Below are 56447 nucleotides of genomic sequence, written 5' to 3'. Positions count from 1 at the left end.
GCGCGAGGCCACCGACGGCGGCGCTCACGTGGTGTACGACGGCGTGGGGCGCGCCACGTTCGACGCCTCCCTTGCGAGCCTGCGTCGCCGCGGGCTGCTCGTGCTGTTCGGCGGGTCGAGCGGTCAGGTGCCGCCGCTGGACCTGCAGCGGCTCAACGCCGCCGGATCCTTGTTCGTCACCCGGCCCACGCTCGGCGACTACGTCGCCACCACCGAGGAGCTGCGCGAGCGCGGGTCGGCGCTGTTCGACGCGGTGCTCGACGGCTCGCTCGACGTCCGCATCGGGGCGCGCTTCCCGCTCGGCGAGGCAGCACAGGCGCACCGCGACCTCGAGGGCCGGCGCACCACCGGCAAGGTGCTGCTGGAGCCGTGAGTCAGGCGGAGCCGAGGCCCGCCGAGGGTGCGCTCGCGAGCGCGGGGTCCGCCGCGACCGCACCGGCCCAGGCGCGCACGCCGTCCCAGTCGGTGAACTCACCCTCCTTGGCGCGCACGACCGCGAGCAGCGAGCGCTCACGCATCGAGAGCGCCGAGCGGTCGATGATGCCGGCGAAGGTCACCCGAGCGCTGGCCGTCGCGGTCGTCCGCGGAGCCGTCACCGCCGGGTCCAGCACGTCCGGCGTGACGTCCAGCACCCCGACTGCGAACGCGTAGGTCCGCACGCCGCGCTCGATGAGCAGGGCCTGGGCGATCGTGGCGCGGGCGAGCCAGCTGCCGGTGTACACGGATCCCCCGATGACGGCGGCGTCGATGTCGGCGGTCTGGAGGACGGCCGCGACGTCGTCGTCCTCGAACACCTCCAGGCGCGTGACCACGTGACCTGCGTCCGCCAGCACACCTGCGATCACGTCGCCGATCCGCGTGGTCGCGCCGTGTCGGGACGCGGTCGCCACGAGGATCCTCATGGCGATCAAGGATTCCTCGACCCGTGTGCGACCGCGTGGGCCGAAGGTCCCGCACCCGTCGAGCACGCCGCGACCGCTCGCACTGACCTCAGCGCGCGGGCGGGACCAGACCCTCGCCGGCGTTCGGGTCGTCCTCGCCCCACGGGGTGATACCCAGCCGGCGCGCCCCCGGCGCAGGGGTGCCGTGCGCGCGGAGGCTCGTGACGTCGTCGTGCGTGACGCGCAGGTAGCGCCCGGACCAGTCGTCGAGCTCACCGCGGCCGATGGCGGCGACGAGGTCCACCGTGCGCTCGACGGGCGTGAACTCGGTCCTGTTGCGGTGCACGAGCATCGACGTCGACATTCGCGTCTCGACCGTGCCCGGCGCGACGCCGAACGCGCGCAACCCACGCGCGAACCCCGCCTCGTGCACGTGCCCGACCAGCCGCAGCTGGCCCGCCTTCGTCGCCGTGTAGGCGGAGGCCACGTCCCAGTCGCGCGCCCCGGCGCCCGAGACGATGTCGACCGTCCGGCCACCGCCGCGCGCCACCATCGCGGGCAGCACGGCGCGCGAGACGTGGAAGGACCCGAGGAGGTTCGTCGCGACGACGCCGTGCCACTGCTCGACGTCGGCCTCCCACAGCGGGACCTCGGCATCGATGCGGCCGGCGTTGTTGACGAGCAGGTCCACCGGGCCGAGGTCGGCGACGAGGGCCGCGACGGCGTCGCGCACGGCCTCGGCGTCGCTCACGTCGGCGACGGCGAACGCGGCCCGTCCCCCGGCCGCGGTGAGCTCGGCCGCCGCCTCGGCGAGCGCCTCGCCGTCGCGCGCGAGCAGCCCGACGCGCAGCCCGGCGCGCGCCAGGCCGAGGGCCACCGCGCGGCCGATGCCGCGCGAGGCACCGGTGACGAGCGCGACCTCGGCCGGAGCCGGGCTGACGGCGGGCGTGCCGCCGTCGGCCGTGTCGTCCGCCGTGGCGTCAGCCACGGAGCACGCCGCCCACGCGCTCGGCCGCGAGGCGCACGACGGCGTCACGCACCTGCGCCGTCTCGGCGGCCGTGAGAGTGTGGTCACCCGCCCGAAGCCGCAGCGCGAACGCGAGCGACTTGCGGCCCTCGCCGACCTGGTCCCCGACGTAGACGTCGAACAGCTCGACCGACTCCGCGAGGTCGCCCGCGGCCTCGAGCACCACCTGGCGCACGTCCTCCGCGGGCACGTCGGCGGCCACGACGAGCGCGACGTCCTCCTTCGCCAGCGGGTACGTCGAGAGCTTCCCGGCGAGGGCGACCGCGTCGCGGGCGTGCTCGCACAGCGCGTCCAGGTCGAGCTCGAGGGCCGCCGAGCGACGCGGCAGCGCGAACGCGGCCGCGACCTTCGGCGCGAGCTCCCCCACGTGACCGAGCACGAGGTCCTCGGGTGCGTCGGCACCCGTCAGCACGACCTCGGCGCACCGCCCGGGGTGGAACGGGGCCCACGGCTCGGGCACGGGGCGCGCCCGCAGCCGCACGTCGGCACCGAGCGCGGCCGCGAGACGGTGCACGACGCCGATGAGCGCCTCCGCATGCTCCGCCGAGGTGGCCGAGCCGACCGGGCCGCCCAGCACGGCGGCGACGTGGCGCTCCTGGGCCGGCACCGACTTCAGCACCGCCGCGAGCACGTCCGGCTCGGGCCGGACGCCGCCGGGCGGCAGGACCCCGGGGCCACCGGGACGCGCGTGCGTCACCGAGCCCGTCTCGAAGACGGCCACCTCGGTGGCGCCGCGGGCGATGTTCCGCGCCGCGACCGGCAGGAGCGTCGCGAGCAGGCTCGTGCGCAGCTCGGGCTGGTCCTCGGTGAGCGGGTTGGCGAGTCTCTCGGCCCCGCGGCGCGGGTCCTCGGCCGGCTCGCCCAGCTGGTCGTGCACGTGCGGGGACACGAACGGGTACGACAGCACCTGCACGAGCCCCGACTCGGCCAGCGTGCGCTCGGCCGAGCGGCGCAGCCGCTGCGAGCGGGTCAGCCCGGTGCCGACCTGGGCGTGCGGGAGAACGGAGGGCACCTGGTCGTACCCGCGCAGCCGGACGACCTCCTCGATCAGGTCGACGGCCGCCGTGAGGTCCGGACGCCAGGTCGGGGGCACGACGACGAGCTCACGGTGGTCCGCCGTCGTGCTGCCGTTCGCCACCTCCACCACGATGTCGGTGACGGATGCGCCGAGCTGAACGAGGACGTCGTGCACTTCGTCGTAGGTGTAGGCGACACCCACGCGCGCGGAGACCGAGGCGGGGTCGAGCGTGATCGGGGCGGGCGCCGTCGTGCGGTCGACGTCGCCGACCCGGGCGTCGTCGGCCACGCCGCCGCCGTAGCGGACGAGCAGGTCGACCACGCGCTGCGCGGCGACCGCCTGCAGCCGCGTGTCGACGCCGCGCTCGAAGCGCCGCGAGGCCTCGCTCGGCAGCTTGTGCCGGCGGGCGGACCGGGCGATCGTGATCGGGTCGAAGTGTGCGGCCTCGACGAGGACGTCCGTCGTGGTCGCCGTCACCTCGGTGCTCTCCCCGCCCATGACGCCCGCGATGCCGATCGCCCGCTCGCCGCGCGCACCGGCCGGGGAGTCGGTGATGAGGAGGTCCTCGGCGTCGAGCGCGCGGTCGACGCCGTCGAGGGTCGTCATCCGCTCGCCGGGGCGCGCCCGGCGCACCACGATCGGGGCGTGCACGGTCGCGAGGTCGTAGGCGTGCAGGGGCTGCCCGAGGTCGAGCATCACGTAGTTCGTGGCGTCGACGGCGAGCGAGATCGGCCGCATGCCGGCCTGCCGGAGGCGGCGCTGCAGCCACTCCGGGCTGGGCGCGGCCGCGTCCACGCCGCGCACCACGCGCGTGACGAACCGGTCGCAGCCGGGCACGCCGTGGATCGGGGCGGCGTCCTCGAACGCGACCTCGAAGGCCTCGGGCGTGGTGGGCGGCACCGCGGGGCCGCTGCCGGCCGGTGCGGACAGGCCCGGGTCGACGAACCGGGCGCCGGTGGCGTGGCCGTACTCGCGGGCGACGCCGCGCACGCTGAAGCAGTAGCCGCGGTCCGGGGTCACGTTGATCTCGAGCACCTCGTCGGCCAGACCGAGCAGCGCGAGGGCGTCGGAGCCGGGCGCGGGGGCCTCGGGCGCGGCGTCGGCGCCCTCGGAGGCGGTGTCGGCGTCCTCGAAGGCGGTGTCGGCGCCCGACCCGCGGGCGAGCACGATGATGCCGTGCTCGCCGTCGTCCTCGAGGCCGAGCTCGGCGGCGGAGCAGATCATCCCGTCGGACACGTGCCCGTACGTCTTGCGCGCGGCGATCGCGAAGTCGCCGGGCAGCACCGCGCCGGGCAGCGCGACGACGACCGTGTCACCGGCGTCGAAGTTGTGGGCGCCGCAGATCACGCCGCGCGGCACGACCGCCCCGGCGTCGTCCCGCTCACCGGTGTCCACCTGGCACCAGTTGACGACCTTGCCGTTCTTCTGCGGCTCGGGCGTGCGCTCGAGCACGCGGCCGACGACGACCGGACCCGTGACGCCGCTGGTGTGGACGGCCTCCTCCTCCAGCCCGACCCGGACCAGGTCCGCGGCCAGCTGGTGCGCGGTGAGGTCCGCGGGCAGCTCGACGTGCTCGGCGAGCCACGGCAGCACGACGTACGGCATCAGGCCACTCCTCCGGTCTCGCCCGCCAGCGCGAACGCGCGCGAGAACCGCGCATCGCCCTCGAGCAGGTCACGCATGTCCTCGATGCCGTAGCGCAGCATCACCGCTCGCTCGATGCCCATCCCGAAGGCGAAGCCCTGGTAGACGTCGGGATCCACACCGACCGAGCGCAGCACGTTCGGGTTGACCATCCCGCAGCCGCCCCACTCGATCCAGCCCGCCCCGCCCTTCTTCTGCGGGAACCACAGGTCCATCTCGGCGCTCGGCTCGGTGAACGGGAAGAAGCTCGGCCGGATCCGCGTCCGGGCCTCGGGCCCGAACATCGCGCGCGCGAAGTGGTCGAGCGTGCCCTTGAGGTGCGCCATCGTGAGGCCCTTGTCGATCGCGAGCCCCTCCACCTGGTGGAAGACCGGCGAGTGCGTCGCGTCGAGCTCGTCGGTGCGGAACACCTTGCCCGGGCACGCGATGTAGACGGGCAGGTCGCGCTCGAGCAGCGCACGCGCCTGCACCGGCGAGGTGTGCGTGCGCAGCACGAGGTGCGCGTCCTCGGCGGGGTCGGTGGCGCCGTCGGGTCCGGTCGGGTTCGCGAGGAAGAACGTGTCCTGCATCTGCCGCGCCGGGTGGTCCGGGCCGAAGTTGAGCGCGTCGAAGTTGAACCACTCGTGCTCGACCTCGGGACCCTCGGCGATCTCCCAGCCCATCGCGACGAAGAGGTCGGCGACCTCCTCCGCGATCCGCGCGATCGGGTGGCGGGCGCCGACCTGACCGGTGCTCGCGGCGCCGGCGCGGCCGCGGGCGGCGGCGAGCGTGACGTCGATCGTCTCCTCGCGCAGGATCTGCTGCGCCCGCTCGTCCTCGAGCACGGCCTCCCGCGCCTGGACGGCGGCGGTGACCTGGCCGCGCGCGCCGCCGAGCAGGCGGCCGGCGGCGGCCTTCTCGGAACCCGGCAGGTCCTTGATCCCGCGGTTGGCGAGCGCGAGCGGGCTGCGGTCGCCCGTGTGGGCGAGCCGCGCCTCCTTCAGCTCCTCGAGCGTGCCCGCACGCTCGACGGCGAGCAGGGCCTCCTCGACGGCGCGTGCGACGCCCGCGGCGTCGGTGGGGTCGAGGGCGCTGTCGTCAGCGCCGTTCTCGGTGGTCATGCGGGTCCTTCCGGAGTCGGTCGCGCGTGCGCGCCAGTCAGCGGCGGGGTTCGGGGCGCGCGTCCGGCACGGCCGGCGGCACCCCTCGGCACGGGCGAGTGCAGCGACAATCCTGCCACGGTGACCACCGAGGGCCGCCCCGGCCGCCGGGCGTCGGCGCGGCCGCCGGGAACCGGGCTCGGCCGCAGCACGGTCCCAGCACGGCCCCAGCTGGGTCCCAGCACGGTCCGAGGTCCGGTCCCGAGCCCCGTCGCGCGCTCGGTCCCGGGACGGGCTCACCTCGAGCGGGCGTGCGCGAGCGAGGAGGCGTACAGCGTGATCGTGGCCGCCATCGCGACGTTGAGACTCTCGGCCCGGCCGCGCAGCGGCACCCGGACCGTCGCGTCGGCGAGCGCCCGCGCGTCGTCGGAGAGCCCGTGCGCCTCGTTGCCGAAGATCCACGCCGTGGGGCGGTCGAGCAGGCTGGTGCTCTCGATGTCGTGCTCGCCCTGGCCGTCGGCCGCGAGAACGTCGAGGCCGGCGCCGCGCAGCGTCGAGACCACGTCGGCGAGGCCGACGCCGGAGATCACCGGCAGGTGGAACACGGAGCCGGCACTGGAGCGCACGACCTTGGGCGACGTCACCTCGACGCTGCCCGTGGTGAGGACCACCGCGTCGGCCCCGGCAGCGTCGGCAGCGCGGATGATCGTCCCCGCGTTGCCCGGGTCGCGCACCTCCTCGCACACAGCGACGAGGCGAAGGCGGCCCAGGTCAAGCGCCGACAGGTCGCTCGCCCGCAGGTCGAGCACGGCGAGCACGCCCTGGGCGTCAGCAGACATGCGCTCGAGCGCCTCGGTCGACGTCGGGTGCACGTACAGGCCGGCGTCGAGTGCGGCGTCGACGATCTCGGGCCAGCGGCTGGACGCCTGCTGCGTCACGTAGATGTCGCGCACGTCCGCTGCCGCGTACCGCACGGCCTCGCGCACCGACTGCGGGCCCTCGGCGACATACCGGGAGGTGCGCAGCCGCGCAGCGCGCTGCCCGAGCGCGCGCACGCCCGCAACGCGCTCCGAGCGAGCGTTCGTCAGCGGGTCGGTCAGCGGCACGTGCGCAGTCTCCCATGCACGCTCACGAGAGACGGTCGCATTCGGCGCTCTAGGTTGCTAGCATGCTGGCATGAACCCGGTGACCGAGGAGTCTCCGCCCCGCAAGGTGCAGTTCAACGTCTACCTGCCGCCGGACCTCGTCCGCGCGGTCAAGCACCGCAGCATCGACGAGGGGCTGTCCCTGTCCGAGCTCGTGCGCCAGGCGCTCGAGCGCTATCTCGAGGAGGAACGATGATCGTCCGACCCATCCACCGCACGAGCGAGCTCGCGCGCTGGCGGGAGCTCGCCGTCGCGCTCGGCGGCGTCGTCACGCACGAGTCCGACGGCTGGATCGAGCTCACGTACGGCTCCGGTGCGCTCGCGCTGCACCACGCCGAGGCCGGCGCACCCGACGACGGCGTCACCGACCTGCGGCTTCTCGTCGAGGAGGGCAGCGTGCCCGCGCTCGAGCGCCGGCTGGGTCCCGCCCTGGCGACGCACGGCGCGCGGCTCGAGCGTCGCGTCATGGGGCACGGCGAGGAGCTGCGCGTGATCGCGGCCGACGGCGCGGTCGTGACGTTCGATCCGGTGCTCGCGCCGGCAGCCGAGCCGCTCGCCACGCACTCCCCCGCAGACCCGGCACCCGCGGGCCCGACGCCCACGACGGCGGTGCAGGCGATCTGGTACACCCCGGTCGTCCAGGAGGCCGCGGACCTGCTCGAGACGCTCGGGCTGCGGCGTCGGATCGCCTCCGACTCCGGCGGCTGGGTCGACCTGCGAGCCGACGGCGGGGGGCTCGCCGCGGTGCACGCCGGACGGACGGTGGGAACCGAGCTGGCCTTCGAGATCGCCGGACCCGGCGCCGTCGGCGACGCCGGAGCAGGCGACGGCGACGGCGACGGCGACGGCGACGGCGGAATGCTGCACGAGCTGCACGCGCGACTCACCGCGAGCGGCCACGACGCCGCGCTCATCGACGAGAGCTACGGCGTCACGCTGCGCGTGGCCAACCCCGACGCGCCCGACGACGTCGACGCTCGGATCTGGGTCAGCGAGTGGCAGGGCGAGCTGTACGGCTACACCGTCGCCCACGACGACGACGGCGCCGTCGACGACGCCGAGCACGAGACCGCGGCCGGCTGACGCCCGCCACGACGCCGTCGACGACGCCGAGCACGAGACCGCGGCCGGCTGACGCCCGCGGCGGCGCGGGCGCACCGACGGGCGCGCCCGACCCGATCGGCGAACGTGCGCCCGCGCACGAGAAACGGCCCGCCCCCCGAGGGGGACGGGCCGTGTCGTCTCGCAGGAGGTCAGGCCGCCTTGGGGGCGTTGACGTCCTCGGGGAGCGCCTTCTTGGCCAGCTCCACGAGCGCCGTGAACGCCGCGGGGTCGTTGACCGCGAGCTCGGCGAGCATGCGACGGTCGACCTCGATCTCCGCGGCCTTGAGGCCCTGGATGAACCGGTTGTACGTGATGCCGTTGGCGCGGGCCGCGGCGTTCACGCGCTGGATCCACAGGCGACGGAAGTCACCCTTGCGGGCGCGACGGTCGCGGTAGGCGTAGCCGAGGGAGTGGGTGACCTGCTCCTTGGCCTTGCGGTACAGACGCGAGCGCTGCCCGCGGTAGCCGGACGCCTGCTCGAGAACGACCCGGCGCTTCTTGTGGGCGTTGACCGCCCGCTTCACGCGTGCCACGTGAGTCTCCTTCTAGTAGTACGCGCGGCTCAGCGGCCGAGCAGCTTCTTGATCTTGCGGACGTCGGCGCTGTCCACGACCTGGTCGGAGGACAGGCGGCGCTTGCGGGTGGAGGTCTTGTGCTCGTTGAGGTGACGGATGCCCGTCTGCTCGCGCATGATCTTGCCGCTCCCGGTCACCCGGAAACGCTTCTTGGCACCGGAGTGCGTCTTGTTCTTCGGCATCTCGCCATCCTCGGTAGGGCCGCACCGTGCGGTGCGGGGCTTGCGGGTCGTGCGGGCGGGGATCCGCCCGGCAGGTGCCGGCTGGAGCCGGTCAGGACTTGGGTCGCGGTGCGGGCCGCGCCGGACGCGGTGCACCGGGCTTGGGAGCCGCGGGCCGGGGGGCCTGCGGCCGGGGTGCGGCCGACGACGTCGTGCTCGCCGTGCCCGCCTGCTCGCTCGACCGGGAGGCCGGTCGCGGAGCCGGACGCGGCGTGGCGGGACGCGGGGCCGCGGGGGCCTTCGCGGCCGGGGCGCTCGCCTTGGCCGGCGCGCTGACCGGTGCGGGCTCGCTCACCTCGGCGACCTCCTCGACGTCGTCGCCCTGCGGCACGACGACCTCGGCGGCCGGGGTCTCGGCCGGCGCCGCGGGGGCCTCGACCGTCGCGGGCGTGGCGGTCTCGGCGACCTGCTCGGCCGCCGGGGCCTCGACGACGGACTCGGGCTCGGGTGCCGGCGCCGCCGCTGCGCTCCGGTCGCCGTCCGCGGGCGACGCCACCGGGGCGTCCTCGCGGGTGCGCTCGGCGCGAGCCTTGCGCTGCTCCTGGATGGCGTCGGCCTTCCGCTTGGTCGGCGCGATGACCATCGTCATGTTTCGCCCGTCCAGCCGCGGCGAGGACTCCACCGTGCCCAGCTCGGAGACGTCCTCGGCGAGCCGCTGCAGCAGGCGCATGCCCATCTCCGGACGGGACTGCTCCCGGCCGCGGAACATGATCATGACCTTCACCTTGTCGCCGGCCTTGAGGAACCGCTCGACGTGGCCCTTCTTGGTGCCGTAGTCGTGCGGGTCGATCTTGAGCCGGAAACGGATCTCCTTCAGCACGGTGTTGGCCTGGTTGCGGCGCGCGTCGCGCGCCTTCTGGGCCGTCTCGTACTTGAACTTCCCGAAGTCCATGAGCTTGCAGACCGGGGGGCGCGCGTCCGGCGCGACCTCGACCAGGTCGAGGTCCGCCTCCTCGGCGAGGCGAAGCGCGTCCTCGACCCGAACGATGCCGACCTGCTCACCGTTCGGGCCGACCAGACGTACCTCGGGCACGCGGATCCGCTCGTTGATGCGGGGCTCGCTGATGCTGTGCTCCTTGGGTCTCTCGTCGGATGACCTCACGCACAGGAAAGGCCCCCGCACGTGAGCGCGTGCGGAGGCCTCGAGCTCGGCGCACCGGGGTGCACCTGCTGGGGTGCGCGACGGCGTCGCGAACCCCGACCGAGGACCTGCTCCCCGTCGCCGCGAGGGCCGGGAGCGAGGTGGGAGGATCTCCACTTGCGCACCGATCTCGCCGTCGTGCGCCGCCGGACGGCGGGCATGAGTGAGCGTGACCGGTTGGTCGACATGCAAGACTACCAGACGTGACCGATCCCCACTCCACCGCCGCCGACGTGCCCGTGGCGGGCGGCTCCGACGAGGCCACCCGCGACATCGCCGACGTCCCCGCCGTCGAGATCATCAGCTCCGCGGCTGTCCACCTCATGAGCGCGGCCGCCGTGAAGTGCGGCCTCGCGCCCGACTCCGACGACGTGCGGGGCGCCGACCTGCGCGACCTCGACGAGGCGCGCAAGCTCATCACGGCGCTCGCCGGACTGGTCACCGCCGGAGCCACGGAGATCGGCGACCGGCACGCGCGCCCGCTGCGGGACGGCCTGCGCACGCTGCAGCTCGCGTTCCGCGAGGCCTCGCCCTACCCCGACGCACCCGGCGACGGCCCGGGCGAGAAGTGGACCGGCCCGGTCCGCTGACCCGCGGTCGCTGACCTCCTCGGGCGCGGTGTCGCTCAGCTCACCTCGCGCACCGCGAGCGCGAGCTCCGGGGCGAGCTCGCGGGCGAGGAAGCCGAGCCCGAGCCGTTCGGTGAGGCGCTCCCCGGCGCGCGCGTGCACCCAGGTCCCCCACACCGCGGCGCGCGCGAGGTCGAGCCCGCGGGCCGCGAACCCGGCGATCGCGCCGGACAGCACGTCCCCGCTGCCCGACGTGCCCAGGCCGGGGCCGCCGTCGGGCACCCGCCACACGTGGCCGGTCGGGTCGGCGACCGTGCCGTAGCACGTCACGACGGCGCCGTACCGGCGCGCCACCTCGACGACGTCGGCGAGCTCGTCGGCGTCGTCGCCGTCGGACTCGCCGTCGGAGCCGTCGGACTCGCCGTCGTCGCCGTTGGACTCGCCGTCGGATCCGGCCTCCCGCAGCAGCGTGAGCTCCTCGCGGTTCGGCGTGAGCACGAGGCGCTCGGGCAGCGCCGACCGCTCGGCTCGAGGCAGGACCCCGAGGCCCCACGCGTCGAGCACGAGGCACCTCGGGTGTGCCTCGGCGACGGCGACGAGCGTGGCCAGGGTCTCCTCGGCGTCGTCGAAGCCCGGCCCGAACAGGACCGCGTCCGCCGCCGCGAGCTGGTCGCGCGGCGGCCCCTCGACCGGATCGGTCGGCTCGTCCGGGAGGGCGAAGATCGCGGCCTCCGGCAGGACGGCGCCGAGCTGGGCGTCGATCGACCCGGGCGCGAGCACGGCGAGCCGGCCCGCGCCGACCCGGAGCGCCGCCTCGCCGGCCAGCATGACGCCGCCAGGCGTGCGGCGCGACCCGCCGACGACGATGACGTCGCCGCGGTCCTTCTTCGACTCCCCCGGGTCGGGCAGCCCCCAGGAGCGGAGCAGCTCGGCTGTGACGGAGACCGGCTCACGCATGGTCGACATCGGGGCTTCCCGGGTGCACGGTGACGTCGGCGCCCTCGCGCTGGAGGTGGTCGACGTCGGAGAACACCGCGAGCTGCCAGCCCTCCTCCGTCAGCTCCAGACAGGTAAGGGACGCGTTGAGCACCGTGTGCTCCGCCGCGAACGGCATGAGCTCCTCCTCGGTCATCCCCAGCAGCGCGGCCACCACGAGCATCACGACGGCGTCGTGCGCGACGACCATCGCCGTGCCCTCGGGCGTGGCGAGGGCGTCGTGCAGGAAGGACCGCAGCCGCAGCTGGACGTCCGCCCACGACTCCCCGCCGGGTGGGCGGTGGTAGTACTTCCCCAGCCGGCGCCGTCGCTCCGCCTCCTCGGGGTACCGCGCCTGGACGCCCCGCCAGGTCAGCAGGTCGAGCACGCCGAGCTCGCGGTCCCGCAGCCGTTCGTCCACGCGCGCCGGTGCGTCCAGGTCGGCCGCGGCGATCTCGAGCGTCTGCCGTGCCCGGCGGTACGGCGACACGAAGAACACGTCGATCCCGGTGCGGTGCTCCGTGAGCCACGCCCCGAGGGCCTCGGCCTGCTCGACCCCGACGTCCGTCAGCGGCACGTCGGCGTCGCGCAGGTCGAGCTCGATCCGCTCGAGCCCCGCGCGCTCGGCGCTCGTCGCGGCCTGGTTGCCGACGCTCTCGCCGTGCCGGACGAGCCAGATCGTGTGGAGCGTCATGCCGCCAAGGCTAGCCACCCGGGTGGCGAGGGCGTGTCGCGCTCAGGCTGAGGCGGTGCCGGACGCGGTCCCGGGGCCGCGGTCGGCCCCGGCCAGGGGAAGCCAGGCGAGCACGTCCTGGATGCGCGCGTCCCAGTACCCCCACTCGTGCTGCCCCGGGCCGAACGACGTGGTCACGTCGATCCCGCGCTCGGCCGCGACGGCGAGGAAGGACTCCTGCATCGGCCACAGGTCGTCCTCGGTGCCGCAGGCGACCATGAGGGCGGGCAGCGCCGCCGGGTCGGCCTCGCGCAGCAGGTGCAGCAGGTCGGCACCTGTGCCCTGAACGTCTGCCTCGCCGAACGCGTTCGTGTAGAAGTCCTCGCGCGCGTCGCGGACGAACGGGTGCGCGATGTCGAGCGCGCCGGACAGCGACGCGGCTGCCGCGAACCGGTCGGGCCGGGCGAGCCCGAGCCGCATGGCGCCGTAGCCACCCATCGACAGGCCCGCGACGAACGTGTCCTCGCGCCGGCTCGACACCCGGAACAGCTGCTGGACGATCGCCGGCAGCTCCTCGCTCACGTAGGTCCAGTACCGCTCACCGTGTGCCATGTCCTGGTAGAAGCTGCGCTCCACGCGTGGCATCACGACGGCGATCCCGTAGTCGGCCGCGTAGCGCTCGATCGAGGTGCGGCGCAGCCAGATGGTGTCGTCGTCGGAGAGGCCGTGCAGCAGGTAGAGGACGGGCGGGTCCGCCGCGGTGCGTGTGCCGCTCATCCCGATCTGGGCGTTCGTCGCCTGCGGCAGGATCACTGTGAGCGAGGTGCTCATGAGCAGGGACTCGGAGAAGACGTAGGTGTGCGCGAGAGCCATGGCCGCAGTCTCGCCCATCCGACCGCGGTGGCGGCACCGAACACGCACCGCGGACCGGTCGAGCACCCGGCCGCGCCGACTCGTCGCCGGACCGCCGGGCGCGTCAGCGCCGCGATCCGCCGCTACCCGCCCGGCCCGTCCGCCCTACGACACCGGCGCGCGCCTCGCCGGGTCGTCGAAGCCTGGTCGCTAGCGTCGAGACCAGGTCGTCCTGGCCGGGGCGGCCCCCCTGTTGAGGAGCAGTCATGTCAGCGCAGCCCACGTCCGCCCGCCCGACCTCCCCTCTCGCCGCGCTCACCGAGGCGGCCTCGCGCGCGCTCGGCGTCAGCCGGGTGTTCGGCGACCCGATCGAGACCCCCGCGGGCAGCGTGATCCCGGTCGCCACCGTCTTCGGCGGCCACGGCCTCGGGTTCGGCGAGGGCGACTTCACGGCCGCGGCCGCCGCCGGCGCCGGGGCCGACACCGACGCCGGTGACGGTGCGGCCAGGCCCGCCGGCTCCTCCCCCAGCGGGTCGGGAGGCGGCGGCGCCTTCGGCGTCGTGGGCTGGCCCGCAGGCGCGTACGTCACCACGAACGGCGAGACGCGGTGGCGCCCCGCGGTCGACGCCAACCTCGTGATCCTCGGTACGGCTGCCTTCGCCGGAGCCGTGGTCGCCTCGGTCGCGGCGGTCGCCGCGGCCACGGTCGTGACGCGGGGTGCGACGACCATCGCGACCGCTGGGTTCGCCGCGTTCGCCTCCGCGGCGGGCTCCGCCGCCGGAGCGTTCGGCGCGGCGACCGACCGCGTGAGCCAGGCCTTCACCTCGGTGGCGGGCTCGGCCGCGGGCGCCTTCGGCACCGCGACCGAGAAGGCCGGCGAGGCGTTCGTGGCGGGGGCCAACGCGGCGGCGCAGGCCGCGCTCGGGGTGAGCGAGCACGGCGCGCAGGCGCTGCGCGACACGGTGCCGACGACGGCGGAGAAGGTCGCCCACGCGATCGGCCGGCGTCGCTAGACCGCTGGGGTCAGGGCTGCGGCGCTGACCCGTCGACTTGCCGTGACGACCGCGACGAACCTTGCGGCGAGCTCGCCGATCGCTCACGTGGGCACGGGCTTGCACGGGCCTGGACGGGCGCGGGCGTCGCGCGGAACGTGCGGTCGACGACGGCGTCTGCGCGAAGGTCAGGCCGAGGTGAGCGCCAGCTCGAGGGAGTCGACGCGCTCGGCGACGACGGCGCTCTCCCCGAGCGCGGCGGCGACCGCCTGTGCCACCCCCTGGACCTGCTCGCGCGACAGCCCGGGCACGACGGCGAGGCTCACCTTGACCTCGGCGCGCGCCCCGGGTGCGACGGCGGCCGACCGCACGCCGTCGACGCCGCGCACGGTGTCGACGAGCTCGCGCACGACAGTGGGATCGGCCAGGGCCGGGACCCACGCCTCGCGCCGGGCGAGCGCCCAGACCGCGGGCCGCGGGATCAGCACGGGTGCGGGTGACCCGGCGTCGAGCACGAGCACCCCGCCGGCCTCGTCCACGGCGGCCATCGCGGCCCGGACCGCCTGGTGGGGCACGGGCCGGGCGTCACGGCGCCATGCGGTGAGCGCCGCGACCGAGGAGAACACGGGCAGCGCCTCGCGGCCGTCCGGCGTGCGCACGGTGACCATCGACGCCGAGGCGTGCCGGCCGCCGTCGTGCGCCACGCCGTGCTCGTGCCCCGCGCCCGGGTGAGCGTCGTGTCGATGGTGCGCGCCGCCGTCGTGCGCTGCGTCCTGATCCGCTCCGCTGCCGGTCGGCACGCCGGGGCGCGAGTACGTGCGCCGCTCGCGGTGACCGGTCAGGCGTTCGCGGACGTCGCCGTCGTGCGCGGTCTCCTCGTGCGCGACGACCGGCACGAGCACGCGGGCGCTCGCGAGGGCCGCGACGACCGCGCGCAGCCGCTTCGAGCCGGCCACGGCGCCGGCTTCGGGGCCCGCTCCGGGGCCCGCTCCGGCGTCTGCCTCCGGGTCGGCCTGGTCGACCGGGACCGCGAGCGCGGCCGCGAGCTCGGGCGGGCAGGTGCCGTCGTCGCCGGCGAAGGCGGAGACGGGCGGCAGCTCACGGGGCGCGCGCTGCTCCCCCGTGCGCGGGAGGAAGTCCGAGATCGGCATCGCGGGCTCAGGCGCGTCCGGCGACGTCGAGCGCCTCGTCGATCGTGAAGGCGCCCGAGTACAGCGCCGTGCCGACGATCGCCCCCTCCACGCCCTCGGCCACCAGCGTGCGCAGCACGCGCAGGTCCTCGAGCGTCGAGATCCCGCCCGAGGCGATCACGGGTGAGGAGGTGCGCGCGCACACGTGTCGCAGCAGGTCGAGGTTCGGGCCGCGCAGCGTGCCGTCCTTCGTCACGTCCGTGACGACGTAGCGCGCGCAGCCGGCGGCCTCGAGCTGGTCGAGCACGTCGTCGAGCTCACCGCCCTCCTGGGTCCAGCCGCGCGCCGCGAGGCGCGACCCGCGCACGTCGAGCCCGATCGCGATCCGGTCGCCGTGCTCGGCGATCACCCGGGCGGTCCAGTCGGGGTCCTCCAGGGCGGCCGTGCCGATGTTCACGCGACGCACGCCCGTGGCGAGCGCGCGGGTCAGCGACGCGTCGTCCCGGATGCCGCCGGACAGCTCCACCTGGATCCGGCCGCTCACCCGCTCGACGATCGAGGCCAGCAGCTCGTGGTTCGATCCCCGGCCGAACGCCGCGTCGAGGTCCACGAGGTGCAGCCACGGCGCGCCCGCGTCCACCCAGCGCAGCGCCGCGTCGTACGGGTCGCCGTACTGCCCGCCCGAGCCGGCCACGCCCTGGACGAGCTGGACGGCCTGGCCCTCCGTCACGTCGACGGCGGGCAGCAGCTGGAGCACGGGGAGCTCGGCGGGGGCGGTCATGCGGGTTCACTCTCCAGGGAAGGTCGCGGCGCACGTGCCGCGGACGGGGGTCGGACGAGTCGGGTCGGGGTCGGATCAGGTCGGACGACGGCGCGCGCGCCGTCCCGAGGGAACGTGCCGCCGGCGGTGCCCAGCGGTCACAGCGCCTGGACCCAGTTGCGCAGCAGCCGCGCGCCGGCGTCACCGGACTTCTCGGGGTGGAACTGGGTGGCGGACAGCGGGCCGTTCTCGACGGCGGCGACGAACGGGCTGCCGTGCTCGGCCCACGTGACCAGCGGCGGCGAGAGCGGCGTCTCACCCGCCGCGGCGAGCGCGGCGGCCGGGTCGGTCTGCACGCCGTAGGAGTGGACGAAGTAGAACCGCTCGTGCTCGACGCCCTCGAACAGCACCGACCCCTCGGGCACGCGCACCGGGGACCACCCCATGTGCGGCACGATCGGCGCGTCGAGCCGGTCCACGCTGCCGGGCCACTGGCCCAGGCCGTCGGTGCGCTCGCCGTGCTCGACCCCCTCGGTGAAGAGGATCTGCAGGCCCACGCAGATGCCGAGCACGGGTCGCCCGCCGGCGAGCCGACGCTCGATGAGCTGGTCGCCGCGCACCGCGAGCAGCTGCTCCATCACGGCGCGGAACGCACCGACGCCGGGGACGACGAGCCCGTCGGCGGCCGCGACCGCGCGGGGGCTCGAGGTGAGCGTGACGTCCGCGCCCGCTCGCTCGAGGGCGCGCACGGCCGAGTGGGTGTTGCCCGAGCCGTAGTCCAGGACGACGACGCTGGGACGCGGGCCCGGTGTCGCCACCGCTGGCAGCTCGGTCGCCTGTGCCGGCTGTGCCAACCGTGCCGGCTGGTTCGCACCGGTCGCCGCGGTCACGCGTCGTCACCGCCCTTGCGGCGTCGGCCGAAGAACGAGCGGCCCGCGGGCTTGGCGAGGTCGGCCGAGCTGACGTAACCGGGCACCTCGGGCGCCTGCACCAGGCCGATGAGGAGTCGCTCGGCCACCTGGTCAGCCTGCGCGAGCACGAGTCCCGGCGGAGGCTCGTCCGCCACCTGACCCCCGCGGTAGCGCCGGGCCTTGACCTGGCCGGCGATCTCGCCGTCGACCTCGTCGACGCGCGCCGCGAGCAGCACCACCTCCGAGCGCGTCGCGACCGACAGCGCCGCACCGAGCGCCTCGGCCTCGCGCGGGATGCCGCTGAGCGCCTCGGCGGGGTCGACGTCGGCCGCGGCCTGCTCGACGTAGCGCACCGCGAGCGCGCCGCGTGCCGAGGGCACCACGGCGGCCTCGATGCCCGTCAGGGCGAGCACACCGGCGAGCACCTTGGCCTGACGCACGGACGTGAGCACGACGGCGGTGGTGCGGACGATCGGGTCCGCGGCCTCTCCCTCGGCCGGGCCCGCGTCGGCTGCGGCAGCGGTCCCGCCGTCGCGCAGGTCGGCTCCGCCCGCGGCGTCCGCCCCCTCCGACGGCGCCGCGGCCGGAGCGCTCGCCGCTCGCGGCTCGACCCCCGCGGGGGGCGACCCGGCCGCGGACGCCTGGTTCGCCGTCGTGCCCTCGGTGTCGCCGAGGAGCGCGGACAGGTCGTCGGGGATGACGACGTCGTCGGGCCACTCGGGCAGGTCGTCCCGCGGGTCGCCGGGCTCGCGCGTCACAGCGCACCCTTGGTCGAGGGCACGCCGACCACGCGCTCGTCCGGCGCGACCGCCGCCCGCAGCGCCCGGGCCAGCGCCTTGAACTGGGCCTCGACGATGTGGTGCGGGTCGCGTCCGGCGAGCACGCGCACGTGCAGGCAGATGCCGGCGTGCAGCGCGAGGGACTCCAGCACGTGCCGCGTGAGCGAGCCCGTGAAGTGGCCGCCGATGAGGTGGTACTCCTGGCCCTCGGGCTCACCCGAGTGCACGCAGTAGGGGCGACCGGAGATGTCCACGACGGCGAGCGCGAGCGCCTCGTCCAGCGGCACCGTGGCGTCGCCGAAGCGCGCGATCCCGGTCTTGTCGCCGAGCGCCTCGCGCAGCGCCTCGCCCAGCACGATCGCGGTGTCCTCCACCGTGTGGTGCACGTCGATGTGGGTGTCGCCGCTGGCCCGCACCGTGAGGTCGAACCGCGCGTGCGTGCCGAGGGCCGTGAGCATGTGGTCCCAGAAGCCGACCGTGGTGTCGACGTCGACCACGCCGCTGCCGTCCAGGTCCAGCTCGACCAGGACGGTGGACTCCTTGGTCGTCCGCTCGATGCGGGCGTACCGCCGTCGTTCGCTCATGCCTCTCGTCCCTCTCCCGGCCCGCGCAGCACGTCCGCGAGCGCCTCGCGGAACGTCCGGGTCTCCTCCGGGGTGCCGACCGACACCCGCAGCCAGCCCGGCGGGCCGACCTCCCGGATGAGCACGCCGCGGTCCAGCAGCTGCTGCCAGACCTCGTGCCGCGCCTCAAACGTACCGAACAGGACGAAGTTGGCGTCGCTCGGGACCACCTGCAGCCCCTGTGCGGCGAGCCACGCGACGAGGCCGTCCCGCTCCTCGCGCAGCGACGCGACCTGGGCCATGAGCGCGTCGGTGTGCGCGAGCGCCGCGAGCGCGACCGCCTGCGTCACCGCCGAGAGGTGGTAGGGCAGGCGCACCACGCGCAGCGCGTCGACGAGGGCGGGCGCGGCGGCCAGGTAGCCGAGCCGCGCTCCGGCCATGCCGAACGCCTTGGACATCGTCCGCGTCACCGCGAGGTGGGGGTGCTCGGCGAGCAGCGTGAGGGCGCTCGGGGTGCCGGCGCGGCGGAACTCGGCGTACGCCTCGTCCACCACGATGACGCTCGCGGTGGGCGCGCCGTCGGGCCCGTCCGGGCCCGTGGTGCGGGCGGCGGCGAGCAGCGTGCGCACGGTCTCGAGCGGCAGCGCGGTCCCGGTGGGGTTGTTCGGACTGGGCAGGAGCACGACGGCGGGACGCACCTCGCGCAGGAGGCGCACCGCCGCGTCGGGGTCGAGCGTGAAGTCCTCCTCGCGGCGGCCCGCGACCCAGCCGGTGTTCGTGTCCCGCGCGTACTCGGGGTACATGGAGTAGGTCGGCGCGAAGCTCAGGGCCGTGCGGCCCGGGCCGCCGAACGCCTGCAGCAGGTGCAGCATGACCTCGTTCGACCCGTTCGCGGCCCACAGGTGGTCGGCGTCCAGGCCCGTCACGCCGGCCTCGCGCGCCAGGTACGCGGCGAGCGCGGTGCGCAGGGTGCGGAACTCGCGGTCCGGGTAGCGGTTGAGGCCGCGGGCGGCGTCGGCGACGGCGGCGGCGATGCTCGCGACGACCTCCTCGCTCGGCGGGTACGGGTTCTCGTTGACGTTGAGGAGCACCGGGACGTCCAGCTGCGGGGCGCCGTAGGGCACCTCGCCGGAGAGCTCGGGACGGACGGGCAGCACGCAGCCCGTGGTCGAGGGGGTCACGGGGCAAGTCTAGGAGCCTGTGGACGACGGCACTCGGCGAGCTCCTCCGGGGCCGTCCTTGTCGGCGCCGGGACGTAGCGTTCCTCGCATGCCGATCTCTCCCGACTCCACCGGCGGGCTCGACGCCTCCGACCGGCTCGAGGTCCCGCTTGACGAACCGCCGTACGACCCGGAGTACGACGCCGCCCCGCCGGACCTGGCGGACTGGGGCGGCGCCGGCGGCCCGGCGTCGCCGTCGACCACGCCGCGTGGCCCGGCGCGGTCCCCGCGCAGCGGCGGACGAACCACCGGCCCGACGGCGCAGCGCACCGGCGACCGGACGCCTCGCCCCGCCGCTCAGCACACCGGCGACCGGTCGGTGGCTCCGACCGGCGACGCGTCCGCGACGCCGCCGGCGCGCACCGAGGTCCGCGCCGTCGACGTCGCCGACGTCGACTCCCCTGCGCTGCGGGAGGAGGCGGAGGCGGCGCTGCGGGCGCTCGTCGGGCGGGTCGACGCGGCGCTGCGGGAGGACCAGTGGCGCGCCGTGCACGCGCTGGTCGCGGAGCGCCGGCGAGCGCTGGTCGTGCAGCGCACCGGGTGGGGCAAGTCGGCGGTGTACTTCGTCGCCACCGCGCTGCTGCGCGCCCGCGGCGCCGGCCCCACCGTCATCGTCTCGCCGCTGCTGGCGCTCATGCGGGACCAGGTCGCGGCCGCCGCCCGGGCCGGGATCCGCGCGGAGACGATCAACTCCGCGAACGTCACCGAGTGGGAGTCGGTGCACGCCGCGATCGCCGCCGGTGACGTCGACGTGCTGCTGTGCTCGCCCGAGCGCCTCAACAACCCCGGGTTCCGTGCCGAGGTGCTGCCGCGCCTGGCCGCCGAGGCGGGGCTCGTCGTCGTGGACGAGGCGCACTGCGTCTCGGACTGGGGGCACGACTTCCGGCCGGACTACCGACGCATCCGCACGCTGCTTGCCGACCTGCCCGCGGGTACGCCGGTGCTCGCGACCACGGCGACGGCGAACGCCCGGGTGAGCGCCGACGTCGCCGAGCAGCTCGGGGTCTCGGCGGACACGGCCGGCGGAAGCGGCGTGGGCACGGGCGCGGGCACGGGCACGGGCGCGGGCACGGGCGCGAGCGGCGGGAACGGGCCGGACGCGGCGACCGCACCGCACGAGGATGTGCTCGTGCTGCGCGGCTCGCTGGACCGCGAGTCGCTGCGGCTCGCGGTGCTCCCGCGCGCCGACTCGGCGGTGCGCGTCACGTGGCTCGAGGGCTACCTGCGCCAGGCCGCCGCGGCGGGCAGCGGCTCCGGCATCGTCTACTGCCTCACCGTGGCGGCCGCCGAGGAGGTCGCGAGCCGGCTGCGCGCGGCCGGTCACGAGGTCGCGGCCTACACCGGACGCACCGATCCGGCCGAGCGCGAGCAGCTCGAGGCGGACCTCCTGGCCAACCGGGTGACGGCGCTCGTCGCGACGTCGGCCCTGGGCATGGGGTTCGACAAGCCGGACCTCGGGTTCGTCGTGCACCTCGGCGCACCCGGCTCGCCGATCGCCTACTACCAGCAGATCGGCCGCGCCGGCCGCGGGGTGGCTCGCGCCGACGTCGTCCTCGCGCCCGGTCCCGAGGACGCCGCGATCTGGGCCTACTTCGGCTCTCTCGCGTTCCCGGCGGAGGAGACGGTGCGCACGGTGCTGGACGCGCTCGAGCACGCGCCGGACCGCACGGCCTCGACCGCGCGGCTCGAGACCGAGGTCGACCTGCGGCGCTCCCGCCTGGAGATGATGCTGTCCGTGCTCGACGTCGACGGCGCCGTGGAGAAGGTGCGCGGCGGGTGGCGGGCCACGGGGCGGCCGTGGACGTACGACGCCGAGCGGTACGCCCGGGTGGCCAGGGCGCGCGAGGACGAGCAGGCCGCGATGCTCGCCTACGAGCGGCTTGCCGGTTCCGACGACTGCCGGCTGGGGTTCCTGCGAGCGCAGCTCGACGACCCCGACCTCACGCCCGGGTGGCGGTGCGGCCGGTGCGACCTGTGCGCCGGGGCGTGGTTCGCGCCGCTGCCGGACGCCGCCGCGGTCGAGGAGGTGCGGGTCGCGCTCGCCCGGGCCGGCGTCGAGGTCGTCCCGCGGCGGCAGTGGCCCACCGGCATGGCGACGCTCGGCGTCCCGCTCGCCGGGCGGATCGCCGTCGAGGAGCGCGCCGAGGCCGGGTCGGCCGTGGCGCGGCTCGACGGCGTGGGCCTGTCCGCGGCGGTGCGCGACGCCGTCGGGCCGGGCGCGGGTGACGGACCCGTCCCGGCCGACCTGCGTCCCGCGGTGCGCTCGCTGCTCGAGCGGCTCGTGGCCGAGGGAACGAGGATCGACGGCGTGGTCCTCGTCGACTCGACGACCCGGCCGCAGCTCGTGGACCACCTGGCCAAGGGTGCCGCGCATGTGCTGGGCGTCCCGGTCGTCGGGCGGTTCGTCGCTCGGGGCGACGCGCCGCCCACCCGCCACGACGTGAACTCGGCGCAGCGGCTCGCCGCGGTCCAGCAGCGGTTGGAGCTGGACCTGTCACCCGCGGCCGCGGCGGGCCTGCCGGGCCGGTCGGTGCTGCTGGTCGACGAGTACACCGACTCCGGCTGGACGCTCACGCTCGCGGCGCGCCTGCTCCGGCTCGCCGGTGCCCGGGCCGTCCACCCGTTCGTGCTGGGCGTGCGCTGACCTCGACGACGGCCGAGGGCAGGTGCCTCGGCGAAGCACCGGCGCCGTGGCGCCTCGGCCGAGGGATCTGGTGCCTCAGCGGTCCTGAGCGTGCGGCACCTGCTCGACGCCGCTCGCACGGTCCGCGTTCTGCGGCCGCGCCGACCCGGTGAGCATGCTCTGCAGCGGGATCGTGCCGTCCTGCCACGGCAGCAGGAGCCAGGCGATCGCGTAGACGACCCAGCTGAGCACCGGGAGGAGCAGCAGGACCGCGACGACGAGCCGCACGATCCAGACGTCGAGGCCCAGCTGACGGGCGATGCCGGCGCAGACGCCGCCGAGGATGCGGTCCGGACCACGGCGGAAGCCGGTCCGACGGATGAGGTCGAAGAAGGAGTCCATGTCCTTCACGGTAGGCGAGCGCACGCGCGGGGCGGATCGGGGCGATCCCCCATCCGCGACCCTGATCTTGGTGCCGGCGTCGGCGTCGGCGTCGGCGCGGGACCTCGGCTCGACGTCAGAGGAAGCGGGCCTGCGCGGCCTCGCCGTGCGCGGGCAGGTCCTCGACGTTCGCGAGCGCCACGAGCGGTCCGGTCACCTCGGCGAGCGCGTCGCGCGTGTACTCGATCACCTGCACCGACTTCGTGAAGCTCATGACGCCGAGGCCCGAGGAGTAGTGCGCGCACCCCCCGGTGGGCAGCACGTGGTTGGACCCGGCGACGTAGTCGCCCAGGGAGACCGGCGAGTAGGCGCCGACGAAGATCGCGCCGGCCGAGCGCACGCGCTCGGCCACCGCAGCGGCGTCGGCCGTCTGGATCTCGAGGTGCTCCGCGGCGTAGGCGTCGACGACGGCCAGGCCGTGCTCGACGTCGTCCACGAGCACGATCGCGGACTGCGGGCCACCGAGAGCCGCGCGCACCCGAGCGGTGTGCTTCGTCGCCGCGACCCGCTGGTCGAGGCGCTCCTCGACGGCGTCGGCGAGCCGGGTCGAGTCGGTCACCAGGACCGAGGCCGCGTTCGGGTCGTGCTCGGCCTGCGAGACGAGGTCGGCCGCGACGTGGTCGGCGTCGGCGGTCGCGTCGGCGAGGATCGCGATCTCGGTCGGCCCGGCCTCGGCGTCGATCCCGACGGCGCCGCGCACCGCGCGCTTGGCCGCCGCGACGTAGACGTTGCCCGGCCCGGTGATCACGTCGACGGGTTCGCACAGCACCGACCCGACCGTGCTCTCGTCGCCTGCCACCGCGTCGTGCTCGACGGCGCCGAAGGCGAACATGCCGATCGCCTGCGCGCCGCCGACGGCGTAGACCTCGGTCACGCCGAGCAGCGCGCACGCCGCGAGCACGGTCGGGTCGGGCAGGCCGTCGTTGTCCTTCTGCGGCGGGCTTGCGACCGCGAGGCCCTCGACCCCCGCGACCTGCGCCGCGACGACGTTCATCACCACGCTGGACGGGTACAGGGCCAGCCCGCCCGGCACGTAGAGCCCGACCCGGCGGACCGGGACCCAGCGCTGGCGCACCACCGCGCCGGGGGCGAGCTGCGTCGTCGTGGCCTGCGGGAGCTGGGCCTCGTGGCCGCGGCGCACGCGCGCCGTCGCCAGCTCGAGCGCCGCCCGCAGCTCGGGGTCGAGCGCCTCGAGCGCGGCCGCGAGCGCCGACGCCGGGACCCGCAGGTGCACCGGGCGCACGCCGTCGAACCGCTCGGCGAGGTCGCGCAGCGCCACCGAACCGGTGTCGCGGACGGCGGCGAGGATCGGCTCGACCACCCCGGTGGCGGCCTCGACGTCCAGATCCGCGCGCGGGATCGCGCGGCGCAGCTCGGCGGCGGTCAGGGTCCGACCACGCAGGTCGATGCGGGAGATCACGGGCACCGAGTCTAGGGCGCGAGCCGCCGGCGCGCCGCGAGTGCCGACCCGCGCAACCGTCGGGTCAGGACCGCCGGCCCAGGGGTGGTGGCGCAGAGGCACCGGCCCTGGCGGGTCAGCCCAGCGTGTCGGCTCGGGCGGGCCCCAGCGAGTCCAGCCACGCGGCGACGGCGCGCCGACCGCCGAGCCGCAGGAACGTCGGGTCACCCACCCGCGGGGCGAACCGGGTCCGGGTCGGCCCGTGCTGGGTCCAGCCCCACAGCAGGATGTTCTCCTCCGGGTCCCGCCGGATCCAGTCCGCGGGGTTCTCCCGGTTGCCGTGCCACAGCTCCTCGCGCAGCACGCCGCGCCGCACGGTCCGGCGCACCAGCCGGGACATCACGAGGGCACGCGAGTGGTCCCGCCACACCACGAGGTCGGCTCCCCCGGGGGTGCCGGGCTCGAGGAGACCCTCGAGCCTCGTGCGCCAGTTCCCGTCCGCGACCCAGCCGTTCGGGTGCGCCGCGACGAACTCCCGCACCAGCGCACGCGCCTCCTCGACGTCCCGGAGCGTCCAGTCCCGGTCCCAGAACACGGCGTCGAGCTCGAGGTGCGCGACGCCGAGCCGACGCGCCGCCTCGGCGGCGAGCGTCGTCTTGCCGGCACCGGAGACCCCCACCACCCGCACCCGTCGCGGGCGGGCGGGCTCGCCGTCGGGCGTCGAGGCCGAGCGGTCCTGCTGAGGGCGGTGCGGCACGGGCACCGGCATCTGCTCCGGCATCTGCTCGGGCGACGGCTGCGCAGCAGACTCGTCCACCGCTCGATCCTGCCAGCCCGCGGCGGCCGCGGGGCACAATGACCGGATGGACATCCCGATCCGCGACGAGTCGATCCGCCTCGGTCAGCTGCTCAAGCTGGCCGGGCTCGTCGAGGACGGCGCCCAGGCCAAGGAGCTTCTCGCCGACGACGCGGTGACGGTCGACGGCGAGCCCGAGTCCCGCCGCGGGCGTCAGGTCGCGGTCGGTGCGGTGGTCGAGGTGTCGCTGCCCCGCGGCGTCGAGCGCGTCGTCGTCACGTCCGCCTGAGCCGTCGCCGACCTGAGCGCCCGCCCGGGCGACGTCAGGTGCGACGTCAGGACGCGAGGCAGTTCGGCCCGAGCAGCGCCTTGAGGTCGCCGAACAGCGCGGAGGAGCGCTCCACCCGCAGCGTGTCCTCGAGCCGCATCACGGTGGCCCGCCCGGGCTGAGTGATCCGCAGATGCACCTCGGTCCCGCCCGGGTGCGACTCGAGCACCTCACGCAGCCGCGTCACCAGGGGCGCGGTGCACCGCATCTCGGCGAGCTGCAGCGTGATGGGGGCGGTGTCCGCCGTCGTGAGGTCGGGCAGCGAGAGCTCCTGGGCCTGCAGCGAGATGGCCTCGTCCCGACGCCGCACGCGTCCCTTGAGCACCACCACGGCGTCCTCGGCCAGCACGGTGGAGTACGCGACGTAGGTCTCGCCGAAGAACATCACCTCGACGCTGCCCTCGAGGTCCTCGATCGTGACCGCGGCCCACGGGTTGCCGTTCTTGGAGATCTTCAGGGCCACGGAGGTCACCAGGCCGGCGATCGTCACCATCGACCCGTCGGGGCGGTGCTCGTCGGCGAGCAGCGTGGCGATCGAGACGTCCGCCGCGGACGTGAGCACGTGCTCGACCCCGGCGAGCGGGTGGTCGGACACGTAGAGCCCGAGCATCTGCCGCTCGAAGGTGAGCTTCTGCTTCTTGTCCCACTCCGGCAGGTCCGGCACCGTCACGGCGAAGGCCGACGTGCCGCCCGGTCCCCCGCCCCCGCCCATGAGGTCGGCGAACAGGTCGAGCTGACCCTCGGCCTCCTTGCGCTTGACCCCGATCACGGCGTCGACCGCCTGCTCGTGCACGAGGAGGAGCGAACGCCGGGTGTGTCCGAGCGAGTCGAACGCGCCCGCCTTGATGAGCGACTCGATCGTGCGCTTGTTGCAGACGACGGCAGGCACCTTGTCCAGGAAGTCCGTGAACGAGGTGAACTCGCCCTTCTCCTCCCGCGCCGCGACGATCGCGTCGACGACGTTCTGACCCACGTTGCGCACCGCGGCCATCCCGAACCGGATGTCCTGGCCGACCGGGGTGAACGTCCCGGCGGACGCGTTGACGTCCGGCGGCAGCACCGTGATCCCGAGGTGACGGCACTCGTTGAGGTAGACCGCCGACTTGTCCTTGTCGTCCCGCGTCGAGGTCAGCAGCGCGGCCATGTACTCGGTCGGGTAGTTCGCCTTGAGATAGGCCGTCCAGTAGGACACGAGGCCGTAGGCCGCGGAGTGCGCCTTGTTGAACGCGTAGTCGGAGAACGGGACGAGGATGTCCCAGAGGGTCTTGATCGCCGCCTCGGAGAAGCCGTTCTTCTTCATGCCGGTGGAGAACGGCACGTACTCCTTGTCGAGGATCTCCTTCTTCTTCTTGCCCATCGCGCGCCGCAGCAGGTCGGCCTCGCCGAGCGTGTAGCCGGCCAGGTGCTGGGCGATCGCCATCACCTGCTCCTGGTACACGATGAGTCCGTACGTGGGACCGAGCACGTCCGCCAGCGCGGTCGCCAGCTCGGGGTGGATCGGCTCGATGTCCTGCAGGCCGTTCTTGCGCAGGGCGTAGTTCGTGTGCGAGTTCGCGCCCATCGGGCCGGGCCGGTAGAGCGCGCCGACGGCGGAGATGTCCTCGAAGTTGTCCGGGCGCATCTGCCGCAGCAGCGTGCGCATCCCGCCGCCGTCGAGCTGGAAGACCCCGAGCGTGTCGCCCCGGCCCAGCAGCGCGTAGGTGGGGGCGTCGTCGAGCGGCACCTCCTCGATGACGAGCCGGTCCTTGCCGTTGACGACGATGTTCTCGAGCGCGTCGTCGAGGATCGTGAGGTTGCGCAGCCCGAGGAAGTCCATCTTCACCAGGCCCAGGTCCTCCCCGGCGGGGAAGTCGATCTGGGTGATGATCGCGCCGTCGGCCTCTCGGCGCATGATGGGGATGACGTCGAGCAGCGGCTCGCTGGAGATGATGATCCCCGCGGCGTGCACGCCCCACTGGCGCTTGAGCCCCTCGATGCCCTTCGCGCGGTCGGTGATCTTGCGGGCGTCCGGGTCGGCCTCGTACAGCGCGCGGAACTCCGCAGCCTCGGCGTAGCGCTTGTCCTGCGGGTCGAAGATGCCGCTGAGCGAGATGTCCTTGCCCATCACCGCGGGCGGCATCGCCTTCGTCAGCCGGTCCCCCATCGCGAACGGGTAGTCCAGCACGCGGCCGGCGTCCTTGAGCGCCTGCTTGGCCTTGATCGTGCCGTACGTGACGATCGAGGCGACGTTCTCCTCGCCGTACTTCTCCGTCACGTAGCGGATCACCTCGCCGCGCCTGCGCTCGTCGAAGTCGATGTCGAAGTCGGGCAGGCTCATCCGCTCGGGGTTGAGGAACCGCTCGAAGATGAGGCCGTTCGCCAGCGGGTCCAGCTCGGTGATCTTCATCGCGTACGCCGCCATCGACCCGGCACCGGAGCCACGCCCGGGCCCGACCCGGATCCCGTGGTCCTTGGCCCAGTTGATGAAGTCCGCCACCACGAGGTAGTAGCCGGCGTAGCCCTTGGAGGTGATGACCTCGATCTCGTAGGCCGCCTGCTTGCGCACCTCCTCGGGCACGTTCTCGCCGAACCGGTGCACGAGGCCCTGCTCGACCTCCTTGACGAACAGCGAGATCTCGTCCTCGCCCGGCGGCACCGGGAAGTGCGGCATGTACTTGCCCACCTGCTCCGTGAACGTGACGTCGCACCGCTCGGCGATGAGCAGCGTGTTGTCGCACGCCTGCGGCAGCTCGGCGAACAGGCTGCGCATCTGGGCGCTGGAGCGCACGTAGTAGGTGTCGCCCGTGAACGCGAAGCGGTTGCCGCCCTGCTCGTACGTGGGGTCCTTGAGGAGCGAGTTGGACTGCACCGCGAGCAGCATCTCGTGGGCGGCGGCGTCCTCCTCCTTGACGTAGTGCAGGTCGTTCGTCGCCACCAGGGGCGCACCGATGTGCCGGGACAGCTCGATGAGCTGCGTGACCACGCGGGTCTCGAGGTCCAGCCCGTGGTCCATCAGCTCGATGAAGTAGCTCTCCTTGCCGAAGATGTCCTGCATCTCGGCGGCCGCGCGGACCGCCTCGTCCCACTGCCCCAGCCGGATCCGGGTCTGGACCTCGCCCGACGGGCAGCCGGACGTCGCGATGAGCCCCTCGGAGTACCGCGTGAGCAGCTCGCGGTCCATCCGCGGCTTGAAGTAGTACCCCTCGAGGCTCGCGAGCGACCCGAGCCGGAACAGGTTGTGCATGCCGCGGGTGTTCTCCGACCACAGCGTCATGTGGGTGTACGCGCCGCCACCGGAGACGTCGTCGCCCCTCTGGTGCGGCTCGCCCCACCGCACCCGGGTGCGGTCCTGGCGGGCCGTGCCGGGGGTGACGTAGGCCTCGAGGCCGATGATCGGCTTGACGCCCTCGGCGCGCGCTCGCTTCCAGAAGTCGTACGCCCCGAAGAGGTAGCCGTGGTCGGTGATCGCCACGGCGCCCTGGCCCTGCGCCTTCACCTCCGCGATGAGAGCGGGCACGCGCGCGGCGCCGTCGAGCATCGAGTAGTCGGTGTGCACGTGGAGGTGGACGAAGTCTTTCCCAGGGGTTCCCACGGCGTCCGGCATGGTCTCGATCCTAGGTCGGGTCCGGGGCGTCCCGGGGGGACGCCCGAGGCATTTCCCTGGACGCCGTGTGGGTGCGGCGACCTACGGTGGCTCGATGCGCGACACAGCCCGCGGGATCCGGTTCGTCGTCGCCCGCACCTGGCGGGCCTCGCCGCCCCGGGTCATGGTGTCCGCCGTCGTCACCCTGCTGCTCGCCTTCGTGCCGGCGCTGCAGGTGCTCGCGCTCGCCACCCTCGTCGAGCGGCTCGACGGCGAGCACACCCTGCGCGACGTGCTCGCCCCGCTGCTCGTCATCGTCGCGATCGTCGGCCTGGCCAACCCGGTGCGCGCCGTCGCCACCACGCTGCGGGTGGACGCCGATCACACCGTGATCGCCGACCTCGAGCGCGAGCTCATGCTGCGCGCCGCCCGCACCCCGCCGCGCGACCTCGCCCGCGCGGAGACGACGGCGCGGCTGCAGAAGCAGGTGGAGGTCGCCCACGCCTCGGCGCAGTACCTGTACGGGCAGCTCGTCGGCGCGATCGAGTCGGTCGTCGCCACGATCGCCGTGGTGGCCGCGCTCGCGACCTTCTCGAGGCTCGCCGCCCTGCTCACCGTGCTCGCGCTCGTCCCGGCGCTGATCGCCGGTCGACTCCTCGCGGGCGTGTGGCGGCGGTACTGGGACGTGGTCGGGCCGATCTTCGGCCGCCAGCGCTACCTGAGCAACCTGCTGGTGCGTCAGCGTTCGGCGGTCGAGCTCGCGACCCTCGGCGCGGGAGACGCGGTCGCGGCCCGCCACGGCCGGCTGTGGCGCGACCTCGTGGGGCACCGCATCCGGCTGTCGCGCCGCGAGCTCGCCTCCGACTGGATCGTCGGCGCCGTGTCCACGGTGTTCGTGCTGGGGGCGCTCGTGGCGCTCCTGGTCGGCACCGACCTGTCCCCCGTCGCGGTCGCCGGCGTCACGGGTGTCACGGGGGCCGCCGCGTCGGTCGGGATGGCCGGCGTCCAGATCGGCCGCGTGCTCAGCGCGGCGCCGCAGGTCACCGAGATTGCCGACTTCCTCGCCGGCGTCCCGCTCACGGACGACGACGGCGCGACCCGGCCCTCGCCGTCGGGCATCGAGGAGCTGCGCGTCCGGGGCCTCACGCACACCTACCCGGGACGGGCCGCGCCGGCCGTGGCCGACGTCGCCTTCGAGGCACGGCGCGGTGAGGTCGTCGCGCTGGTCGGCGCGAACGGCGCCGGCAAGACCACGGCGCTGCACGCGCTGCTGGGTCTGCTCACGCCGGACGCCGGGACGGTGACGCTCGACGGGCTGGGCCCCGACGAGGTGGGCCAACGCCCGTGGCTGCGCCGGTTCGCGACGATGGTGCAGGAGTACGAGCGCTACGAGTTCACGGTGCGCGAGAACCTCCAGCTCGGGCGCTCCCCGGACGACGCCGTGCCGGACGAGGCGCTGTGGCGCGCGCTCGAGCTCGCCGGGCTCACCGACCTCGTGCGCTCGCTGCCCGACGGCCTCGACACCCAGCTCGGGGAGCAGTGGGACGGGACCACGCTGTCGGGCGGGCAGTGGCAGCGGCTCAGCGTGGCGCGCGTGGCCGTGCGGGACGCGCCGGTGTGGGTGCTCGACGAGCCGACCTCCGCGATCGACGCCGAGAGCGAGGAAGCCATCCTCGAGCGGCTCGTCGCGGGCAAGGAGGAGCGGATCACGGTGCTCGTGTCCCACCGCGCCTGGACACTTCGCGCCGTGGACCGGATCTACGTGCTCGACGGCGGACGCGTCGTCGAGCACGGCTCCTACCGTGCGCTCGTGGCCGCCGACGGCCCGTTCTCGCGGCTGTTCCGCAACCAGCTCGCCGGGGCGGCGGACGAGTCGGGCGTGACCGACCGCGCGCTGCCATGATCGGCGCGTGAACGCACTCTCGACGCCGGACGCGGTCGTCTTCGGCCTCGTCCTGGCGGCGCGGCTGCTCGTGCCGCTGCTCATCCCCCGGTTCCCGCTGCCGACGGTGCTGGCCGCGATGGTGATCGACGGCGTGGACGGCGGCATCTTCTCCTCGTTCACGTCGATCGACATGGGCTTCTACCAGTCCTACGACAAGGCGCTGGACGTCTACTACCTGGCGATCGCGTACCTCGCGGTGCGGCGCAACTGGCCCGGACGATTCCCGGTCGCGCTGCTGGCGGGGCTCTGGTACTACCGGCTCGTCGGCGTGCTCGCGTTCGAGCTGACCGGCGCCCGCTGGCTCCTCATGGTGTTCCCCAACACGTTCGAGTACGCGTTCATCGCGCTCGAGGTGGCACGCACCCGCTGGTCCCCCGTGCGGCTGTCCCGTCGCGCGCTCGTGCTGACGGTGGCCACGATCTGGATCGTCGTCAAGCTCCCCCAGGAGTGGTGGATCCACGTGGCCCAGCTCGACTTCACGGACGAGTTCACCCGCGTCACGTCCACCTGGCCGTGGACGTGGGCCGTGATCGCCGCCCTCGTCGCCGCGCTCGGCGTGCTCGCCCGGTGGGGACTCCCGCGGCTGCCTCGGCCCGACTGGTCGGTGACGTTCGACGCCGACGTCGTGGCCGAGCGCACGGGCTGGCGCCCGGTTCGCGAGGTCGGACCGCGCGGCTCGATGTGGAACCTCGCGCTCGTGGAGAAGCTCGTGTTCGCGGCGCTGCTCACCGCGATCCTCGCCGAGGTCTACCCCGGGGTCTCGGCGCCGGTGTCGCGGGTCGTGCTCGTCGTCGGGCTCGTGGTGCTGGCCACGGCCGCGCTCGACGTGACCCGGCGCCTCGTGCGGGCGTCGCTGCCGACGTGGGCGCGCGCCCTGGTCGCGTTCGCCCTCACGGCGGCGGCACTCGTCGTGTTCGCCGACCTCGTGGCTGGCCGGCGGGGTGCGCTCGGCTGGGTGGACGCGCTGGTCTTCGCGTACGTCATCACGCTCGTCGCGAGCCTGTACGACGTCTTCGAGCTGCGCCGCCTGCGCCGGGCGGGCTCGGTCGAGGTGCGCTCGGACGTGCCGTCCGGCGCCGCACGGACGCCGGCCGGCGCGCCGGGGTGAGGCCCGGCGGCGTCAGCCCGCCAGCCGGCGCGTCAGCTCCTCTGCCTCGGCGACGGTGAGGCGGATCTCGACGTCGCCGCGGCCGTCCGACCCGAGCGCCGCGAGCAGCTCACGGCGCGCGGCCTCGGCGTCGCCGGCCCGCCGCGCCCGCTCCGCGGGCTGCCGGCGGGCCGCGGCCGTCCCGCGGTCCACGACCGTCCGGGCGGCCTGGTAGGCGATCAGCGGCCGCGACAGCGGCACGAGCTCGAACCGGATCCCCGGCTCACGCGTCGCGCACCCGAGCGGGCGCGACCGGTCGGGGTCGAGCGGGAGCCGGAAGATCGGCGGGGGGTTGTCCGGGCCGTAGGGCGGGTACTGCGCGAGCACCCGCTCGAGCTCCTCGACGTCCACGGGTCGGCCGACGGAGCGCAGGACCAGCACGCCGACTCCTCCGCCGGGGGGCACCGGTGCGGTGTCGGCGGCGCGAGGCGTCACGCGGAAGCGGCCCATGCCGCGCTGCCAGCGCGGCGGCACGGCGGTCCACAGCGTGTCGGACGCGACCACCATCGGGGCCGGCGTGGCGCTGGCGTACCGGTTGACGGCCGTCGTGACGGCGGCACCCCGGCGCAGGGCGGCGGGGTCGAGCAGGGCGGGAAGGTCGGCGGTTGCGGTCATGGATCACCTCGGGCGCGGGGGGATCGTCCCCCGCGGATCGCGGGTCGGGAGCATCGGTCGGACCGGGCCGCGAGGGTCCCACGGCCGGGCCGCTCCTTCCAGGGTGCCACCGCCGCCTGTGCGTGGCCCGCACGTCGGCGCCGTCCGCGCGTGAGGTTCGCCACCCGACGTAGGGTCGTGCGATGGCGCGCACCGTGATGTGGTTCCGCCGCGACCTGCGGCTCGCGGACAACCCCGCCCTGCTCGCCGCGGCGGGTCGGCTGGGCACCCGGGAACCGGGCGCACCGGGCGATCAGCGCGAGGTTCTCGCCCTCTACGTGCTGGATCCGCACCTGCTCTCGCGCGCCGGCGCGCCGCGCCGCGCCTACCTCCACGACTCCCTGCGTGCCCTCGCCGAGGCGATCGAGGACGCCGGTGGCCGGCTCGCCGTCGTGACCGGTGACCCGGTCGTGGAGGTTCCGCGTGTCGCGAACAGAGTCGGAGCCGAGGAGGTCCACGTCGCGGCCGACTTCGCGCCGTACGGCGCCGCCCGGGACGACGCGGTCGAGCAGGCGCTCACCGCCCAGGACCGGCGGCTCGTGCGCACGGGGTCGCCGTACGCCGTCGCGCCCGGGCGGGTGCGCAAGGGCGACGGCGAGCCGTACCGGGTGTTCACCCCGTTCCGCGCCGCGTGGCTCGACCACGGCTGGCGTGCGCCGGTCCCCGCTCCCGACGGCGTGCGCTGGCTCGAGCCGCCGCGCGGGGCGGGCGGTGCGGCCGACGGCGAGGGCACCCGTGCGCTCGCGGCGCGCCCCGACGTCGACGTGCCCGAGGCGGGCGAGGGCGCCGCGCGTGCGCTGTGGGAGGAGTTCCAAGACGACGGGCTGGACCGCTACCAGCAGGACCGCGACCGCCCCGACCTGGCCGGCACGTCGCGCCTGTCGATCGCGCTGCGCTGGGGCGAGATCCACCCCCGCACGCTCCTGGCCGACCTCACACGCCTCGGGCAGGACGGGCGACGCTCCAGCGGGATGCACGACGGCGTCGCCTCCTTCCGCTCCGAGCTCGCCTGGCGCGAGTTCTTCGCGGACGCGCTCTGGCACACCCCGACGTCCGCGCGGACGTCCCTGCACGCCGTCGTGCCCGAGGACGCCTGGGTGGACGGCGTGGACGAGGACGCCGCCCTCGAGGCGTGGGCCGCGGGCCGCACGGGCTACCCCTTCGTCGACGCCGGGATGCGCCAGCTCGCCGCGGCGGGCTGGATGCACGGGCGCGTCCGGATGGTCACGGCGTCCTTCCTCGTCAAGGACCTGCACGTGCGCTGGCAGCGCGGCGCACGCCACTTCATGCGCCACCTGCTCGACGGCGACCTCGCCTCCAACCAGCACAACTGGCAGTGGGTCGCCGGGACCGGCCTGGACGCCGCGCCCTACTTCCGCATCTTCAACCCCGTCACGCAGGGCACGAAGTTCGACCCGCACGGGGACTACGTCCGTCGCTGGGTGCCCGAGCTGCGCGACGTCCCCGGCGCCGTGGTGCACGAGCCGTGGCGGCTGCGCGAGACACCCGCGGGCTACCCCGAGCGCATGCTCGACCACGCCGTCGAGCGCAAGGTCGCGCTCGACGCGTACGGGCGCCGGTGACGAAGCCGGCCAGGTGCGCGCCTAGGCCGACCGCAGCGTCTCGAGCGCGTGGGCGAGGTCCGGCGGGTACTGCGACGTCACCACGACCGGGAACCCGGTGGTCGGGTGCTCGAAGCCCAGCCGCACGGCGTGCAGCCACTGCCGACTCAGGCCGAGCCGGCGTGCGAGCACCGGATCGGCGCCGTAGGTCACGTCGCCCACGCACGGGTGCCGCAGCGCGGAGAAGTGCACCCGGATCTGGTGGGTGCGGCCGGTCTCGAGGTGGATCTCGAGCAGGCTCGCCGCGGGCATCGCCTCGAGCGTCTCGTAGTGCGTCACGGACGGCTTGCCCGACGCCACGACGGCGAACTTCCAGTCGTGCTTCGGGTGGCGGCCGATCGGGGCGTCCACGGTTCCGGCCGACGGGTCCGGGTGGCCCTGGACGAGCGCGTGGTAGGTCTTCTCGACCGTGCGCTCCTTGAACGCGCGCTTGAGCACGGTGTAGGCGTGCTCGCTCTTCGCGACCACCATGAGGCCGGACGTGCCGACGTCGAGCCGGTGCACCACGCCCTGCCGCTCGGGAGCGCCCGACGTCGAGACCCGCACCCCCGCGGCCGCGAGGCCGCCCACCACGGTCGGACCGGTCCAGCCCGGTGACGGGTGGGCCGCGACGCCCACGGGCTTGTCGACCACCACGAGGTCGTCGTCCTCGAGCACGATCCGCATGCCCTCGACGAGGACCGGCTCGGCCACGACCGCCGCCGGCGGCTCGGGCCGCTCCACCTCGAGCCAGCCCGCCGTGACACGGTCGGACCGGCCCAGGATGCGGCCGTCCAGGCGCACGCCCCCGTCGTCGGCCAGCTGTGCCGCGCGCGAGCGCGAGAGCCCCATGAGCCGCGCCAGCGCGACGTCGACGCGCTCGCCGACGAGGCCGTCGGGAACGGGCAGCGCCAGGGCCTCGCTCACGCCGGCGAGCCGTTCGGCGCGGGACGCTCGGTGTCGGCGACGCCGACCTGCGAGGGCGACCGCTCGCCGTCGGGCGCCAAAGCGCTCGAGCCGGCGATGGCGCCCCGCGAGGGCGACCGCTCGCCGTCGGGCGTGGTCGGCTCGTCGCCCTCCCGGGCGGGGTCGGGCTCGCCGTCAGACGCGCTGTCGGGCTCGCCGTCGGACGCGTCGTCTCGCTCGTGCGGGAGCCGGCCCGGCCGGTCCCAGCCGTACCCGAGCAGCGAGAGCAGCACCATGAGCAGCGCCGAGCCGACGATCGCGATGTCGGCGACGTTGCCGATGAAGACGCCGTAGTCGATGAAGTCGACGACGTGCCCGACGCCGAAGCCCGGCTCACGCGCGAGCCGGTCCACGAGGTTGCCCATCGCGCCGCCGAGCAGCGCGCCGAGCGCAAACGCCCAGGGGCGGGAGTAGATCCGGCGCGCACCGGCGAGCACCGCGATCGCGACCACGCCCATGACGACCGTGAAGATCCACGTCACGCCGGTGCCGAAGGAGAACGCGGCGCCCGGGTTGAAGACGAGGCGCCAGCCGAGCCACGAGCCGAGCACGTCGGTGCGCTCGCCGGGGACGAGGCGCTCGAGCGCGATCGCCTTGGTCGCCTGGTCGAGCAGGAGCGTCACGAGCGCGGTGACGCACAGCAGCATCACGTGGCGTCGCGGAGTGGAATCAGTCATCGGTCACATCCTGCCGCACGCACGACGGCCCGGATCCGCACCAGGTGCGGTCCGGGCCGTCGTGACGACGCGCGTGGGCGTCTCAGTGCTGCCTGGGGCAGGCTCAGCGCCGTCTCAGGGCAGCGTCAGAGCTTCGGCGTGGGGCCGTCCAGGCCCACGGTGCTGGCCTGGGAGTCGAGCTGCTCCACGAGGGTGCCGAGGTAGCCCTTGAGGCGCATCCGGTAGTCCCGCTCGAAGCTGCGCAGACCGTCGATCTTCTGCTCGAGGGTCGCCTGCTCGGTCTCGAGCTGCTTGAGCGTGCGGTTGCGCTGGCTCTCCGCCTCGCCGATGAGGCGCTCGGCCTCGGCGCGCGCCTCGGAGACCAGACGGTCGGCCTCCTCCTTGCCGTTGCGCACGTACTCGTCGTGCAGACGCTGCGCGAGCTGGAGCATCCCCGTGGCCGACTCCGGCTCGCTGGCACCGGACGTCGCGGCGAGCGCGGCGGCCGGGGCGGCAGCGGGCTCCGGCGTAGGCTCGGGCTCCGGCGCCGCCTCCTGGACGGCGGGCTCGGGCGCGGGCACCTCGTCCTGCACCGCCGGGGTGACCTCGGTGGCGTCGACCGCCGCGGGGGCGCCCTGGCCGGACTCGAGCTGCGACTTCAGGTCCGCGTTCTCGTTCTGGAGGACGCGGAGGGTGTTGACGATCTCGTCCAGGAAGTCGTCGACCTCGTCCTGGTCGTAGCCCTCCCGGAACTTCGTCGTCTGGAAGGTCTTCTTCAGCACGTCGTCTGCGGTCAGCAGCGTCATATCGTCACCTCGGTTGGGTCGAGACGCACGCACACGCACATGCGTCGATCGCGGACAACGGTAGCGGATGGGGAGGCGCGGTGCCGTCGGGAGCGTCCGCGAGTCCGGTGGTCGGACGGGTGGGGAACGGACAGGCGGGGTGCGGTCGAGGACCGGGCGGTGCTCACCGCGTCGCCAGCACCCCGAGGACCTGGAGCAGGATCCAGGCCACGAACATGACGATCAGGAATGCCAGGTCGAGCGCGACGGCGCCCAGGCGCAGCGGCGGCACCCACCGGCGGACCAGCCGGAGCGGCGGGTCGGTCGTGGTGTAGACCGCCTCGGCGGCCACGAGCGCGAGCCCGCGCGGGCGCCACTCCCGCGCCACCATCTGCACGACGTCGTACACGACCCGCACGAGCAGCGCGACCACGAACAGGAGGACCACCACGTAGGCGATCGTGGCGAGGAGGGTCAGCACACGGTCACCGTACCCGGTGGTCGCGGGTCAGCTCTGGTTGAAGACGCGCGTCCCGGTCTCGGCCGAGTACGTGTCTGACGCGACCTCCACCGAGGAGGGCGAGAGCAGGAAGACCCGCGGCGTGACGCGCTCGAGGGTGCCGTGCAGCCCGAACACGAGTCCGGCCGAGAAGTCCACGAGCCGCTTGGCGTCGGCCTCGGACATGTCCGTGAGGTTCATGATCACGGGCGTGCCGGAGCGGAAGCTCTCGCCGATCACCTTGGCGTCGTTGTACGTGCGCGGGTGCACCGTCGCGATGCGACGCAGGTCCCCGGGCGCGGCCGAGCGCGCGGCGGAGATCGGGGTCACCGGCGCGTGGTGGACCGGCTCGAGAGCCATGTCGTCGTAGCTCTCGTCGGGCACGTCGTACTCCACCTCGTCGACTCGCTCGGGCTCGGACAGCCCGAGGTACTCCATCGTCTTGCGCAGCGCTCCCATGGGCGTCCACTTCCTCCTCGTGGGACTCCCGTCGAGTCCTTCCGTCCAGGACGCTACCGAGCGGCGGGAGGACGCTGCGGGATATCCCACGGCGTGGCGTGTCGCAGCGCGACGACTCCGGCGAACCTCCCGGTCGGCGCACCACCGCGGTGGGAGAACAGCCACGGGGTCTCGAGCGTGCACAGCGCGAGTCGGCTCACCTCGACGCCGGCGCTCAGGAGCTGGCGCACGACGGCGCCCGGCAGGTCGAGCGCGGGCGCCCCCGCCCGCGTGGTCGCCCGGGCACCGGGCTCGACGGCGCAGACCTCCTCCTGCAGCTCGGCAGGCACCTCGTAGCACGCGCCGCACACCGCGGGGCCCACGACGGCGCGCACCCGCACCGCGCCCGCGGCCTCGAGCGCTCGGGCCGCCGCCGGCGCCGCGCCCGCGACGACCCCCCGTCGCCCCGCGTGCGCCGCGGCCACCGCGACGGCGTGCCCCGCGGCGTCGTAGCCGGCCAGCAGCACCGGCACGCAGTCGGCCGCGAGGGCCGCGAGCCCCCGGCCGGGCGAGGAGGTCACGAGGACGTCCACCGGCGGGGCCGCGGGGTCGAGCCAGAGGTCGCGCTCGCCGTCGTGCAGGTCGGCGGCCCCGGCCGCGGCCGACCCGGGCGACGGCGAGCCCCCGGCCGGGTGCACGAGGCGCGCCTCGCCGTCGGGCAGGACGAGCGCGACGTCGGCCGCGTGCACCGGCCGCGGCCAGGTGACCGGCGCGCCGGCCACCCGTGCCACCGCGGCCCGGTTGGCGGCGACGGCGGCCGGGTCGTCACCGACGCCGGCGCCGAGGTTGGCGCCCGCGTAGGGCGGGCGGCTGACCCCGCCGCGGCGCGTGGTGAAGAACGCGCGCACGCCGGGGCCGAGGTCGGCCGCCAGCACCGCGAGGCCCGGACCGCCGTCGCCGGGACGGACGTCGGTCACGTCGGCCTACTTGAGGAAGTCGGGGACGTCCAGCTCCTCGTCGCGACGGTTGCGCACCGGCACGTGCGGCACCGGCTGGAAGGCCTGCGTCTGCGCCACCGCGACCGGCTCGGCGTCGGTCGTCACGGGGATCTCGGGCTCGTCCACCGACACCGGCACGGGCGCCGCGTTCGTGCCCGCGCTCGCGTAGGAGCCGTTCGACGAGCCGTTCGAGTGCCCGGTCGAGGAGCCGTTGGCCGACCCGTTCGAGGCGCCGTTGGCCGATCCGTTGCCCGAGGCTGGCGGCCGTGAGACCTGCCCGACCCCGCGCCGGTCGGCCGGGCGCCGCTCGGGCGTGCCCGAGTCGAAGCCGGCGGCGATGATCGTGACGCGGACCTCGTCGCCGAGCGTGTCGTCGATGACCGTTCCGAAGATGATGTTCGCCTCGGGGTGCGCGGCCTCCTGGACGAGGCGCGCGGCCTCGTTGATCTCGAACATGCCGAGGTCGCTGCCGCCCTGCACGGACAGCAGCACGCCGTGAGCGCCGTCGATGCTCGCCTCGAGCAGCGGCGAGGAGATCGCCAGCTCGGCCGCCTGCAGGGCGCGGTCCTCGCCGGTCGCCGACCCGATGCCCATGAGCGCGCTGCCGGCGCCCTGCATCACCGACTTCACGTCGGCGAAGTCGAGGTTGATGAGGCCGGGGGTGGTGATGAGGTCCGTGATGCCCTGCACGCCCGAGAGCAGCACCTGGTCGGCCGAGCGGAACGCGTCGAGCACGGAGACGCTGCGGTCGCTGATCGAGAGCAGGCGGTCGTTGGGGATCACGATGAGCGTGTCCACCTCGGCGCGCAGCTGGTCGATCCCGCTCTCCGCCTGGGTGGCCCGGCGGCGCCCCTCGAACGTGAACGGGCGCGTCACCACGCCGATCGTCAGGGCGCCGAGCTGCCGCGCCATGCGGGCCACGACGGGCGCGCCGCCGGTGCCGGTGCCGCCGCCCTCGCCGGCCGTCACGAACACCATGTCGGCGCCGCGCAGGACGTCCTCGATCTCCTCCGCGTGGTCCTCGGCGGCCTTCTTGCCGACCTCGGGGTCGGCGCCGGCGCCGAGCCCGCGGGTCAGCTCCCGGCCGACGTCGAGCTTGACGTCCGCGTCGCTCATGAGGAGCGCCTGGGCATCGGTGTTGATGGCGATGAACTCCACGCCCTTGAGTCCGGCGTCGATCATCCGGTTGACGGCGTTCACGCCGCCGCCCCCGATGCCGACGACCTTGATGACCGCCAGGTAGTTCTGCGGTGCCGTCACGTGTGATCCCTCCGTCCGTGCCGACCGCCGGCCGACCAACCCTCACCCTCAGGTAGAGGGTGATACTTATGTCACTTTCTGACGTCGATGACGCTAGGTCGGGCGTTCGCGGTGAGCAACGACCGTCGCGGGCGTGTCGCGCGTGTCGATGTGGGAGGGAGGCTCGCTCAGCGGGTGAGCGGGGCCTCGGGCGCGCTCACGTCATACGTGGACGCGTCCACGGGCAGCAGCGTGAGCAGCACCTGGGCCTTGAGCGCGTTCTCCTCCGCGCTCCCCCATCGCACGGTGTCCCCGCTCGTGAGGGTGAACGTCACGTCGTCCTGCGACGTGGCGCCGGCCTGCGCGACCTGGCCGAGGAGCTCGGGCGGCAGCGACGCGAGGACGTCGAGCACGGCCGTCACGGCGGAGCCGGACGCCGGGTCCGTCATGTCCACCGTGATCCGGGGCAGGTTCTCGGGCGCCGCGTCCGGGTCGACGGTCGTCACCACGACGCCGTCGGAGGCGACGAGCGACGCGGCGGAGCCGTCCGCACCGAGAGACACGGCGACGACCTCGCGCGGCACCAGCGTGACGGTCGCGCCGTGCGGCCACGAGCGCACGACGCTCGCCTCCGCGACGGCCGGCATCGCCTCGAGCTGCGCGGTGATCCCCGCGGTGTCCAGCCGCGCGAGCGGCTCACCCTCCTGCGCGGTCACGACGGCGAGCACAGCCGGGGCGTCCACGTACGGTCCCGCGCCGTCCACGACGACGTCCTCGGCGCGCAGCGCGAGCCACGAGGACCCGAGCAGCACCCAGCCCAGCCCCGCGAGCAGCGCGAGCACCCCGACGCCGGCGGCGATCCGGACACCCGCGACCCGCCGGCGCGCGCGGCGCTTCTCCTGCAGACGGACCTGGAGCGTCTCGACGGGCGCCGGGACGTCCGCGTCGGACCAGGCGTCCGCGTCTGACCAGGCGTCCGCGTCGTCCACGCCGGTCTCGTCACGACCGTCGTCGCCGAGGAGGGCGCCGCCCGGCTCGGCCTCGCGGGCGTGCCGGTCGCCGCGGGCACCGCCGCGGCGGGACTGGCCGCCGACGCGGCGGACCGCGGGCGCGGACGTCACCAGGGCGCGCGAGCCGATCTGGCCGGTGGGGGCGGCGTCGTCCCACTCCCCCGAGCTCCAGGCGGCGAGCTCCTCCTCGCTGAGCACGAGGTCGTCGCCCGTGCGAGCGTCGACGGCCGGCCGTGCGGGGGCCGGCGCGCCACCACCAGCACCTGCACCTGCACCAGCACCTGGACGGGCACGGTGGGCGGCGCGCGGGTCGGCGCCCCCGCCTGCCCCACGCACGCGCCCTGCGTCCCCCGGCCGCCCGGCCCGCGGCGCGCTCGGCGGCCTCATGCCGACCCCTCACGGGCGCGCAGCTCCGTCAGCACGACCGGCGCGAGCAGGGTGACGTCGCCGGAGCCCACGGTCATGACGACGTCGCCCTCCCACGCCAGCGCCGCGACGCGCCGCGCGGCGGCGAACCGGTCCGGCACGAGCTCGTACGGCGTGGCGCCGCGCTCGGCGCGCGCGGGCGGCTCCGCCTCGGTCACGAGGGCGGAGGTCACACCCTCGATCGGCGACTCGCGCGAGCCGAAGATGTCGGTGACGACGACGGCGTCGGCCAGGTCCAGCGCGTCGGCGAACTCCTCGGCGAAGTCGCGCGTGCGGGTGAACAGCGCGGGCTGGAACAGCACCACGAGGCGCCCGTCGCCGACCGCGAGCCGACCGGCCCGCAGCGCGTTCTCGACCTTGCGCGGGTTGTGCGCGTAGTCGTCCACGACGCGCACCCCCGCGGCCTCGCCGACCACCTCGAACCGGCGCCCGGCCCCGTGGAAGGCGCTCAGCGCGTCCGCCACGCGCCGCACCGCGTCGGGTGAGCCGTCGGTCGCCTCGAGGGCCGCGGCCCACGCCGCGGCCGCGTCCAGCACGGTGTGCAGCCCGGGCGAGGCGATCGCGACGCGCACGGGCGGGAGGATCGGGACGCCGCCGCGGCGCAGCACGAACGTCGCCGCCGCCGACCCCCCGGTGAGGGTGACGTCCTCGATCGCGACGTGCTCGACGTCGAGCCGGCCGCCGAGATCGCCCGAGGCGACGTCCGCGCCCGAGCCGTCGTTCGCCGTCGTGCCCTGGTCCGCCGGCGCCTCGGCGAGGGCGGCCGTCGCGAGCCCGTAGGTCCGCACGCGGATCCCCTCGCGCGCCGCGGTGCGCAGCACCGACCGGGCGCCCGCGTCGTCGCTGCACGCGACGAGCAGCCCGCCGGGCACGATGCGGCGCGCGAAGTCCTCGAACGCCGCGAGGATCTGCGGCAGGCCGCCGGTGTAGTGCGCGAGGTGGTCGGCCTCGACGTTCGTGACGATCGCGACCCGCGGGGCGTAGTTGAGGAACGACCCGTCGGACTCGTCGGCCTCGGCCACGAACGGCCCGGTGCCCACGCGCGAGCCCGACTCCCAGTCCAGCACCGTCCCGCCGATCGCGGCGCCCGGGTCGGCGTCCGCACCGAGCTCGAGCGCGACGGCGAGCATCGCCGACGTCGTCGTCTTGCCGTGCGTGCCCGCCACGGCGTAGAAGTCGCGTCCGCGCGCCAGGCGCGCCATCGCCACGGACCGGTGGATCACCTCGATGCCGCGCCCGTGCGCCGCGACCACCTCGACGTTGTCGGCCGGGATCGCGGTCGAGACGACGACGACGTCTGCGCCCTCGACCTGCTCGGCGGCGTGCCCGAGGAAGACCCGGGCGCCACGAACCCGCAGTCGCGCAGTCTCCTCGCCGTCGACCTGGTCCGAGCCTGTCACGACGTGGCCGCTCGCGAGGGCGATCTCCGCGAGCACGCTCATGCCGTGCCCGCCGATCGCGACGAAGTGCCAGTGCTCGGTGGTGCGGTCCGACGCGCGCTCAGCCACGGGCCACCCTCCTCGTGCGCAGAACGAGGTCGCGCAGCCGCTCGGCGCCGTCGGCCACGCCGTGGGCGCGTGCGGCCGCGGCCATCCGGCCGCGGCGCTCGGCGTCGAGCAGGAGCGGCAGCACGATCGCCCGGACGGCGTCGGGCGTCATCGCGGCGTCCTCCACCACGACGGCGCCGCCCGCCTCCTCCAGGGCGCGCACGTTGAGCCGCTGCTCGCCGTTGCCGATCGGCAGCGGCACGTACACCCCGGGCAGCCCGACGGCGGCCTGCTCGCAGACGGTGCCGGCTCCCGACCGACCGAGCACGAGGCTGGCCGCGGCGTAGGCGCTCGCCATGTCGTCGAGGTACTCCACCAGGTGGTAGTCCTCACCCGCGGCGGCCGCGGCCGCCGCGACGCTGTCCACCTTGCCGCGGCCCGCGGCGTGCAGCACCTGGACGCCGGCGGCGGTCAGGTCGGTGGCCGCGCCCGCCATCGCGAGGTTGATCCGCTGCGCCCCGAGCGAGCCGCCGGTGACGAGGAGCACGGGCCGGGTCGGGTCCAGGCCCAGCCGCGCCGCCGCGGCGTCGTGCGCCGCCTGGCGCCCGGCATCCGGCCTGCGGGCGAGAGCGCTCACGTCCGCGCGCATCGGCAGGCCCACGTGGGTGGTCTCGCCGCGGCGCGCGCGCAACCGCGTCTCGGCGAACGTCAGGGCGACGGCCGCCGCGGTGCGGGCGCCCAGCCGGTTCGCCAGGCCGGCCCGCACGTTCTGCTCGTGGATCACGACCGGGACGCCGCGACGCGCGGCCGCACGGTACGCGGGCGTCGCCACGTACCCGCCGAACCCCACCACGACATCGGCGCCCACCGCGTCGATCGCGCGCTCGGCCTGCGCGACGGCGCGGGCGAAGTCGCGCGGGAAGCGCGCGGCCGCCGGGTCGGGCCGGCGCGGGAACGGCACCCGGGGGATCGTCGCAAGCTCGTAGCCGCGCTCGGGCACGAGGCGCGACTCCAGTCCCTCGGCGGTGCCGAGGACCAGGATCTCGGCACCGTCGGCACCGACGGCGCTGTCCCGGACGGCGTCCGCGAGCGCGAGCAGCGGGTTGACGTGCCCCGCCGTGCCGCCGCCCGCGAGCAGGAGGCGCACGGTCATCGGCCGCTCCGTCCGCCGCGCGCGAGCACGCCGAAGGAGCGCCGCACCACGCCGCGGCGCGCGGCGAGCGCCTCGCGCGCGCCGGGTTCGTCGCGGGCGAAGGCGAGCACGATGCCGAGCGCGATGAGCGTCGCGATGAGCGAGGAGCCGCCGGCGGAGACCAACGGGAGCGGCACGCCGATGACCGGGCCGCCGATCGTGACCGAGATGTTCACGAGGGCCTGGACGATGATCCAGGAGGCGACCGCTCCGGTGGCGATCTTCACGAACGGGTCGGGGTGGCGCAGCACCACGCGGGTGAGGCCGACCATGAGCACGCCGAACAGCACGAGGATGAGCAGCGTGCCCATGAGGCCGAGCTCCTCGCCGATGATCGCCATGATGAAGTCGTTCTGCGCGGCCGGCAGGTAGAGCCACTTCGTCCGCGAGCCACCGAGCCCGACGCCGGAGATGCCACCGGTGCCCAGGGCCTCGAGCGCGACCCGGGTCTGCAGGCCGAGGCCCTGCGGGTCGAGGGAGTCCGGGTCGAACACCGCCATGATCCGCGCCATGCGGGTCTCGTACTGCACGGCGAGGAATGCCACCACGGCGCCGGCCATCACGCTCATCGTGGCGAGATAGCGCAGCGGGAGGCCGGCGACCCACAGCGCCCCGGCCACGAGCGCGCCCATGATGAGCATCGTGCCGAGGTCGCCGGCGTAGATCTGGGGCGCGAGCAGCAGGGCGGCGCCGCCGATCGGCAGCAGCACGTGGCGCAGCCGGCCCAGCTGGTGCTGCTTCGCCGCGAGCACGGCGCCGAGCCACAGCACGAGGCTGACCTTGACGAACTCGCTGGGCTGGATCGTCACCGGACCGGCGCAGACCCAGGCGATGTTGCCGCCGGTCCCGCACGCGAGCGGCGTGAACAGCAGGCCCTGCAGGAGCAGGCCACCCGCGAAGGCGGGCCACGCGAGCCAGCGCAGCACCCGGATGGGCATCCGGGAGAACGCGAAGGCCAGCGGCAGCGCGATCGCGGCGAACCGCACCTGGTCGAGGAAGTGCAGCAGCGGGTTCTGCCCCGAGCTGTCCTTGAGCGAGTAGATCGAGGAGCTCGAGAGCACGAACACGAGACCGAGCGCCACGAGCACGAGCGTGGTGACGCCGATCAGGTAGTAGGAGGTGACCGGCGCGTCCCACGCCGAGCGGACCGCGGCGCGCGTGGACGCGAACGCCCGGGTGTCCGGCTGCGGGGCGGTGACCGGGCGCACCGCGCCGGGCCGGTCCGCCGTGGCACGCGGCACCTCGTCGCGGCGCCGGCCCGTGGCCCGCCCGTCGAGCGTGGTCACGCGGTGCCCAGCAGGTCCCGGACGGCCGCCGCGAAGGCGTCGCCGCGGTGACCGTAGTTGCGGAACTGGTCCCACGAGGCGCCGGCGGGCGCGAGCAGGACGGTGTCCCCCGGGCGGGCGTGGTCCCTTGCTGCTCTCACGGCGACGCGCATCACCTCGCCATCGTCGCCGTCGGGGACCTCGAACACCGGGAGGTGCGGCGCGTGTCGCCGAAGCGGGCCGAGCCACGGCGAGCGGTCCACACCCAGGAGCACGACGGCGCGCATCGCCGGCGCGTACTGCGCGATGAGCTCCTCGAGGTCCGCGCCCTTGGCGTCGCCGCCGGCCAGCCACACCACGGTGCCGGCCGGGATCGCCCGCAGCGCCGCCGCGGCGGCGTGCGCGTTGGTGGCCTTGGAGTCGTTGATCCAGGTGATCTCGTCCGCCTGCGCGACCACCGCGGAGCGGTGCGCGTCGAGCCGGAAGCCGCGCAGGCCGGGCGCCACCGCCTCGGCCGGGGTGCCGCCCGCGCGGGCGAGCGCGGCCGCGGCCATCGCGTTGGTGAGCACGTGCGGCGGGACGCCCGCGGCGCCGCCGAGGTGGGCGAGGTCGTCGGGCGTGAAGAGCGCGAGCGCCTCCGTCCAGCGTCGGGGGTGGAAGGCGCGGTCCACGACGAGGTCCTCGACCACGCCGATCTCGCTCGGGCCGGGCACGCCGAGCGTGAGCCCGACGGCGCGCGCCCCCTCGAGCACCCCGGCCTCCTCGACCATCGCGCGCGCCCCGTCCTCCCACGTGGGGTAGACGCACGCGAGCCGGACCCGGGAGTACACGCTCGCCTTGGCCGCGCGGTAGGCGGCCATCGAGCCGAAGTGGTCGAGGTGGTCCTCGGCGACGTTGAGGCAGATGCTCGCCGTCGGCTCGGCGCGGTGGGTGTCGTAGAGCTGCAGCGCCGCGATCTCGATGGGCCAGGCCTCCGGCGGGCGCACCACGCCGGCGTCGTCCGCGATCCCCTCCAGCGCAACCGTGGACACCGCGACGCCCATGTTGCCCAGCGGTGGCGCGTGCAGGCCGCCGGCGCGCAGCAGCGCGGAGGTCATCTGCGCCGTCGTCGTCTTGCCGTTCGTGCCCGTGACGAAGAGCCACGGCGCGTCGTCGGCGCGGACGAGCCACGCGAGGTCGAACTCGCTCATCACGTCCAGACCGGCGGCGCGCGGCAGCGCGATCAGCGGTGAGGCCGGCGGGATGCCGGGAGACACGACGGCGAGCCTCGGGTCGAGCGCGAGAGCGCGCTCGACGAGGGCGGACGCCGCGCGGGACCGATCGGCGGCCTCGTCCTGAGGATCACCGTGGGGGCCGCCGGCCGTCGGTTCCGGTTCGAGAACGAGCACGCCGGTCAGCGACGCCGCCGCCCGGGCGGCCACGTCGGGACGGGTGTCGATCGCGACGACGTCGGCGCCGAGCGCCGCGAGCGTGCGGGCGGCGGCCTCGCCGGTCAGGCCGAGCCCGACGACGAGGGCGCGCGCGCCGCGGAACGCGCCACGCCGGGCGTCGACGTCGCCGATCGGGGCGCTCATGCGGACGCGATCCACTCGGCGTAGTAGATGGACACCCCGATCGCGGCGAAGACCGCCGCGATGAGCCAGAACCGGATGACGATGGTGATCTCGGCCCAGCCCAGGAGCTCGAAGTGGTGGTGCAGCGGTGCCATCCGGAACACGCGTCTGCCGCCGGAGATCTTGAAGAACCCGATCTGGATCACGCTCGAGGCGACGATGACGACGAACATGCCGCCGATCACGACGGCGAGCAGCTCGGTCCGGGTGAGGATCGACAGCCCGGCGAGGGCGCCGCCGAGGGCGAGCGAGCCCGTGTCGCCCATGAAGATCTTGGCGGGGCTCGCGTTCCACCACAGGAAGCCCACGCACGCCCCGACGATGGCCGCGGTGACGATCGCGAGGTCGAGCGGGTCGCGCACGTCGTAGCAGCGCGGTCCCGCCAGCACGCGCTGGCAGCTCTGGTTGAACTGCCACATCGTGACCAGCACGTAGGCGCCGAAGACGAAGATGCTCACGCCCGTGGCCAGCCCGTCCAGGCCGTCCGTGAGGTTCACCGCGTTGGACCACGCCGTGACGAGGAAGTTCGCCCAGACCACGAACAGCAGCAGCCCGATCACGCTCCCCCACATCGCGAGGTCGAGGTTGAGGTCGCGGATGAACGAGATGCCGGTGGACGCGGGGGTCTGACCGAAGGAGTTGGGCAGCTGCAGCGCGAGCAGCGCGAACACCACGCCCACGCCGCCCTGGCCGAGGATCTTGGCGATCGGGGACAGGCCGAGGGAGCGCTGCTTGGAGATCTTCGTGAAGTCGTCGGCGAACCCCACCATGCCCAGGCCCACCATGAGGAACAGCAGCAGCAGGCCCGAGACGCTCGGCGTCGATCCGGTCCGCAGGAACGAGACGAAGTTCGCCACGAAGTAGCCGAGCAGCGTCGCGGCCAGGATGACGACCCCGCCCATGGTGGGCGTGCCGCGCTTGGTGTAGTGCGCCGTCGGGCCGTCCTGACGGATGAACTGCCCGTACTGGCGGCGCACGAGGAAACGGATGAACAGCGGCGTGCCGAACAGCGCGACGGCGAGCGCGACGCCGCCCGAGACCATGACGGGGATCATGCGTCCACCTGCTGGTCCGCCCGCTGGTCCGCGTGCGGCGCATCGTCCGCACTGGCCGCACCGGCCGCCGAGCCGTCCCTCGACCCGCGCACCGAGCCCTCGGCGACGAGGGCGTCGGCCAGCCGGTACAGGCCCGCACCGTTCGAGGACTTCACGAGCACGACGTCGCCGGGCAGCACCTCGCGGCGCAGCCAGGTGCGGGCCTCCTCGACGTCCTCGGCGAACGCGGCCTCCTCGCCGAAGGACCCCTCGAGCAGCGCCCCGGTGTACATCGCGCGCGCACCGCGACCGACGACGAGCAGCCGCGAGACGTCCAGGCGCACCGCGAGCCGGCCCAGGGCGTCGTGCTCGGTGAGCGCAACCTCGCCCAGCTCGAGCATCTCCCCCAGCACGGCCACGGTCCGGCGGCCTGCGCCGATCGCGACGAGCGCCTTGAGCGCGGCGCGCATCGAGTCCGGGTTGGCGTTGTAGGAGTCGTCCACGAGCGTCACGCCGTCGGCGAGCTCGGTCACGGCCATCCGGTGCGGGCTCGCGGCGTCCGCCTGCGACAGCCGCCGCGCCACGACGTCGAGCGACAGGCCCGCGGCGATCGCCGTCGCCGCGGCGGCGAGCGCGTTCGTCACGTGGTGCTCGCCGACCAGCCGCAGCGTGACCGGCGCGGTCCGCCCGTCGTGGTGCAGCGTGAACGACGCGCGCGCGCCACCCGCGGTGACGTCGGTCGCCCGCACGTCGGCGCCCGCGCTGCGCCCGAACGTGAGCACCGCACCCGAGGCCTGCTGCGCCATGGCCGCGACGCGCGGGTCGTCGGCGTTGAGCACCGCGGTGCCGCCGGGGCGCAGACCGCGGACGATGGCGGCCTTCTCGTGGGCGACACCGTCGATCCCGCCCATCCCGGCCAGGTGCGCGCTGCCCACGACGAGCACGGCGGCGACGTCCGGCGGCGCGATCGCGGTGAGGTAGTCGATGTTCCCGGGTGCGTCCGCGCCCATCTCGAGCACGAGCGTGCGGGTCTCCTCGGTGCACCGCAGCACGGTCACCGGGAGCCCGACCTCGTTGTTGAAGGAGCGCACCGGCGCGACCGTCGGCCCGTCGGCCGCGAACACCTGCGCGAGCAGGTCCTTCGTCGTCGTCTTGCCGACCGAGCCGGTCATCGCGAGCACGCGGGGGGCGCCCTCGGGGCGCTCGCGCAGGCGCGCGAGGACGCCGCGGGCCAGCTCGCCGAGCGCCCGCACCGAGTCGGCGACCTGCACGCTCGGGAGGGGCTCGCCGTCGGGCGCGGTGTCGGGCGCGCTGTCGGAGGAGGCGAGGGAGCGCTCGGTGAGCACGAGGCTCGCGCCGGCCGCGACGGCGCCCGCCGCGTGGTCGTGCCCGTCCACGTGCTCGCCCGCGATCGCGACGAACAGCGCGCCGGGCGTCACCTCGCGCGAGTCGGTCACGACCGAGGTGACGACGACGTCCTCGGCGGCCACGCCGTCGGGCAGCGTGAGGGTGCCCCCCACGAGCGCGGCGACCTGCGCCGCGGTCAGCGCGATCACGTGGTCGCCCCGGCGGCCACCTCGCGGGGGCGGCCGTCGCGGTAGCGCGGGTCGCCGACGGCCTCGAGGTAGACGAAGCGGTCGTTGTACCGGTGGAACACGCCGGCGATCTCCTGGGTCGGCTCGTGCCCCTTGCCGGTGACGATGACGGTGTCGCCCTCGCCGGTCGTGGCGACGGCGTGGCGCAGCGCGTCGGCCCGCGACGTGGTGATCTCGACGACGTCGGTGAGGTCCGGGCGGAGGGTGCGCACGCCGTCGAGGATCGCGGCGCGGATCGCGGCCGGGTCCTCCGAGCGCGGGTTCTCGTCGGTGACGACGAGCACGTCCGCCAGGCGCGCGGCGATCTCCCCGAGCATGGGTCGCTTGCCCTGGTCGCGGTCGCCGTCGGAGCCGAACACGAGGACGAGCCGGCCGGGTGTGATGGGGCGCACTGCCTCGAGCGCGTAGACCAGGGCGTCCGGGGTGTGCGCGTAGTCCACGATGCACAGCGCGTGGCCCTGGCCGCGCTCGACGACGCGCTCCATCCGCCCCGGGATCGCGGTGGCCGCGGCGACGGCGTCGATCGCGACGGCGAGCGGGACGCCCGCCTCGTGCGCGGCGACGACGGCGGCGGCCGCGTTCGAGACGTTGACGAGCCCGGGCAGGGGGCTGTGCGCGACGTGCTCGGTGCCGTCGGGCCCGCGCAGCACGAAGGCCGACCCCACACCGTCGAGCCCGATGTCGGCCGACACGACGCGCCAGTCGGCGGCGGTCGCGGCCGCGGAGTCGTCGTCGGGGTGGGTGGCGAGGGTCGCGACGGGGATCGGCGACGCGGCGGCCAGGCGCCGGCCCCACTCGTCGTCGACGAGCACGACGCCGCGCGCGGCGCGCTCGGGCGAGAAGATCGACGCCTTCGCGGCGAAGTAGCGCTCCATCGTGCCGTGGTAGTCGAGGTGGTCGCGCTGGAGGTTCGTGAACACGACGACGTCGAACCGCATCCCCGCGAGCCGGTGCAGCGCGATGCCCTGCGAGGACGCCTCCGTGACGAGCGCGGCGACGCCCTGCTCGCGGGCCGCGGCGAGCACACCGTGCAGCGCGGGAGCCTCGAGCGTGGTGCGGGGGCTCTCGATCGCGACGTCGCCCAGGCGCACCTCGACGGTGCCGAGCAGCGCGACCGAGCCGTGCTGCGCGCGCAGCGCGGCGTCGACGAAGTAGGCGGTGGTGGTCTTCCCGTTCGTGCCGGTCACCGCGACCGTGACGAGGTCGTCGGAGGGGCGGCCGTAGACGGTGTCGGCGAGCTCGCCGGCGAGGGCGCGGGGGTCGGCGGCGACCAGGACGGGCACGGCGCGCGGCAGCGGCGGCACCTGCGGCACCGCGTCGGTGGCGCTGTCGACGGTCGCGTCGCTGTCGACGGTCGCGTCGCCGGCCTCGCCGGCGGCCGCGCGGAGCAGCGCGCGGGCGCCGACCTCGTCGGTCACCACGGCGACGGCGCCGGCCGCGACCGCGGCGGCCGCGAAGCGCGCGCCGTGGGCGCGCAGACCGGGCACGGCGACGAACAGATCGCCCGCGCGGGCCTCGTCGCTCGCGACCGTCACGCCGGTGACGAGCACGCCGTCGAGCACGGCTTCGAGCGTGCCGCGGGAGGATCCGACGGTGCCGTGGAGCGCGTCGTCAGGGACGCCGTCGAGCCCGTCCGCCGTGCCGTCCGGAGATGCCGGGACGCCCTCGGAGGCGACGGTGAGCGCGTACGCCGCAGCGAGCTCGGCCAGCGGAACGGCCGGCACGCGCGTGGGTCGCAGCTGCGCCAGGGGTGCGGTCACGTCGAGCCAATCTACCCGTCGTACCCGGGCACGCTCATGTCTCCGCCGGGGGTCAGCGGGTACAGCGGCTCGGTCACGCCGGTCGGCGGGATGCCGAGCGTGGAGAGGGCGAACGACGCGATGTCGTGGAACACCGGGGCCGCGATCGTGCCGCCGAAGAACCCGTGCTGCGGCCGGTAGATGATGACGCCGACGGCGATCTGGGGGTCGTCGGCGGGCACGACGCCCACGAACGACGCGGCCGAGTCGGTGAGCCGGCCGTCCGTGGTGTTCGCCACCTGCGCCGTCCCCGTCTTGCCCGCCACCCGGTAGCCGTCGATGGCGGCGCGGTTGCCCGTGGCGCCGTCGGCCGAGGTCACGCTCTCGAGCATGAGGAGCATCTGGTCGGCCGTCTCGGGGCTCACCACGCGCACCGGGTCCGCCACCGTCTGGGGTGTGAAGGTCCCGCTGGAGTCGGTGAAGCCGGAGACGAGGTGCAGCTGGTTGCGCACGCCGCCGTTGCCGAGGGTCGCGATGACGTTGACGTTCTGCAGCAGGTCCACGGCCACGCCCTGGCCGAACATGCTCGCGTACTTGGTGCGGCCGTCCCACCCGTCGGGGTCGAGGTTGTAGCCGCCGCTCTCCCCCGCGAGCTCCACCCCGCTCGGCTCGTCCCAGCCGAACGCCTGCATGTACTTCGCGCGGGTCGCGTCCGACATGAGCGATCCGATCTGGATCGTGCCGGTGTTGGAGGAGTCCGCGAGGATGCCCGCGACCGTGAGCCGCTCGTCAGGGTGCTCGGTGTGGTCCTTGAACACCTGGCCGTTCGGCGTCGTGTAGTGGTAGGGCACGTCGAAGTCCGACGTCGGGCTGATGAGCCCCTCCTCCATCGCCGCGGCGACCGTGAGGATCTTGCCCGTCGAGCCGGGCTCGTAGGGGCTCTGCACCGCGTTGATCTTGCCGAAGCCGGTGGGCGCGTTGGGGTCGATCATGTCCGACTCGCACAGCGCGAGGACCTCGCCGGTCTTGACGTCGACCACGGTGGCCGCCGCCCACTCGGCGCCGGTCTCTGTCTTCTTGGCGTCGATGACCTGCTGGCACTGCTGCTGGAGGTCGAGGTCGAGAGTGGTGTGCACGGTCTCGCCGTCCCGCGCCGCCACGACGGTCTGCGCGGCCCCGGGGATGACGGTGCCGCCGACCCCGATCTCGACCGTGCGGCTGCCGTTGGTGCCGGTCAGCACGTCGTCGAAGCGGGACTCCAGGCCCGCCGCACCCTGCAGCGTGCCGTCGCCGTCGGTGTCGTTCACCCAGCCGACGATGCTGCCGGCTGTGCTGCCCCCGGGGTACACGCGCTTGGTCTTCTGCTCGGTGGTCAGGCCGTTGATGCCGAGGTCCATGACCTGCTGGCGCACCTCGGGCGTGACGTCCGTCGCGATGACCTTGTACCCCGCGGTGCCGGTGAGCGTGGCCCCCAGCTCGTGCTCGCTCACGCCGAGCAGCGGCGCGAGCGCCGCAGCGGCCGCGCTCGCGCCACGCCCCTCGACGGTCGAGTTGTCCTCGCCGTAGCGGACGTACGCGGGCACCTGCCGCTGGTCCACGACGACGTCGTAGCGCACCACCGAGGTCGCGAGCACGAACCCGTCGGCGTCGACGATCTCCCCGCGCGAGGCGTGCACCGTGTAGGTGCGCTCGCGCTGGCTGCGCGCCTGCTCCGCGAGCGCGGCGCCGTCGATCACCTGGACCTGGACGAGGCGGCCCGCGAACATGAGCAGCAGCACCAGCACGACGGCGAGCATCACCTTCTGCCGGCGCTGCGAGCTTCCGACGCGGATCGACGCCGCGCCGCCCCCGCCGGAACCGCCGGACCCACCCCGACCACCCGACCCTGGACCGCCGGCGCCCGAACCGGCACCGCGGCGGGGCCGCACCGGCGTGGCACGCGGAGCGCCCGCCCGGGACCGGTTGGCCTGCCGGGGCGCGCCGGTGTGCGGGCGCGGCGCACCCTTCGCGGGTGCGCCCTGTCGCGTCGGCTGCCGCGTGGTTGTGCGTGCGGTGGTCTGGCGTGCGGTGGTCTGGCGTGCGGCGCCCTCCCGGGACGCGGTGCCGGACGTCGTGCGGGGCGTCGCGCTCGCCGTCGCGCGGGGCGACGCCGCACGGGCGGTCCGCGGGGCGGGGACGGTCGAGCGGGCAGCACCCGCTGCGCGTGCGGCCTGCTGTGCCCCCGTCATGTGCCCCGATGCTGCCCGGCCGCCCCGCGCGCCAGGCGCCGACACGCCGGGCGACTGCGCCCGCGCCTGCGACATCGACGACGCCGTCACGCGCTCTGCACGGCCCGGACCCGGACGCGTCACTTGCCCGCGCCCTGGCCGCCGATCAGGGTGTGGTCCGACAGGCGCACGTAGGTGACGCCGTCGCTCGGCACGAGCCCCAGCTGCTGAGCGCGCAGCGTGACCTGCGCCGGCGAGGTGGTGTTCTCCAGGTCGGTGGCGAGCGTCTCGCGCTGCTCCTCCAGCGACGCGAGCGTGCTCGCCCGGTCGCGCAGCGTGTAGGAGGTCGCGGCCATCGAGGTGTTCAGCGCGAGCGCGCCGAGCAGGGCCGCGACGAGGATCGCGGCGCACAGCGCGAAGAACGGCGCGCGCGTGGCGTCCGGCGCAGCGTTCGGGACGATACGCAGGCGCGCGCGCGGCGACGGCGCGGCCACCGCGGTGCGCCGGGGGGCGTAGGAGCGGGCCGTGCCGATCCGTGCGGGTGCGACGCTCATGCCGATCTCCTGCTGCCGGTGCGCTGCTCGCGCATGTGGTCGGGGGTGGGACGCGTGCGGACCGCGGCGCGCAGACGCACGGACGCGGACCTGGGGTTGTGCGCGGTCTCGACGTCGTCGGCCTTCTCCGCGCCGCGGATCAGCAGCTCGAGGTAGGGCCGGTGGGTCTCGGGCTCGACCGGCCACTCGCGCGGCGCGCTCGAGCTCGCGCCACGGGCCAGCTCGCGCTTGACGATGCGGTCCTCGAGCGAGTGGTAGGACTCCACGACGATCCGACCGCCGACGGCGAGCACCTCCACCGCGCGCGGGATCGCGTCCTGCAGGATCTCCAGCTCGCGGTTCACCGCGATGCGCAGTGCCTGGAACGTTCGCTTGGCCGGGTGGCCGCCACCCTGCTGGGCGGCCCGCGGGACGGCGCGACGGACGAGATCGGCGAGCTCGGTCGAGGTGGTGAGGGGGCGCTCGGCACGCTCGCGGACGATCGTCCCCGCAATCCTCTGAGCGAACCGCTCCTCGCCGTAGACCCGCAGGATCCGCGTGAGCTCGCGCTCGTCGGCCTCGGCGAGCAGCTCCGCCGCGGTCTCACCCCTGCTGGAGTCCATCCGCATGTCGAGGGGTGCCGGCCGGGAGTAGGAGAAGCCCCGGTCGGCGTCGTCCAGCTGGAGCGAGGAGACGCCGAGGTCGAGGAGGACGCCCTGCACCGGCCGTCCGACCTGCGCCTCCACGACGTCGTCGATCTCGTCATAGGTCGCGTGCACGGGGGCGAACCGCTCGCCGAACCGTGCCAGGCGTGCCGCGGCGAGCGCGAGCGCCTGGGGGTCCCGGTCGATCCCGACCACGCGCGTCTGCGGGCACTGGCTCAGCAGGGCCTCGGCGTGACCGCCCATGCCGAGCGTGCCGTCGACGAGCACGGACCCCGGCTCGGTGAGCGCGGGGGCCAGGAGGTCGACGCACCGCTGGAGGAGGACCGGCACGTGGAGGTCGTCGGCGCGCCGTTCGGGCTGCGGATCCGGCTGCTCGATCGGGTCGAGCGGCGGCTGGTCGTGCTGGGTCATGTCACCTCCTCGGGTCTCGGCGATTGCTCGGGCGGACGAGCGGGCTGTGGGCGGTCGGGGCGGCGGTGCGTGGGATGTGGGTGGGATGTAGGTGGCGGTGTGGGGTCGTGCTGCGGTGTGCTGTCGGACCAGGACTCCCTCCGAGGGCGCACCTGGCGCCGGGGAAGTGCGTCAGGGGCGTCGGCGGGAGACCTCGCACGACAGCGACGTGTCAGAACCCGGGCACCACCTCCCCCGCGGCGTCGTCGAACGCCGCGGACGCGACGGTGAGGTAGGCCTCCCAGGCCGCGGAGTCCCAGACCTCGAGCTTGTTGCCGGTGCCGACGACGGCGAGCTCTCGCTCGAGCCCGGCCCACTGGCGCAGCGTGGCCGGGATCGTGACGCGGCCCTGCTTGTCGGGGATCTCGTCGTGCGCGCCGGAGAGCAGGACGCGGTTGAAGTCGCGGGCCTCGCGGGACGTGAGCGGCGCGGCGCGGAGTGTGTTGTGGAGCGTCACGAACTCCGCCATCGGAAACACGAACAGGCACTTCTCGTGCCCTCGGGTCATGACGAGCCCGCCGGCGAGCTCCTCGCGGAACTTGGCCGGGAGGATCAGGCGGCCCTTCTCGTCGAGCCGGGGCGTGAAGGTCCCGATGAGCACGGTGCCTCACCTCCCCTGTCCCTCCGGAGCGCCGCCGTGCCCCGCTGGGCTCCACATTACTCCACAACCCTCCACCTCGGCCACGTCCGTGGCCCTCCTCGCGCTACGTGTCTTTCGTTGTCGCAGGTCAGAACCGGTGGAGCGAGGTGGAGTGACACGTGCGTCGCCCTGCCTCCCGTGGCCGCTCGGTGGCGCCTTCCCGAGAGGCCGCTGTTGCGCCGGCGCTGGGCGCCCGTGGGCTCGAAGCCCCTGGAACCGCGAAAACACGGGGGAATGAAGCGCTCACGCACGCGCCGGCGGCCGATCAGGCGGCTCAGCGCGGCGCCCCGGGGAGCGACGTGGAGGCGCCCCGGGGAGCGACGTGGAGGCGTCCCGGGGAGCGATGTGGAACGGCGCCGTCGACTCGCGCGACTCAGCGCGCGCCGGACAGCACGACGCCCCCGTGGCACGCGTCGTCGCGCACCGATCGGGGGCGTGGTTCGAACAGGAGGAGAGCGGGGCGGCGCTCGGGGTGCCGGGTCGGCGGCGTCACGAGCGGGGCGGCCACGCCGCCCCCGGTCCGGGTCAGCCGCGCTGGTCGCGCCGCTTGTCCCACCGCTCGTCGAGCCGGTTCATGAACGAGGACTTCTTCCGGGGCGCCTTGGCAGCCGCCACGCCGGCTGCTCCGCCCGCGTCTCCCGGCCGCGACGCCGAGGAGCCCCGCGAGAGCGCGAGCAGCACACCACCGAACATCGCGAGGAACCCCAGGAGCCCGAGCCAGGTCAGCTGCTGCGAGACGCCGCCGATGAGCATGGCCAGGCCGGCCGCGACCACGACGACACCGAGAATGACGGACGAGGTTCGACGACGGACCCCGCCGCCCTTGAACGTCTGGGCGAGCTTCGGGTCGTCAGAGCTGAGCTGACGCTCCATCTGCGCCAGAACACGCTGCTCGTACTCCGACAGGGGCATGGCGTCCTCCTCGAACAACCGTCAGGGTCCTAGGATATGCGCGGTTTCGGGGTGGCGGTAGTCGAGTCCCTCCGCAGTCCACTCCTCGGCCCGGGTTCGTCCGCGCGACGGCCGGTCCGATCTCCTCGCGAACGGTCCGGGACCGGCTCGCGTGCGCCGACGGCGGGGTCCGACGGCGTCGGCTGGGTCGCCGGGACGGGCGGCGCCTGCAGCAGCGAGGCCGCGACGGCGGCGCCGCCGCCGAACCGCCGATCGACGGCGTCGACCGCGACCTCCAGCGCGCGCCTGTCGTCGCCGTCGTCGCCGAGCGTTGCCTGCACCGGTGTCCCCGCGGCGACGACGAG

General features: G+C 74.8%; 53 protein-coding genes (2 of these 53 running past the window's edge). 10 read left to right on the top strand and 43 right to left on the bottom strand.

The genetic code is table 11. The annotated features are described in order from the left end of the window. Positions 1-373: the final stretch of a quinone oxidoreductase family protein gene (locus AC3AQ1_RS15455; protein WP_108719718.1), read on the top strand. It extends 608 nt beyond the left edge of the window; the window shows 373 of its 981 coding nt (coding positions 609-981); its start codon lies beyond the left edge, outside the window; the stop codon is at positions 371-373. Position 374: 1 nt separating this feature from the next. On the opposite strand, the gene AC3AQ1_RS15450 is transcribed toward AC3AQ1_RS15455, so the two are convergent. The 5 genes from AC3AQ1_RS15450 to AC3AQ1_RS15430 form a co-directional block, all read right to left on the bottom strand. Continuing rightward, entirely contained in the window at positions 375-902 is a 528-nt protein-coding gene (locus tag AC3AQ1_RS15450) for a flavodoxin domain-containing protein (RefSeq protein WP_108719717.1), read from the bottom strand. A gap of 88 nt (positions 903-990) precedes the next feature. Beyond that, positions 991-1869: an SDR family oxidoreductase gene (locus AC3AQ1_RS15445; protein ID WP_108720288.1), complete on the bottom strand. Its 879-nt coding sequence runs from the start codon at positions 1867-1869 to the stop codon at positions 991-993. After that, on the bottom strand, positions 1862-4531 hold the full coding sequence (pheT, locus tag AC3AQ1_RS15440; protein WP_108719716.1) for a phenylalanine--tRNA ligase subunit beta: 2670 nt from the start codon (positions 4529-4531) through the stop codon (positions 1862-1864). The genes AC3AQ1_RS15445 and pheT overlap by 8 nt, the downstream gene beginning before the upstream one ends. Next, positions 4531-5670, bottom strand: a complete 1140-nt coding sequence (pheS, locus tag AC3AQ1_RS15435; RefSeq protein WP_108719715.1) for a phenylalanine--tRNA ligase subunit alpha — start codon at positions 5668-5670, stop codon at positions 4531-4533. Before pheS ends, pheT begins: the two co-directional genes overlap by 1 nt. 275 nt (positions 5671-5945) lie before the next feature. Then, a complete protein-coding gene (locus AC3AQ1_RS15430) occupies positions 5946-6755 on the bottom strand; it encodes a TrmH family RNA methyltransferase (RefSeq protein ID WP_370445299.1) in 810 nt (269 codons plus the stop codon). Between the two features lie 70 nt (positions 6756-6825). On the opposite strand from AC3AQ1_RS15430, the gene AC3AQ1_RS15425 reads away from it, so the two are divergent. Beyond that, a complete protein-coding gene (locus AC3AQ1_RS15425; RefSeq protein ID WP_108719714.1) occupies positions 6826-6990 on the top strand; it encodes a ribbon-helix-helix domain-containing protein in 165 nt (54 codons plus the stop codon). Next, entirely contained in the window at positions 6987-7877 is an 891-nt protein-coding gene (locus AC3AQ1_RS15420; protein WP_108719713.1) for a hypothetical protein, read from the top strand. Before AC3AQ1_RS15425 ends, AC3AQ1_RS15420 begins: the two co-directional genes overlap by 4 nt. A 170-nt stretch (positions 7878-8047) precedes the next feature. Here the strand turns inward: AC3AQ1_RS15420 and rplT are convergent, their stop codons facing one another. The 3 genes from rplT to infC all read right to left on the bottom strand — a co-directional run bounded on the left by rplT (position 8048) and on the right by infC (position 9796). Next, on the bottom strand, positions 8048-8431 hold the full coding sequence (gene rplT / locus AC3AQ1_RS15415) for a 50S ribosomal protein L20 (RefSeq protein ID WP_108719712.1): 384 nt from the start codon (positions 8429-8431) through the stop codon (positions 8048-8050). A 29-nt stretch (positions 8432-8460) separates the two neighbouring features. Beyond that, entirely contained in the window at positions 8461-8655 is a 195-nt protein-coding gene (rpmI, locus tag AC3AQ1_RS15410; protein ID WP_108719711.1) for a 50S ribosomal protein L35, read from the bottom strand. Positions 8656-8746: 91 nt separating this feature from the next. After that, positions 8747-9796, bottom strand: a complete 1050-nt coding sequence (gene infC / locus AC3AQ1_RS15405) for a translation initiation factor IF-3 (protein WP_234417566.1) — start codon at positions 9794-9796, stop codon at positions 8747-8749. A gap of 242 nt (positions 9797-10038) precedes the next feature. Between infC and AC3AQ1_RS15400 the strand changes: the two genes are divergently transcribed. Beyond that, positions 10039-10425, top strand: coding sequence for a DUF1844 domain-containing protein (locus tag AC3AQ1_RS15400; RefSeq protein WP_370445298.1), 387 nt, complete (start codon positions 10039-10041; stop codon positions 10423-10425). A 35-nt stretch (positions 10426-10460) separates the two neighbouring features. Here the strand turns inward: AC3AQ1_RS15400 and AC3AQ1_RS15395 are convergent, their stop codons facing one another. From AC3AQ1_RS15395 to AC3AQ1_RS15385, 3 genes are read right to left on the bottom strand one after another with little or no spacing between them, the layout of a single operon-like run. After that, positions 10461-11360 carry an ADP-dependent NAD(P)H-hydrate dehydratase gene (locus AC3AQ1_RS15395; RefSeq protein WP_370445297.1) on the bottom strand — a complete coding sequence of 300 codons (900 nt, stop codon included), beginning with the start codon at positions 11358-11360 and terminating at the stop codon, positions 10461-10463. Then, positions 11353-12072: a histidine phosphatase family protein gene (locus AC3AQ1_RS15390; RefSeq protein ID WP_108719709.1), complete on the bottom strand. Its 720-nt coding sequence runs from the start codon at positions 12070-12072 to the stop codon at positions 11353-11355. Before AC3AQ1_RS15390 ends, AC3AQ1_RS15395 begins: the two co-directional genes overlap by 8 nt. 42 nt (positions 12073-12114) lie before the next feature. After that, entirely contained in the window at positions 12115-12924 is an 810-nt protein-coding gene (locus AC3AQ1_RS15385; RefSeq protein WP_108720284.1) for an alpha/beta hydrolase, read from the bottom strand. Between the two features lie 245 nt (positions 12925-13169). On the opposite strand from AC3AQ1_RS15385, the gene AC3AQ1_RS15380 reads away from it, so the two are divergent. Beyond that, complete coding sequence (locus tag AC3AQ1_RS15380; RefSeq protein ID WP_159096594.1) at positions 13170-13916, top strand: hypothetical protein; 747 nt, start codon at positions 13170-13172, stop codon at positions 13914-13916. A 167-nt stretch (positions 13917-14083) separates the two neighbouring features. Here the strand turns inward: AC3AQ1_RS15380 and AC3AQ1_RS15375 are convergent, their stop codons facing one another. The 6 genes from AC3AQ1_RS15375 to AC3AQ1_RS15350 form a co-directional block, all read right to left on the bottom strand. After that, a complete protein-coding gene (locus AC3AQ1_RS15375) occupies positions 14084-15046 on the bottom strand; it encodes an SseB family protein (RefSeq protein WP_199916484.1) in 963 nt (320 codons plus the stop codon). Between the two features lie 7 nt (positions 15047-15053). Then, positions 15054-15806 carry a bifunctional 1-(5-phosphoribosyl)-5-((5-phosphoribosylamino)methylideneamino)imidazole-4-carboxamide isomerase/phosphoribosylanthranilate isomerase PriA gene (gene priA, locus AC3AQ1_RS15370; RefSeq protein ID WP_108719708.1) on the bottom strand — a complete coding sequence of 251 codons (753 nt, stop codon included), beginning with the start codon at positions 15804-15806 and terminating at the stop codon, positions 15054-15056. Between the two features lie 137 nt (positions 15807-15943). After that, a complete protein-coding gene (gene hisH / locus AC3AQ1_RS15365) occupies positions 15944-16603 on the bottom strand; it encodes an imidazole glycerol phosphate synthase subunit HisH (RefSeq protein ID WP_234417564.1) in 660 nt (219 codons plus the stop codon). Between the two features lie 68 nt (positions 16604-16671). Continuing rightward, the gene (locus AC3AQ1_RS15360) at positions 16672-17454 is read right to left on the bottom strand and encodes a hypothetical protein (protein WP_108719707.1); all 783 of its coding nucleotides are present in this window, start codon (positions 17452-17454) and stop codon (positions 16672-16674) included. Further along, entirely contained in the window at positions 17451-18059 is a 609-nt protein-coding gene (gene hisB, locus AC3AQ1_RS15355; protein ID WP_108719706.1) for an imidazoleglycerol-phosphate dehydratase HisB, read from the bottom strand. The genes AC3AQ1_RS15360 and hisB overlap by 4 nt, the downstream gene beginning before the upstream one ends. Beyond that, positions 18056-19219, bottom strand: a complete 1164-nt coding sequence (locus AC3AQ1_RS15350; RefSeq protein ID WP_108719705.1) for a histidinol-phosphate transaminase — start codon at positions 19217-19219, stop codon at positions 18056-18058. Before AC3AQ1_RS15350 ends, hisB begins: the two co-directional genes overlap by 4 nt. A gap of 88 nt (positions 19220-19307) precedes the next feature. Between AC3AQ1_RS15350 and AC3AQ1_RS15345 the strand changes: the two genes are divergently transcribed. Further along, positions 19308-21902 carry a RecQ family ATP-dependent DNA helicase gene (locus AC3AQ1_RS15345; RefSeq protein ID WP_108719704.1) on the top strand — a complete coding sequence of 865 codons (2595 nt, stop codon included), beginning with the start codon at positions 19308-19310 and terminating at the stop codon, positions 21900-21902. A 75-nt stretch (positions 21903-21977) separates the two neighbouring features. Here AC3AQ1_RS15345 and AC3AQ1_RS15340 read toward each other — a convergent pair whose 3' ends face one another. The 3 genes from AC3AQ1_RS15340 to AC3AQ1_RS15330 form a co-directional block, all read right to left on the bottom strand. Further along, positions 21978-22283 carry a PspC domain-containing protein gene (locus AC3AQ1_RS15340; protein WP_108719703.1) on the bottom strand — a complete coding sequence of 102 codons (306 nt, stop codon included), beginning with the start codon at positions 22281-22283 and terminating at the stop codon, positions 21978-21980. A gap of 115 nt (positions 22284-22398) precedes the next feature. Next, positions 22399-23742, bottom strand: a complete 1344-nt coding sequence (gene hisD, locus AC3AQ1_RS15335) for a histidinol dehydrogenase (protein WP_108719702.1) — start codon at positions 23740-23742, stop codon at positions 22399-22401. Between the two features lie 115 nt (positions 23743-23857). Further along, positions 23858-24538, bottom strand: a complete 681-nt coding sequence (locus AC3AQ1_RS15330) for a P-loop NTPase family protein (protein WP_234417562.1) — start codon at positions 24536-24538, stop codon at positions 23858-23860. A 46-nt stretch (positions 24539-24584) separates the two neighbouring features. On the opposite strand from AC3AQ1_RS15330, the gene AC3AQ1_RS15325 reads away from it, so the two are divergent. Continuing rightward, complete coding sequence (locus AC3AQ1_RS15325) at positions 24585-24806, top strand: RNA-binding S4 domain-containing protein (protein WP_108719701.1); 222 nt, start codon at positions 24585-24587, stop codon at positions 24804-24806. 46 nt (positions 24807-24852) lie between these two features. Here the strand turns inward: AC3AQ1_RS15325 and dnaE are convergent, their stop codons facing one another. Then, a complete protein-coding gene (dnaE, locus tag AC3AQ1_RS15320; protein ID WP_108719700.1) occupies positions 24853-28428 on the bottom strand; it encodes a DNA polymerase III subunit alpha in 3576 nt (1191 codons plus the stop codon). Positions 28429-28522: 94 nt separating this feature from the next. On the opposite strand from dnaE, the gene AC3AQ1_RS15315 reads away from it, so the two are divergent. Both AC3AQ1_RS15315 and AC3AQ1_RS15310 read left to right on the top strand, forming a co-directional pair. Further along, entirely contained in the window at positions 28523-30310 is a 1788-nt protein-coding gene (locus AC3AQ1_RS15315) for an ATP-binding cassette domain-containing protein (protein ID WP_159096593.1), read from the top strand. A 7-nt stretch (positions 30311-30317) separates the two neighbouring features. Continuing rightward, complete coding sequence (locus tag AC3AQ1_RS15310; RefSeq protein WP_108719698.1) at positions 30318-31460, top strand: hypothetical protein; 1143 nt, start codon at positions 30318-30320, stop codon at positions 31458-31460. A 12-nt stretch (positions 31461-31472) separates the two neighbouring features. Here AC3AQ1_RS15310 and AC3AQ1_RS15305 read toward each other — a convergent pair whose 3' ends face one another. Further along, positions 31473-32114 (bottom strand): hypothetical protein, encoded by a 642-nt coding sequence (locus tag AC3AQ1_RS15305; RefSeq protein ID WP_108719697.1) that lies wholly within the window; start codon positions 32112-32114, stop codon positions 31473-31475. Positions 32115-32296: 182 nt separating this feature from the next. On the opposite strand from AC3AQ1_RS15305, the gene AC3AQ1_RS15300 reads away from it, so the two are divergent. Continuing rightward, the gene (locus tag AC3AQ1_RS15300; protein ID WP_108719696.1) at positions 32297-33736 is read left to right on the top strand and encodes a cryptochrome/photolyase family protein; all 1440 of its coding nucleotides are present in this window, start codon (positions 32297-32299) and stop codon (positions 33734-33736) included. 21 nt (positions 33737-33757) lie between these two features. Here the strand turns inward: AC3AQ1_RS15300 and AC3AQ1_RS15295 are convergent, their stop codons facing one another. The 21 genes from AC3AQ1_RS15295 to dinB all read right to left on the bottom strand — a co-directional run. Next, positions 33758-34681, bottom strand: a complete 924-nt coding sequence (locus AC3AQ1_RS15295; protein WP_108719695.1) for an RluA family pseudouridine synthase — start codon at positions 34679-34681, stop codon at positions 33758-33760. After that, positions 34678-35397 (bottom strand): signal peptidase II, encoded by a 720-nt coding sequence (locus AC3AQ1_RS15290; protein WP_108719694.1) that lies wholly within the window; start codon positions 35395-35397, stop codon positions 34678-34680. The genes AC3AQ1_RS15295 and AC3AQ1_RS15290 overlap by 4 nt, the downstream gene beginning before the upstream one ends. 125 nt (positions 35398-35522) lie before the next feature. Continuing rightward, entirely contained in the window at positions 35523-36182 is a 660-nt protein-coding gene (locus AC3AQ1_RS15285; RefSeq protein WP_108719693.1) for a DivIVA domain-containing protein, read from the bottom strand. Positions 36183-36345: 163 nt separating this feature from the next. Next, on the bottom strand, positions 36346-36642 hold the full coding sequence (locus AC3AQ1_RS15280) for a YggT family protein (RefSeq protein WP_370445296.1): 297 nt from the start codon (positions 36640-36642) through the stop codon (positions 36346-36348). Between the two features lie 27 nt (positions 36643-36669). Next, positions 36670-37119, bottom strand: coding sequence for a cell division protein SepF (locus tag AC3AQ1_RS15275; protein ID WP_108719692.1), 450 nt, complete (start codon positions 37117-37119; stop codon positions 36670-36672). Between the two features lie 53 nt (positions 37120-37172). After that, complete coding sequence (locus AC3AQ1_RS15270; protein ID WP_234417560.1) at positions 37173-38075, bottom strand: laccase domain-containing protein; 903 nt, start codon at positions 38073-38075, stop codon at positions 37173-37175. Between the two features lie 6 nt (positions 38076-38081). Beyond that, entirely contained in the window at positions 38082-39356 is a 1275-nt protein-coding gene (ftsZ, locus tag AC3AQ1_RS15265; protein ID WP_108719691.1) for a cell division protein FtsZ, read from the bottom strand. A 167-nt stretch (positions 39357-39523) separates the two neighbouring features. Then, entirely contained in the window at positions 39524-40543 is a 1020-nt protein-coding gene (locus AC3AQ1_RS15260; RefSeq protein ID WP_108719690.1) for a cell division protein FtsQ/DivIB, read from the bottom strand. A gap of 185 nt (positions 40544-40728) precedes the next feature. Further along, the gene (locus AC3AQ1_RS15255; protein ID WP_234417558.1) at positions 40729-42279 is read right to left on the bottom strand and encodes a UDP-N-acetylmuramate--L-alanine ligase; all 1551 of its coding nucleotides are present in this window, start codon (positions 42277-42279) and stop codon (positions 40729-40731) included. Then, complete coding sequence (gene murG, locus AC3AQ1_RS15250; RefSeq protein WP_108719689.1) at positions 42272-43411, bottom strand: undecaprenyldiphospho-muramoylpentapeptide beta-N-acetylglucosaminyltransferase; 1140 nt, start codon at positions 43409-43411, stop codon at positions 42272-42274. The genes AC3AQ1_RS15255 and murG overlap by 8 nt, the downstream gene beginning before the upstream one ends. Then, the gene (locus AC3AQ1_RS15245) at positions 43408-44736 is read right to left on the bottom strand and encodes an FtsW/RodA/SpoVE family cell cycle protein (protein WP_234417557.1); all 1329 of its coding nucleotides are present in this window, start codon (positions 44734-44736) and stop codon (positions 43408-43410) included. Before AC3AQ1_RS15245 ends, murG begins: the two co-directional genes overlap by 4 nt. Beyond that, positions 44733-46289 (bottom strand): UDP-N-acetylmuramoyl-L-alanine--D-glutamate ligase, encoded by a 1557-nt coding sequence (murD, locus tag AC3AQ1_RS15240; protein WP_108719688.1) that lies wholly within the window; start codon positions 46287-46289, stop codon positions 44733-44735. Before murD ends, AC3AQ1_RS15245 begins: the two co-directional genes overlap by 4 nt. Continuing rightward, positions 46286-47383 (bottom strand): phospho-N-acetylmuramoyl-pentapeptide-transferase, encoded by a 1098-nt coding sequence (gene mraY, locus AC3AQ1_RS15235; protein WP_108719687.1) that lies wholly within the window; start codon positions 47381-47383, stop codon positions 46286-46288. Before mraY ends, murD begins: the two co-directional genes overlap by 4 nt. Further along, positions 47380-48918: a UDP-N-acetylmuramoyl-tripeptide--D-alanyl-D-alanine ligase gene (locus tag AC3AQ1_RS15230; protein ID WP_108719686.1), complete on the bottom strand. Its 1539-nt coding sequence runs from the start codon at positions 48916-48918 to the stop codon at positions 47380-47382. Before AC3AQ1_RS15230 ends, mraY begins: the two co-directional genes overlap by 4 nt. Next, a complete protein-coding gene (locus AC3AQ1_RS15225; protein ID WP_234417556.1) occupies positions 48915-50717 on the bottom strand; it encodes a Mur ligase family protein in 1803 nt (600 codons plus the stop codon). The genes AC3AQ1_RS15230 and AC3AQ1_RS15225 overlap by 4 nt, the downstream gene beginning before the upstream one ends. 11 nt (positions 50718-50728) lie before the next feature. Continuing rightward, positions 50729-52492 carry a peptidoglycan D,D-transpeptidase FtsI family protein gene (locus tag AC3AQ1_RS15220; RefSeq protein ID WP_159096592.1) on the bottom strand — a complete coding sequence of 588 codons (1764 nt, stop codon included), beginning with the start codon at positions 52490-52492 and terminating at the stop codon, positions 50729-50731. 551 nt (positions 52493-53043) lie between these two features. Then, positions 53044-53457: a cell division protein FtsL gene (gene ftsL, locus AC3AQ1_RS15215; protein ID WP_108719684.1), complete on the bottom strand. Its 414-nt coding sequence runs from the start codon at positions 53455-53457 to the stop codon at positions 53044-53046. Further along, the gene (gene rsmH / locus AC3AQ1_RS15210) at positions 53454-54512 is read right to left on the bottom strand and encodes a 16S rRNA (cytosine(1402)-N(4))-methyltransferase RsmH (protein ID WP_108719683.1); all 1059 of its coding nucleotides are present in this window, start codon (positions 54510-54512) and stop codon (positions 53454-53456) included. Before rsmH ends, ftsL begins: the two co-directional genes overlap by 4 nt. A gap of 211 nt (positions 54513-54723) precedes the next feature. After that, complete coding sequence (gene mraZ, locus AC3AQ1_RS15205) at positions 54724-55152, bottom strand: division/cell wall cluster transcriptional repressor MraZ (protein WP_108719682.1); 429 nt, start codon at positions 55150-55152, stop codon at positions 54724-54726. A 564-nt stretch (positions 55153-55716) separates the two neighbouring features. Further along, positions 55717-56103, bottom strand: a complete 387-nt coding sequence (locus AC3AQ1_RS15200) for a DUF3040 domain-containing protein (RefSeq protein WP_108719681.1) — start codon at positions 56101-56103, stop codon at positions 55717-55719. Between the two features lie 29 nt (positions 56104-56132). Then, positions 56133-56447 carry the 3' portion of a DNA polymerase IV gene (gene dinB, locus AC3AQ1_RS15195; protein ID WP_234417555.1) on the bottom strand. Its footprint extends 1059 nt past the window's final position, so only the last 315 of its 1374 coding nucleotides appear in the window; the start codon falls outside the window, past its right edge; it ends in the stop codon at positions 56133-56135.

It is taken from the genome of Miniimonas sp. S16, from assembly GCF_057748195.1.
This window is presented reverse-complemented; position numbering and strand designations above follow the sequence as displayed.

Coding starts and splice junctions, on each gene's coding strand:
- AC3AQ1_RS15450 (WP_108719717.1), bottom strand. CDS start 902: ATGAGGATCCTCGTGGCGACCGCGTCCCGACACGGCGCGACCACGCGG.
- pheT (WP_108719716.1), bottom strand. CDS start 4,531: ATGCCGTACGTCGTGCTGCCGTGGCTCGCCGAGCACGTCGAGCTGCCC.
- pheS (WP_108719715.1), bottom strand. CDS start 5,670: ATGACCACCGAGAACGGCGCTGACGACAGCGCCCTCGACCCCACCGAC.
- AC3AQ1_RS15425 (WP_108719714.1), top strand. CDS start 6,826: ATGAACCCGGTGACCGAGGAGTCTCCGCCCCGCAAGGTGCAGTTCAAC.
- AC3AQ1_RS15420 (WP_108719713.1), top strand. CDS start 6,987: ATGATCGTCCGACCCATCCACCGCACGAGCGAGCTCGCGCGCTGGCGG.
- rpmI (WP_108719711.1), bottom strand. CDS start 8,655: ATGCCGAAGAACAAGACGCACTCCGGTGCCAAGAAGCGTTTCCGGGTG.
- AC3AQ1_RS15395 (WP_370445297.1), bottom strand. CDS start 11,360: ATGCGTGAGCCGGTCTCCGTCACAGCCGAGCTGCTCCGCTCCTGGGGG.
- AC3AQ1_RS15390 (WP_108719709.1), bottom strand. CDS start 12,072: ATGACGCTCCACACGATCTGGCTCGTCCGGCACGGCGAGAGCGTCGGC.
- AC3AQ1_RS15385 (WP_108720284.1), bottom strand. CDS start 12,924: ATGGCTCTCGCGCACACCTACGTCTTCTCCGAGTCCCTGCTCATGAGC.
- AC3AQ1_RS15380 (WP_159096594.1), top strand. CDS start 13,170: ATGTCAGCGCAGCCCACGTCCGCCCGCCCGACCTCCCCTCTCGCCGCG.
- AC3AQ1_RS15375 (WP_199916484.1), bottom strand. CDS start 15,046: ATGCCGATCTCGGACTTCCTCCCGCGCACGGGGGAGCAGCGCGCGCCC.
- priA (WP_108719708.1), bottom strand. CDS start 15,806: ATGACCGCCCCCGCCGAGCTCCCCGTGCTCCAGCTGCTGCCCGCCGTC.
- hisB (WP_108719706.1), bottom strand. CDS start 18,059: ATGAGCGAACGACGGCGGTACGCCCGCATCGAGCGGACGACCAAGGAG.
- AC3AQ1_RS15345 (WP_108719704.1), top strand. CDS start 19,308: ATGCCGATCTCTCCCGACTCCACCGGCGGGCTCGACGCCTCCGACCGG.
- AC3AQ1_RS15340 (WP_108719703.1), bottom strand. CDS start 22,283: ATGGACTCCTTCTTCGACCTCATCCGTCGGACCGGCTTCCGCCGTGGT.
- AC3AQ1_RS15325 (WP_108719701.1), top strand. CDS start 24,585: ATGGACATCCCGATCCGCGACGAGTCGATCCGCCTCGGTCAGCTGCTC.
- dnaE (WP_108719700.1), bottom strand. CDS start 28,428: ATGCCGGACGCCGTGGGAACCCCTGGGAAAGACTTCGTCCACCTCCAC.
- AC3AQ1_RS15315 (WP_159096593.1), top strand. CDS start 28,523: ATGCGCGACACAGCCCGCGGGATCCGGTTCGTCGTCGCCCGCACCTGG.
- AC3AQ1_RS15305 (WP_108719697.1), bottom strand. CDS start 32,114: ATGACCGCAACCGCCGACCTTCCCGCCCTGCTCGACCCCGCCGCCCTG.
- AC3AQ1_RS15300 (WP_108719696.1), top strand. CDS start 32,297: ATGGCGCGCACCGTGATGTGGTTCCGCCGCGACCTGCGGCTCGCGGAC.
- AC3AQ1_RS15290 (WP_108719694.1), bottom strand. CDS start 35,397: ATGACTGATTCCACTCCGCGACGCCACGTGATGCTGCTGTGCGTCACC.
- AC3AQ1_RS15285 (WP_108719693.1), bottom strand. CDS start 36,182: ATGACGCTGCTGACCGCAGACGACGTGCTGAAGAAGACCTTCCAGACG.
- AC3AQ1_RS15275 (WP_108719692.1), bottom strand. CDS start 37,119: ATGGGAGCGCTGCGCAAGACGATGGAGTACCTCGGGCTGTCCGAGCCC.
- murG (WP_108719689.1), bottom strand. CDS start 43,411: ATGACCGTGCGCCTCCTGCTCGCGGGCGGCGGCACGGCGGGGCACGTC.
- murD (WP_108719688.1), bottom strand. CDS start 46,289: ATGAGCGCCCCGATCGGCGACGTCGACGCCCGGCGTGGCGCGTTCCGC.
- mraY (WP_108719687.1), bottom strand. CDS start 47,383: ATGATCCCCGTCATGGTCTCGGGCGGCGTCGCGCTCGCCGTCGCGCTG.
- AC3AQ1_RS15220 (WP_159096592.1), bottom strand. CDS start 52,492: ATGCTCGCCGTCGTGCTGGTGCTGCTGCTCATGTTCGCGGGCCGCCTC.
- ftsL (WP_108719684.1), bottom strand. CDS start 53,457: ATGAGCGTCGCACCCGCACGGATCGGCACGGCCCGCTCCTACGCCCCC.
- rsmH (WP_108719683.1), bottom strand. CDS start 54,512: ATGACCCAGCACGACCAGCCGCCGCTCGACCCGATCGAGCAGCCGGAT.
- AC3AQ1_RS15200 (WP_108719681.1), bottom strand. CDS start 56,103: ATGCCCCTGTCGGAGTACGAGCAGCGTGTTCTGGCGCAGATGGAGCGT.